We start from the raw sequence: 55483 nt of genomic DNA on the forward strand, positions 1-55483 counted from the left end.
ACGCCGTCGGGCGTGGCGATCAGCCAGCTGTGCCGCCCCATGCGCGGGACGAAGTGTTCGGCGGCGAGGTCGAGCACCTCGTGTTCCGGTTCGATCCAGGCCAGGTAGTCCGGTTCGCCGCGTTGGGCCTGGCCCGGGCGGAAGCGCAGGAAGGCGTGGAGGTGGTGGGCTTCCCGGCGCACGGCCTTGAGCCGCCGGTGCAGCTCGGCGCCGTCGCGGTCGCCCGGCAGCATGGCGCTGCGGTCACCCCGGGCGGCCCGCCAGAGCACCCGGTAGAGCAGGGCCCAGCGGTCCTGCTGGCGGAAGCGTGCGGCCTGGGCCAGCAACTCCGGCAGTTCGCGAGGGATGCGCACCGTGGCGCCTGGGGCTTCCGCCGGAGCGGGGTCGAGGCTGTCGAACAGGCCGGCATCCGGCGTCCAGTCCACCTGGTGCGGGGCGATCCCGGCTTGCAGCAGGCGCCGGGCCTCGCCGCGCCAGCCTTCGAAGCTGCCGTCGAAGCGGGGCCGGTGCATCACCAGAGCGCCATCTGTGCCGGGGCGTCGCCGAGCTGGCGGCGCAGGGCGGTGGATTCGAGGTCGGCCAGCCGGGGCCTGTAGTCCTGGGTGATGATGAACGGCCGGGCCTTGTCCATGGCACAGCGCAGGCGCACCACGTCCTGGTAGCGGATGCGCCGCTCGCGGCGCAGGTCCGCCAGGCGACGGGCGCTGAGCACGCCGATGCCGGGCACGCGGGCGATCATCGCCGGCTCGGCGCGGTTGAGATCGAGGGGGAACTGCTCGCGGTTGGCCAGCGCCCAGGCCAGCTTGGGGTCGATGTCCAGGGGCAGGTTGCCCGGGCTGCTGATCAGCTCCTCGACGCGGAAGCCATAGCCGCGCAGGAGGAAGTCGGCCTGGTACAGGCGGTGTTCGCGCATGAGCGGCGGCGGCTCGGCCGGCAGCCCGCCGGGGGCGCTGGGGATGGGGCTGAAGGCGGAGTAGTAGACGCGCTTGAGCCGGTAGGCGCTGTAGAGCGATTGGGCGGTGCCGAGGATGGTGCGGTCGTCGGTGGCGTCGGCGCCGACGATCATCTGGGTGCTCTGCCCGGCCGGGGCGAAGGCCGGTCCACGCCGTTCCTCCTGCGCTTCCTCCACGCCCAGGCGGATGCGACCCATGGCGCGCCGGATCGGCGCCACGCGCTTCTCCGGCGCCAGGCGCACCAGCCCGGATTCGGTGGGCAGCTCGATGTTCACGCTCAGGCGGTCGGCGTACAGGCCAGCCTCGGCGATCAGCTCAGGGCTGGCGTCGGGGATGGTCTTCAGGTGGATGTAGCCGCGGAACTGGTGTTCTTCCCGCAGCAGCCGGGCTACGCGCACCAGTTGCTCCATGGTGTAGTCCGCGGAGCGGATGATCCCGGAGCTGAGGAACAGCCCGCTGATGCAGTTGCGCCGGTAGAAGTCGAGGGTCAGCCGCACCACTTCTTCCGGGGTGAAGCGGGCGCGCGGCACATCGCTGGAGCGGCGGTTGACGCAGTACTGGCAGTCGTAGATGCAGAAGTTGGTGAGCAGGATCTTCAGCAGGGCCACGCAGCGGCCATCGGGGGTGAAACTGTGGCAGATGCCCATGCCGTTGGTGGAGCCGATGCCGGCCTTGCCGGTGGAGCCACGCTTGGGTGCGCCGCTGCTGGCGCAGGACACGTCGTACTTGGCGGCGTCGGCCAGCACGGTTAGCTTGTCGATCAGTTCCATGGTCGGATTCTGAAATTAACTGTACGTGCATACAGTATTTCGGCGGCCGGAACCTGTGCAAGTCCGTCGACGACCTTCGGTCGCCGGCCCGTCATCAGGAGATCACATGCAACGCCCGGATACCCACAGCACCCTGATCGGCTACCTCCTGTGGATCTTCGGATTCCTCGGGGCGCACCGCTTCTACTACGGCCGGCCGGTGACCGGCACCCTGTGGTTCTTCACCCTGGGGCTGTTCTTCATTGGCTGGATCATCGACCTGTTCCTGATCCCGTCCATGGAGCGCGAGGCCGCCCTGCGCTTCAACGCGGGCTCCTACGACTACACGGTGGCCTGGCTGCTGCTGACCTTCCTCGGTGTGTTCGGTGTGCACCGCATGTACCAGGGCAAATGGATCACCGGCATCCTCTATTTCTTCACCGGTGGGTTCTTCCTGTTGGGCGTGCTCTACGACTTCTGGACCTTGAACACGCAGATCTCGGTGCTCAACGCCCAGCGTTGAGCCGGAAAGCAAAGGGGCCGTCGATGACGGCCCCTTTCGTTTGCAGCGGTTTCAGCTTCAGCCCTGGAAGGTCAGGTGGCCATCCATGAAGGTGTAGCGCACGCGCCCGGGCAGCGAGTCGCCGATGAACGGGCAGTTGCGCCCGCGCGAGTGCCAGGCCTCGCCGGCCTGGGTGCGACCCTTCGGGTCGAACAGCACCAGGTCTGCCGGGGCACCGACCGCCACGCGGCCAGCCGGCAAGCGCAGGGCGCGGGCCGGGCCGGCGGTGAGGCGGGCGAGCAGGGTGGGCAGGTCCAGCAGGCCGTCTTCCACCAGGCTCATGGCCAGCGGCAGCAGCAGTTCGACGCTGCTGATACCGGGCTCGGTGGCGGCGAAGGGCGCCAGCTTGGCGTCGGCTTCGTGGGGCTGGTGGTGGCTGGCGATGGCACCGATCACGCCACTCTTCACCGCCTGGCGCAGGCCTTCGCGGTCCGCCTGGCTGCGCAGCGGCGGCTGCACGTGGTAGAGGCTGGAGAAGCCGGTGAGGGCGTCGTCGGTCAGCAGCAGCTGGTACATGGCGACATCGGCGGTGACCGGCAGGCCGCGGGCCTGGGCCTGGGCGATCATCTCGGCACCACGGGCGCTGGTGATCTGGCTGAAGTGCGCGCGCACGCCGCTCTGCTCCACCAGCAGCAGGTCACGGGCCAGGGCCACGGTCTCGGCGCTCTCGGGGATCCCGGCCAGGCCGAGGAAGCCGGCGGTGGCGCCTTCGTGGGCGAGGCCGCCTTCCGCCAGGTCGGCGTCCTGGGGTTGCAGCACCAGGGTCAGGTCGAAGGTGGCGGCGTATTCCATGGCGCGGCGCAGGGTGCGGCTGCTGCTCATGGGGGCCAGGCCGTTGCCGAAGGCGACGCAGCCGGTGTCACGCAGGGCGACCAGCTCGGCCAGCTGCTCGCCGGCGAGGTTGCGGGTGAGGGCGCCGATGGGGAAGACCTTGGCGTGGCCGGCTTCGCGGGCGCGGTCGAGGATCAGTTCGGCTACGGCGGGGGTGTCCAGCACCGGGCGGGTCAGCGGCGGGCAGCACAGGCTGGTCACGCCACCGGCGGCGGCGGCGCGAGTCTCGCTGTCGACGTTGCCCTTGCGGCTGTAGCCGGGCTCGCGCAGGGCGGCGTTGAGGTCCACCAGGCCGGGGGCGGCCACCAGGCCCTGGGCGTCGATGCGGGTCTCGGCCTCGAAGCCGGCCGGTGCCTGGCCGATGGCGGTGACCTTGCCGGCCTGGAGGAACAGGTCGGTGACCTGGTCGGTGCCGCTGGCGGGATCGATGAGGCGGGCGCCGATGATGTGGGTACGCATCAGTTCTGCACCTCGGCTTCCTGATTGATCTGGCGTTGGGTGTTCTGGCCGCTCATGGCCATGGAGAGCACGGCCATGCGGATGGCGATGCCGTAGGTGACCTGGTTGAGGATCACCGAGTGGCTGCCGTCGGCGACGGCGGACTCGATCTCCACGCCGCGGTTGATCGGCCCCGGGTGCATGACGATGGCGTCGGGCTTGGCCAGCTTGAGGCGCTGGGTGGTCAGTCCGTAGAGGCGGTAGAACTCGCCTTCGCTGGGCAGCAGGCCGCCCTGCATGCGCTCGCGCTGCAGGCGCAGCATGATCACCACGTCCACGTCCTTGAGCCCTTCGGCCAGGTCGGTGTGGACGCTGACGCCGTATTGCTCGATGCCGATGGGCAGCAGGGTGCGCGGCGCGATCACGCGGATGTCCGGGCAGCCCAGGGCCTTGAGGGCGAGCATGTCGGAGCGGGCGACGCGCGAGTGCAGGATGTCGCCGACGATGGCCACCGAGAGGTTCTCGAAGCTGCCTTTGTGGCGGCGGATGGTGAGCATGTCGAGCATGCCCTGGGTCGGGTGCGCGTGGCGCCCGTCGCCGCCGTTGATGATGGCGACGTCAGGGCAGACGTGCTCGGCGATGAAGTGGGCGGCGCCGGAGTCGGCATGGCGGACCACGAACATGTCGGCCGCCATGGCCTCCAGGTTGCGCAGGGTGTCGAACAGCGTCTCGCCCTTGCTGGTGGAGGAGGTGGAGACGTTCAGGCTGATGACGTCGGCGGAGAGGCGCTGGGCCGCCAGCTCGAAGGTGGTGCGGGTGCGCGTGGAGTTCTCGAAGAACACGTTGCACACCGTCTTGCCGCGCAGCAGGGGCACCTTCTTGACGGCGCGGGCGCCGACTTCGAGGAAGGAGTCGGCGGTGTCGAGGATTTCGGTCAGCAGCTCACGGGGCAGGCCGTCGAGCGAGAGGAAGTGGCGCAGCTGGCCCTGGTCGTTGAGCTGCAGCGGGCGCTTGGCGTTCGGCATGGGGCGGGCCCTGGGGGTCGGGTTTTCAGGAGGCGGCGAGGACCTGGCGCTCGAGTGCGAGCGGCGCGGGGCCGAGCAATTTTACCCGCTCGTGGGTGGCCAGGGACAGGGTGGCGCCGACCACGTCGGGGCGGATCGGCAGCTCCCGGGCGTTGAGGTCCAGCAGGCAGACCAGGGTCACGCTGGCCGGGCGGCCATAGTCGAACAGCTCGTTGAGGGCGGCGCGCACGGTGCGCCCGCTCATGAGCACGTCATCGATCAGCACCAGGTGCTGGCCTTCGATCTCGAAGGGCAGTTCGGAGGGCTGCACCTGGGGATGCAGGCCGTTCTGGGTGAAGTCGTCGCGGTAGAAGGAGACGTCGAGCACGCCCATGGCGTCGTCGCGGCCCAGGGCTTCCATCAGGGCCTGGGCGACCCAGACGCCACCGGTGCGGATGCCGATGAAGCGCGGTGTGTCGATGTGCCGGGCTGCCAGGTGGTCGGTCAGGGCGCGGGCCATCTGCGGCAGCAGTTCGGCCGGGTTGGGCAATGTCATGGGCGTTCCTCGCTAGTCGTGTCCGGGGTGCTCGGCCAGCCAGCCTTCCAACAGCAGGGCGGCGGCCAGGGCGTCCACCGGGCGTTCGCGGTAGCCGCCGCGCTGGCCCTGCGCCAGGCGGTGGCCCTTGGCTTCGAAGGTGGTCAGGCGTTCGTCGTGGGTGAAGACGGGCAGGTTGAAGCGGCCATTGAGGCGTCGGCCGAATTTCTCGGCGCGTTCGCTCATCTCGCTGGGGGTGCCGTCCATGTTCAGCGGCAGGCCGACGACGATGGCGTCGGGCTGCCACTCCTTGATCAGGGCCTCGACCTTCTGCCAGTCGGGTACGCCGTTCTGCGCCTTGAGCACACACAGTTCGCGGGCCTGGCCGGTGACGGCCTGGCCGACGGCGACGCCGATCTGGCGGGTGCCGTAGTCGAAGCCGAGGAGCAGCCGGGGCGCGGTTGTCGGGCCGGCCATCAGGCGTGCCCGGCCTGGCTGGTGAGCAGGTTGAGGTTGACCCCCAGCCGTGCAGCGGCGGCGGCGAGGCGCTGGTCGCTGGGGGTGTCGAAGAGGATGGCCGGGTCGGCAGGGCAGGTGAGCCAGGCGTTTTCGGCCAGCTCGGCCTCCAGTTGCCCGGCCTGCCAGCCGGCATAGCCGAGGGCGATGAGGCTTTTCTGCGGCCCGCTGCCGTCGGCGATGGCGAACAGCACGTCCTGGGAGGTGGACAGCGCCAGGTCGCCCAGGTCCAGGGTGGCCTGGTACTGCGGGCCGCTGGGGTGCAGGACGAAGCCGCGGTCGGTCTGCACGGGGCCGCCGGCGTAGATGGGTAGGTTCTGGCAGTGGGCGGGGGCGGTGTCGTCGGGGCGCAGTTGTTCGAGCACGTCACCGAGGTTGAGGCCGTTGGGGCGGTTGATCACCAGTCCCATGGCGCCCTGGTCGTTGTGTTCGACCAGGTAGGTGACGGTCTGCGCGAAATTGGGATCGTCCATGTGCGGCATGGCGATCAGGAAGTGGTGCTTGAGGTAGCTGGGCGCGGTGCTTTTCATGGGCGCTAGTGTCGATCTTCGCGCCGTCGGCTTCAAGGGTGCCGGTTCAGTTGCTGGAGAGCCTGTCGCCCCGCTCGAAGCGCCAGGTGCGGATGATTTCCAGGCGGTCGATGTCGGCCAGGTCGCCGGTGAAGGGGGCGAAGGGGGCGGCGAGGCGGACGATGCGCATGGCGGCCTGGTCCAGTACCGGCTGGCCGGATGACTCCAGCACCTGCACCTCATAAAGAGTGCCGTCGCGGTTGATCGACACCAGCAGCCTCAGCGAGCCGTAAATGCGCTGGCGGCGGGCCTCTTCGGGGTAGTTGAGGTTGCCGACGCGCTCGATCTTCTTGCGCCATTCGTCCTTGTACCAGGCACCCTTGTCGCGCATGGTCGAGGCCGCGTTGAGGCGGTGGATGCGTGGGCGCTTGGCGTAGCGCTGCTGCTCCTGGGACAGCTCGGCCTCGAGGCTGGCGATCTCGGAGGAGAGCTGGGCGCTGTCGAAGACGGGGGCGGGCGGTGTCTCCGGCTCGGGCTTGGCTTCCTCGCGCTTGACCGGGGTCTTCTGCGGCTTGGGTGCCGTGGTAGCGATGGCTGCCTTGGGGGCTTCCTGGCGCTTGGTCTGCTGGGGGGCGGCGGGCGGAGTGACCTTGCGGATCTCCTGGTCCTGGAACATCGCCTGCTCGGTGGTCTTGGGCGTGTCCTTGTGTTCCAGGGTGCCGCTGCCTTGCTGGTTGTTCTGGGCCAGGTAGTCGGCTTCCTTCGGCTTCTCGTCACTCTTGAAGGTGGCGAGGGTGACTTCCAGCGTCTTGCTGATCTGGCTGGGGTCGCTGAAGGTGAAGCCGACACCGAGGATGAGCGCGATGTGCAGCACCGCGGCGAGGAACAGGGTGAAGCCGAGCCTGTCCGCCGGGCGCACGCTGGCGGAGGGGAAGCGGGGGAGGTCAGCGGCTGCGTTCATCGCACATCGGGTCTGCTCAAAGTGGCGCGCAGTCTGCCGAACTGGGGCGGCAGGCTGCAAGCCGCAAGCTGCAAGGTGTTGACTGCGTCAAGCTTGCGGCTTGCTCTGGTTCGCCTCCAGGCGGGTGGCGATGACGTCCATCAGGCGTTCGCCGATGCGGGTGTCGTACGCCGCGTCGATCTCGCGGATGCAGGTCGGGCTGGTGACGTTGATCTCGGTGAGGTGGTCGCCGATCACGTCGAGGCCGACGAACAGCAGGCCCTTCTCCCGCAGTACCGGACCGACGGTGGCGGCGATCTCGCGGTCCCGCTCGGTCAGCGGGCGGGCCTCGCCCCGGCCACCGGCGGCGAGGTTGCCACGGGTCTCGCCGGCAGCGGGAATGCGCGCCAGGCAGTAAGGTACCGGTTCGCCGTCTATCATCAGGATACGTTTGTCCCCGTCGACGATCGCTGGCAGGTAGCGCTGCGCCATGATCTGCTCGGCGCCGTGGCGGGTGAGGGTCTCCAGGATCACCGAAAGGTTCGGGTCGCCCTCGCGGTGACGAAAAATCATCGAACCGCCCATGCCATCAAGGGGTTTGAGAATGATGTCACGCTGCTCTTTTGCAAACTCGCGCAGAATGTCGGGCCGTCGACTCACCAGGGTCGTCGGGGTGAGGTGCGGGAAGAGCGTGGCAAAGAACTTCTCGTTGCAGTCGCGCAGACTCTGCGGACGGTTCACCACCAGCACGCCGGCGCGTTCGGCCTGCTCCAGCAGGTAGGTGGAGTAGATGAACTCGTTGTCGAAGGGCGGATCCTTGCGCATGAGGATCACATCGAGGTCGGCGAGCGGGGTGTCCTGCTCATCCCCGAGGACATACCAGCCCGCAGGGTCGGCCTTCACCTCGAGCGGTTTCATGCGGGCACGGGCTACGCCCGCTGCCTGGTAAAGATCCTGCTGCTCCATATAGAAGAGGGACCAGCCGCGAGCCTGGGCCGCGAGAAGCATGGCCAGGGAGCTGTCCTTCTTGAAGTTGATCTGCGCAATGGGGTCCATGACGATCCCGAGGCGAACGCTCATGGGTGGTGTCTCCGCAACTCGTGAAGTGAAGAAAGGGGCCTCGATCGGGCCCCGGAAGAGGCGCTCAGGGTGGCGCTGGAGGCGGTTGCGGTCAAGGGAAACCTCGCCGTGCGAACTGGCAAATCCATGGCGTAGGCGGTTTCTGGCTTGCGTCTGGAGAGTGTGCTAAAAAGGCCCGACGATTGGGTCGCAGCCCGTCGCTGACAGGGCCTCAGGCGCACTGAACGAAGCTAATAACGACTCACCGAGGCGATGGTAGGGCGAACATGGAACAGCATTCCGAGGGTTTGAAGGTGATGGTGATCGACGATTCGAAGACGATTCGTCGCACCGCTGAAACTCTGCTGAAGAAGGTGGGTTGCGAGGTCATCACGGCTGTCGACGGTTTCGATGCCCTGGCCAAGATCGCGGACACACACCCGAACATCATCTTTGTCGACATCATGATGCCGCGTCTCGACGGTTATCAGACCTGCGCCCTGATCAAGAACAACAGTGCTTTCAAGTCCACCCCGGTGATCATGCTGTCCTCCAAGGACGGCCTGTTCGACAAGGCCAAGGGTCGCATCGTCGGTTCCGACCAGTACCTCACCAAGCCCTTCAGCAAGGAAGAACTGCTCGGCGCGATCAAGACCCACGTGCCTGATTTCACCCCGGTGGAACAAGCCTCCTGAAGTCCGGCCCTCGTGGCTGGAAGTGCCTTTCCGTATTGGGGACAAACATGGCTCGTATTCTGATTGTTGATGACTCGCCGACCGAAATGTACAAGCTGACCGCCATGCTCGAAAAACATGGCCATCAGGTACTGAAGGCGGAAAATGGCGCCGATGGCGTCGCCCTGGCTCGCCAGGAAAAACCCGATGCCGTGCTGATGGACATCGTCATGCCCGGCCTCAATGGCTTCCAGGCGACCCGTCAGCTGACCAAGGACGCCGAAACCAGCCACATCCCGGTGATCATCGTCACCACCAAGGATCAGGAAACCGACAAGGTCTGGGGCAAGCGCCAGGGCGCGAAGGACTACCTGACCAAGCCGATCGACGAAGACACGCTGCTGAAAACCCTCAACGCGGTGCTGGCCGGCTGATGCCGGTAGCACCGTGATGCCCTAGAAGAAGGCTCAGCCCCGCATGTCGGACGCAAAGACCCCATTCCAGATACTCCTCGAGATCGACCAGCGCTGCCGCGCCCTGGCGGCGGGCTTGCCCGCCCAGCAGGAAACGGTCCAGACCTGGAGTGGGATCGGTTTCCGCATGGGCGAGCGCTTCTTCGTGGCGTCCATGGGCGAAGTGGGCGAAGTGCTCCACGAGCCCCGCTACACCCAGCTGCCGGGGGTGAAGCCCTGGGTCAAGGGAGTCGCCAACGTGCGTGGCCGGTTGCTGCCGATCATGGACCTGTGCGGCTTCTTCGGCGGCGAACTCTCGTCCCTGCGCAAGCAGCGCCGGGTGCTGGTGGTCGACCACCAGGAAATCTTCGCCGGCCTCATCGTCGACGAAGTCTTCGGCATGCAGCACTTCCCGGTGGGCTCGTTCTCCGAGGAACTGCCGCCGCTGGAGGCCACCATCCAACCCTTCATCCACGGCGTGTTCCAGCGTGAACATCCCTGGCTGGTGTTCAGCCCTCATGCGCTGGCCCAGCACCAGGTGTTCCTGGACGTCGCGGTCTAGTTCCCAACGCGCAGGCCTTCGGGCCTGCGTGCAGGGCCGTTTCCGGGAGGGGCGGCCCGATCGGCCGGAGTGCAGTGTCTCCGGCTGACCCAGGCACCAGCGTGTGCCGTTGATCCAAGGTTGGGCCGGTCTATACCGGCCCTTGGCGTTACATGGAAATCGTTGTGTAGTTGGTCCAGGCGGGGGCCCGATAATGAAAAAACTGAACGCAGGCAATCTACTCGCGGGAGCGCGCAGCAGTACGTTGATCGCCGGACTCTTCGTGGTCCTGATCGTCTCCATCGTGCTGCTGTTCGCCAACTTCGCGTACCTCAACACGCAGGCGAACCACGACCAGGAATACCTCGGCCACTCCGGTGAGCTGCGGGTCCTGTCCCAGCGTATCGCGAAGAACGCCACCGAAGCGGCGGCGGGCAAGCCCGAGGCCTTCGCCCTGTTGAAGGAAGCGCGCAACGACTTCGAAAAGCGCTGGAACATCCTGCTCAACGGTGACGCGGAAACCGGCCTGCCGCCGGCGCCCGAAGCCGTCAAGGCCCAGATGGACGCCGTGCAGGCGGACTGGAACAGCCTGCGGCAGAACTCCGACGCCATCCTGGCCAGCGAGCAGACCGTACTCTCCCTGCACCAGGTAGCCGGCACCCTCGCCGAGACCATCCCGCAGCTGCAGGTTGAGTACGAGGAAGTCGTGGACATCCTTCTGGAAAGCGGCGCGCCCGCTGCCCAGGTGTCCGTGGCCCAGCGCCAGTCGCTGCTGGCCGAACGGATCCTCGGCTCCGTGAACAAGGTACTGGCCGGTGACCAGGACTCCGTACAGGCCGCCGACATGTTCGGCCGCGACGCCAGCCTGTTCGGCCGCGTACTGAACGCGATGCTCGAAGGCAACGCCGCCATGGAAATCTCCAAGGTGACCGACACCGAAGCCCTGGAGCGCCTGCAGGAGATTTCCGAGTTGTTCGAGTTCGTCTCCGGTTCCGTGGACGAAATCCTCGAGACCTCGCCCGAACTCTTCCAGGTCCGTGAATCCGCCAACACCATCTTCACCGGCTCGCAGACCCTGCTGGACAAGGCATCCCAACTGGCCGCCGGGTTCGAGGAGCAGGCTGCCGGCCGTAGCCTGAACACCCTGGCTGGCTACATCCTCGGTGCCCTGGCACTGGGTTCGATCATCCTGATCGGCCTGGTCATGGTTCAGACCACCCGCCAGCGTCTGGCCGAGACCGCCGAGAAGAACGAACGTAACCAGGCCGCGATTCTGCGACTGCTTGACGAAATCGCCGACCTTGCAGACGGTGACTTGACCGTAGCGGCGACCGTAACCGAGGACTTCACCGGTGCGATCGCGGACTCGATCAACTACTCCATCGACCAGCTCCGCGAACTGGTAGAGACCATCAACCTGACCGCCGTGCAGGTAGCCGCCGCTGCCCAGGAAACCCAGGCCACCGCCATGCACCTGGCCGAGGCTTCTGAGCACCAGGCCCAGGAAATCGCCGGTGCGTCCGCCGCGATCAACGAAATGGCCGTGTCGATTGACCAGGTATCGGCGAACGCCTCGGAATCCTCCGCGGTAGCGGAACGTTCCGTAGCCATCGCCAACAAGGGCAACGAAGTGGTGCACAACACCATCACCGGCATGGACAACATCCGCGAGCAGATCCAGGACACCTCCAAGCGAATCAAGCGTCTCGGTGAATCGTCCCAGGAGATCGGTGACATCGTGAGCCTGATTAACGACATTGCCGACCAGACCAACATCCTTGCACTGAACGCCGCGATCCAGGCGTCCATGGCGGGTGATGCCGGTCGAGGCTTCGCCGTGGTAGCGGACGAGGTACAGCGCCTCGCAGAACGTTCCTCTGCCGCAACCAAGCAGATCGAGGCCCTGGTTAAGACTATTCAGACCGACACCAACGAAGCGGTTATCTCCATGGAGCAGACCACCTCCGAAGTGGTACGCGGTGCCCGCCTCGCACAGGACGCCGGTGTGGCCCTGGAAGAGATCGAAAAGGTATCCAAGACCCTCGCGGCCCTGATCCAGAACATCTCCAACGCGGCACGCCAGCAGGCGTCGTCCGCGGGCCACATTTCCAACACCATGAACGTCATTCAGGAGATCACCTCGCAGACCTCCGCCGGTACCACGGCAACCGCCAAGAGCATCGGTAACCTCGCCAAGATGGCGAGCGAGATGCGTAAGTCGGTATCCGGCTTCAACCTGCCGGACGCAGACCGGGCCTGACCAAGGGAGGTGCCGCAGCCTGAGGTTGCGGCGCAACGGCCATGAGCGAGAGGCACGACAGCATGCAGCCTGGCGGCGTGTGGGCCTTGAAACCCATGGCCGATATGACCCCCGCGCAGTTCCATGACTGGCAATCGCTGCTCGAGGAACGTACCGGCGTGGTCATCAACGAGCAGCGACGCTCGTTCCTGCAGACCAACCTCACCGCGCGGATGCGAGAGCTGGGCGTAGACGACTACACCCTCTACTTCCGCCAGGTCACCGACGGACCACGTGGTGCCGTCGAATGGTCGACCCTGCTGGACCGCCTCACCGTTCAGGAAACCCGTTTCTTCCGCCACGGACCCTCGTTCGACCTGCTCGGCGCCTATCTGCGCGAGCGTGTTGCCAAGGGACTGGACAGCCCCCTCGCCCTCTGGAGCGTCGGTTGTTCCAGCGGCGAAGAGCCGTATTCCCTGGCCATCGCGGCCGCCGAGGCCCTCACGGGTAGCGAGCGGCCCGACTATTTTGGTGTGACCGGCACCGACATCAGCCTCAGCGCCCTGAACAAGGCCCGCGAGGGGGTGTACGGCGCACGGCGCCTGGAGCACCTGGAAGGCGACATGGGCGAGCGCTACTTCCAGCCTCTGGGCGATGGCCGTTTCAAAGTTGTGGAGAGCCTGGCCGCGCGCGTGTGTTGCGCCCGGCTCAATGTGCTGGAACTGGCGAAGGCGCCAATGTCCGGCATGGACGTAATTTTCTGCCAGAACCTGCTGATCTATTTCCGCCGCTGGCGTCGCCGTGAAATCCTCAACCGCCTGGCCGAGCGCCTGGCACCCGGTGGGCTCATGGTGATCGGCGTCGGTGAAGTGGTTGGTTGGCACCATCCGGACCTGGAGCCGGTGGCCGACGATCAGGTTCTGGCATTCACCCGGAAGGGATAGCAGACGGCTATGAGTGATCGGCACGATTATGTCGCCCTGGAGTGGGTCAAGGGCGAGATCGCGGAAACCCTGAAGCAGGCCCGCCAGGCCCTGGAGGCGTTCGTCGAGAACACCCAGGATCCGACGCGCATGCGTTTCTGCCAGACCTACGTGCACCAGGTCCACGGCACCCTGCAGATGGTCGAGTTCTACGGCGCGGCCCTGCTCGCCGAGGAAATGGAGCAGCTCGCCCAGGCACTTATGGAAGGCCGCGTGACCAACCAGGGCGAGGCCCTGGAAGTGCTCATGCAGGCCATCCTGCAGTTGCCGGTCTACCTGGATCGCATCCAGAGCGCGCGCCGTGACCTGCCCATGGTCGTCCTGCCGCTGCTCAACGACCTGCGCGCCGCCCGTGGCGAGAAGCTGCTGTCCGAAACCAGCCTGTTCTCCCCCGATCTCTCCAGCCGCACCCCCGCGCTCTCGGTGGATGCGCTGGCCCGCATGCGCACCGCCGAACTGCCGGTGCTGCTGCGCAAGCTGCGGCAGATGCTGCAGATGGCCCTGGTGGGGATCATCCGTGGCCAGGACCTGGCCACCAACCTCGGCTACATGGCCCGCGTCTTCGCCCGCCTCGAATCGCTGTGCAAGGAGGCCCCGCTGGGCACCTTGTGGCCCATCGCCTCCGGCATGGTCGAAGGCCTGGCCAATGGCAGCGTGGTCAACGGCACCTCCGTCCGCACCCTGCTGCGTCAGATCGACAAGGAACTCAAGCGCCTGGTCGACCAGGGCGCCGATGGCATCAACCAGCCGGCCCCGGACGAACTGGTCAAGAACCTGCTGTTCTACATCGCCAAGGCCCCGGCCCAGTCGCCGCGCATCCGTGCCCTCAAGGAACAGTACCGCCTCGACGAAGCCCTGCCCGACACCGACGTGGTGGACGAGGAACGTGCCCGCCTGGCCGGCCCCGACCGCGACGCCATGCGCTCGGTGGTCACCGCCCTTTGCGAAGAGCTGGTCCGCGTCAAGGACAGCCTCGACATCTTCGTGCGCAGCGACCGCCGCGGCGTCACCGAGCTGGATGCCCTGCTCGCGCCCCTCAAGCAGATCGCCGACACCCTGGCCGTGCTCGGCTTCGGCCAACCGCGCCGGGTCATCCTCGACCAGATCGACGTCATCCACAGCCTGTCCCTCGGCCAGCGCGAGCCCAACGACGCCGTTCTCATGGACGTCGCCGGCGCCCTGCTGTACGTCGAGGCGACCCTCGCCGGCATGGTCGGCCCGGCCGATGATGGTTCCCGCGAAGAGAGCCACCTGCCCACCACCGACGTGGCGCAGATCCACCAACTGGTGATCAAGGAAGCGCGCAATGGCCTCGAACAGGCCAAGGACGCGATCATCGAGTTCATCGCCTCCCAGTGGAACCACGAGCACCTGGCCCGCGTGCCCGACCTGCTGACCCAGGTCCGTGGCGGCCTGGCGATGATCCCCCTGGCCCGCGCCGCTGCCCTGCTGGAAGCCTGCAACCGCTACATCCAGGAACAGCTCCTGGCCCGCAAGGCCGTGCCCAACTGGCAGAGCCTGGACACCCTGGCCGACGCCATCACCAGCGTCGAGTACTACCTGGAGCGCCTCTCCGAGGACCACGCCACCCAAGGCGACATGATCCTTGACGTGGCCGAGGAGAGCCTGGAGAACCTGGGCTACCCGCTCAAGGCCAAGCCCTCCATCCTCGATCTCCCGGAGTTCCAGGCCGAAGAGCCCGCTCCGCTGGCCGACCCGGTGGAGGAGATCGAAGTCCTCGCCGAGGAAGCGCCCGAGCCGGTCGAGCCCCTGGCCTTCGAACCCCTGCCGGCCGAGCCGGAAATCACGCTCGATGCCGATTTCGCCGAGCCTTCCGCCCCGGTGGAAGAGGCCCCTGCACTGGATGCCCTGCCGGAGCTCGAACCGCTGGACAGCGCCGAGCCGGTAGCCTTCGACGCACTGCCCGAGCTGGAGGCCCAGCCGCTGCTGGACGAGCCTCTGGAGCTGGGCACCCTCGACAGCTTCGAGACCACCGAGCTGAAGGCCGATGACGCGCCGACGCTGCTGGTCTCCGATGACAACTGGAACCTCGGCGAGCCGGAGGTCCAGGCGCCCGAGGTCATCGACTTCAGCCTCGACGCCCCGTTGGAACTGGAATCCCTCGATCAGCCCAAGCCGGCCGACGAGCCCTTCGCCTCCTTCGACCTCGAGGCCCTCGAGCCGCTGCCGGCTGCCGAGCCCCTTGAACCGATGCTGGACGAGCCCCTCAGCCTCGAGCCGCTGCCCGAATCCACCCCCAACTGGGACGACGTGGAGCTGAGCGGCCTCGACCTGCCGGAGGTCGACCTGCCCTCCGCCCCGCTGGAGCCCGTTGTCGCCCCGGTCGAGGAAGCGCCCCGCGCGCTGTCCATGGCCGATGTCATGGCCGCCCCGGTGCAGCCCATCAACCCGCCCGCTGGCGAGGTCCCGCCCAGCCTGCTGCCGCCGCCTGCCGACGAAGAGCCGGTGGACGACGAACTGCTGGAAGTCTTCATCGAAGAAGCCGGCGAAGTGCTGGAGACCATCGGCGACTACCTGCCGCGCTGGTGCGCCAATACGGAAGACAAGGACGCGCTGACCGAAGTACGCCGTGCCTTCCACACCCTCAAGGGCAGCGGCCGCATGGTCCGCGCGCTGGTCATCGGCGAGCTGTCCTGGTCCATCGAGAACCTGCTCAACCGCGTACTCGACCGCAGCATCCAGCCGGATGAAGACGTCAAAGGCGTGGTCAACGACGTGGTCGCCCTGCTGCCGCAACTGGTGGACGAATTCGCCGCCAAGGCCCAGCGCCAGCGGGACGATGTCGACCACCTGGCCGCCGAGGCGCACGCCCTGGCCAAGGGGCAGCGCCTCCCAAAATCTGAAGCCCCGGTCTCCGTACAGGCTGCCGAGCCCGTGGGCGAGCTTCCTTCTCAGCCCGAAGTGGCCGCGCCGACCGTTGCCTCCAGCGCGTCGACCGATGAAGAGCCGCTCGACCCGCAGTTGCTGGACATCTTCCGCAACGAGGCCGAAGCCCACCTGGAAACCCTCGTCGGCTTCCTCGCCGATTGCACGCAGTCCCTGCCGCAGCCGGTGACCGACAACCTCCAGCGCGCCCTGCACACCCTCAAGGGCAGTGCACACATGGCCGGCATCCTGCCGATCGCCGCCATCGCCATGCCGCTGGAGAAGCTGGCCAAGGAATACAAGACCAACCTGATCCAGATGGACCTGGTGGATGCCGAACTGCTGCGCGATGCCGAGCAACTGTTCCGCATCGGCCTGGAGCAGTTGGAAACCGCACCACTGCGCCCGATCCCCGGGACCGAGGCCTTCCTCGAACGCGTCCAGCGCTTGCATGCCGAGCGCATCGGCGCCGCCGAAGCCGCTCGCCTGGGCGAGCAGGGCCAGGCCGGGCGCGACCCGCAACTGATCTCCATCTTCCTCGCCGAAGGCATGGACATCCTCCTGGATGCCGAGGATCTGCTGCGCCGCTGGCGCGAGCACCCCTCCGAGCGCCAGGAACTGGGCGCCCTGCTGGAAGAACTGAACACCCTCGGCCGTGGCGCCGAGATGGCCGAGCTGCCGCAGATCGAAGAGCTCTGCGAAGCCCTGCTGGACACCTACGGTGCTGTCGAGGAAGGCAGCCTGCCGGTCAGCGAACGCTTCTTCGACGAGGCTGAACGGGCCCACGAAGCGCTGATCAGCATGATGGACCAGGTCGCCGCGGCCCTTCAGGTCACCCCCCAGCCGGAGCGGGTCCAGGCCCTGCGCGACCTGCTCCAGCAGGCCGTCGATCCGGCAGCCCTCGCGCTGCTGGACATGGACCGCGACACCGGACTGCTGGTCGAAGAGCCGGACCAGCCGCTGCCGCCCGCCGCCGAAGCCGAGCTGACGCTCGCGGACGACGACGCACTGCCGCCGCTGCCCGAACTGGATGAAGTGCCGGCCCTTGAACCGGTCACCCTGCCGGAGCTGCTCGACGAGCCCACCGAGGCCATCGAGCCGGAGCCCGTCCCGGTCGCCGCGGTCGAACCGGCCGCCGCACCGCTGGCCTACGAGAACCTCGACGAGGAGATGGTTTCCATCTTCCTCGAAGAGGCCGTGGACATCCTGGAAAGCTCCGGCCAGGCGCTGGAACGCTGGCTCGACGAGCCGGACAACCACGCGCCGCTGCACTCGCTGCAGCGTGACCTGCACACCCTCAAGGGTGGCGCGCGCATGGCCGAGATCGCCCCTATCGGCGACCTCGCCCACGAACTCGAATCCCTCTACGAAGGGCTGGTGGACCGTCGCTTCAACCATTCCCCGGCATTGGCCGGCCTGCTCCAGGCCAGCCATGACGACCTGGCCGTGATGCTCGACCAGCTCCAGGCCCGTCAACCGCTGCGCAACCCGGAGGCGCTGATCCAGGCGATTCGTGCGTTTCGCCAAGGCGGCACGGTAAGCCTGCCCGTCGCGCCGGTGGCCGAGGCCCCGGTGAATGAGGCCATCGCCCCGCCGCCAGAGGCAGAGGTGGAAGCGCCCGCCTTGCCGGATGAGGTGTCCGAAGCGCCCCTCGAACTGGATGCCGGCCTGCCTGAGCTGGACGATGACGTCCTGCCGTTGCCGACCCTCGACGAGCCCGACGCCGACGCCCCGCTGGTGCTGGAAGACCTGCCCCTGCCGGAGACCGACGAGCCGGCGCTCGTGGAAAGCGCCGAGGCCGATACCTGGCTGCTTGACGAGACCGAAGGCGACCTGTCGCCTGCCCCCGAAGCCGAAGCCGAAGCCGAAGCCGAAGCCGAAGCCGAAGCCGAAGCCGAAGCCGAAGCCGAAGCCGAAGCCGAAGCCGAAGCCGAAGCCGAAGCCGAAGCCGAAGCCGAAGCCGAAGCCGAAGCCGAAGCCACACTTTCTCCCGAGCCCGAGCCCGAGCCCGAGCCCGAGCCCGAGCCCGAGCCCGAGCCCGAGCTGGACGCCGAATGGCTGCCTGTGGATGAAGCCCCGGTGCTGCCGGAGGTGGACGACGAGCCGAGCATCGAGCTGGCGCTGCCCGAGGTGGCCGAGATGCCCGCCCCGGTCGAGCCGGTTGTACCGGCTCCCGTGGTGAGCGAGCCGGTCCACAGCGCCTTCGATGACCGTGATCCCGAACTGGTGGAAATCTTCCTCGAGGAAGGCTTCGACATCATCGAAAGCGCCGGCAACGCCCTGCAGCGCTGGATGGAGGACGTCGACAACCTGCTGGAAGTTGAGGCCCTGCAACGCGACCTGCACACCCTCAAGGGTGGTGCGCGCATGGCCGAGATCCGCGAGATCGGTGACCTCGCCCACGAACTGGAATTCCTCTACGAAGGCCTCTGTGGCGGCCGCCTGCGTGCCAGCCCGACGCTCTTCGGGTTGCTGCAGTCCTGCCACGACCGCCTTGCCGAGATGCTCGAAGCCGTGCGCGACAAGCGCGCGGTGCCGGATGGCAGCGTGCTGATCGAGGCGATCCGCCGCTTCCGTGCCAACCCCGACGAACAGCTGAGCATGCCCTCCAGCGTGCACCTGCAGCCTGTCGCCGCGCCCGTGGTGGAGGACGATGAGGCGGAAGCCGACATCCTCGACATCTTCCTCGAAGAGGGTGATGACCTGCTGGAAGCGATGGAGCGCACCATCGGCCGCTGGGAAGAGAACCGCGACGACAGCGCCCAGATCGACGACCTGCTGCGCCTGCTGCACACCCTCAAGGGCGGTGCGCGCCTGGCCGGCCAGAAACGCCTGGGCGACCTCAGCCACGACCTGGAACAGCACCTGACCGAGGCGCTGCAACAAGGCGCGCCCTGGCCCGAAAGCCTGTTCCTCGACGTGCAGTCCGGCTTCGAAGGCCTGCAGGCCGAGCTGGACCAACTGCGCCAACGCCTGGACGCCAGCCTGGCGGACGAGCCCGAAGCGCCTGCCGAGATCCATGAGCCGGCGCCCCAGCCGACCCTCGCAGCCCCCATCGTGGCGGCGAGCGCCGTGCCGGTGGCGGTGACCGAGGACAAGGTCCTGCCGTTCGTGCTCAAGGCCCAGGAAGCCGCCCAGGATGCCGCCGCACGTCGTGCGCCGCAGGAAATGGTCAAGGTCCCGGCCGACCTGCTGGAAGGCCTGGTCAACCTGGCGGGTGAAACGTCCATCTTCCGGGGCCGTGTCGAGCAGCAGGTGAGCGACTTCAGCTTCACCCTGAGCGAGATGGAATCCACCATCGAGCGGGTACGCGACCAGCTCCGCCGCCTCGACACCGAGACCCAGGCGCAGATCCTCAGCCGCTACCAGGCCGAGGCCGAGCGCGCCGGCTACGAGGACTTCGACCCGCTGGAAATGGACCGCCACTCCCAGCTGCAGCAGCTCTCTCGCGCGCTGTTCGAGTCCGCGTCCGACTTGCTGGACCTGAAGGAAACCCTGGCCGCGCGTAACCGCGACGCCGAAACCCTGCTGCTGCAACAGGCACGGGTCAACACCGAGCTGCAGGAAGGCCTCATGCGGACCCGCATGGTGCCCTTCGACCGCCTCGTACCGCGCCTGCGCCGCATCGTGCGCCAGGTGGCCAGCGAGCTGGGCAAGCAGGTGGAATTCCTCGTCGGCAACGCCGAGGGCGAAATGGACCGGACCGTGCTCGAGCGCATCGTCGCGCCCCTGGAGCACATGCTGCGTAACGCCGTCGACCACGGCATCGAGCCGGTCGAACTGCGCCGCGCCGCCGGCAAGCCAGACGCCGGTACCATCCGCCTGACCCTGGGCCGCGAGGGTGGCGACATCCTCCTGACCCTGTCCGACGACGGTGGCGGCATCCGCCTCGACGCCGTGCGCCGCAAGGCCATCGAGCGCGGGCTGATGGATGCCGACTCCCAGCTCTCCGATCACGAGGTGCTGCAGTTCATCCTCGAGGCCGGCTTCTCCACTGCCGAGAAGGTCACGCAGATCTCCGGGCGTGGCGTGGGCATGGACGTGGTGCACTCCGAGGTCAAGCAGCTCGGCGGCTCCATGAGCATCGAGTCGACCCCGGGCGAGGGCTCGCGCTTCCTCATCCGCCTGCCGTTCACCGTGTCGGTGAACCGTGCGCTGATGGTGCTCTCCGGCGAAGACCTCTACGCCATCCCGCTGAACACCATCGAAGGTATCGTGCGGGTCTCCCCGTACGAGCTGGAGGCCTACTACCAGCCGGATGCGCCGCGCTTCGAGTACGCCGGCCAGGCCTACGAGCTGAAGTACCTGGGCGACCTGCTGAACAATGGCCAGCATCCCAAGCTGGTGGGCCAGAGCCTGCCGCTGCCGGTGATCCTGGTGCGTTCCACCGAGCACGCCGTGGCCGTCCAGGTGGACGCCCTGGCCGGCTCCCGCGAGATCGTGGTAAAGGGCCTCGGCCCGCAGTTCGCCGGGGTGCAGGGCATCTCCGGTGCCACCATCCTCGGGGACGGCCGCGTGGTGGTGATTCTCGACCTGCTGGCGACCATCCGCGCCCGCCACGCCCATCAGGTGCAGATGCTGCCTCGCACCACCAGCCAGGCCGCCCTGCCGGCGGAGCTGGACCACGACCGCCCACCGGTGGTCATGGTGGTGGACGACTCGGTCACCGTGCGCAAGGTCACCAGCCGCCTGCTGGAACGCAACGGCATGAACGTGCTGACGGCCAAGGACGGGGTGGACGCCATCGCCCAGCTGCAGGAGCACCGCCCCGACGTCATGCTGCTGGACATCGAGATGCCGCGCATGGACGGCTTCGAAGTGGCCACCCTGGTGCGCCACGACGCGAGCCTGAAGGACCTGCCGATCATCATGATCACCTCCCGTACCGGCGAGAAACACCGCGAGCGGGCGATGGCCATCGGCGTGAACGACTACCTGGGCAAGCCGTACCAGGAGTCCCTGCTGCTTGAAACCATCCAGCGACTGGTCAAGGGACATGACTGAGAAAACCTCTGCACGCATCGCCGTCATCGCCGACACCTCGCTGCAGCGCCATGTGCTGCAGCAGGCGCTGGTCGGCAACGGCTACCAGGTGATCCTCAACAGTGACCCGGCCCGCCTCGACGACGACGCCCTGAGCGCCTGCGACGCTGACCTCTGGCTGGTGGACCTGGCCCAGTCGGAAGACTCGCCGCTGGTGGACAGCCTGCTGGAGCGCGCCAGCGCCCCGGTGCTGTTCGGCGAAGGGCACGCCCCGGAACGCCATTCGGAAAACTACCCGCGCTGGGAGCGCCGCCTGTTCGGCAAGCTCAAGCGCCTGGTGGGGGACCCCGCCGTGGCGGTCGGCCCGAGCCTGGAGGCCCTGATGGCCGAGGCCCAGCGCCCCGCCCGCCTGGACCTGCCGCGTGCCCTGGCGGACACCCCGCTGGTGGCGGGCGAGCCGGCGCGCCAGGTCTGGCTGCTGGCGGCATCCCTCGGGGGGCCGGCGGCGGTCAAGGCCTTCCTTGATGCCCTGCCCGGCGGCCTGCCGGTGGGTTTCCTCTACGCCCAGCACATCGATCCCGCCTTCGAAAGCATCCTGCCCCAGGCCGTAGGCCGCCACAGCCAGTGGCCGGTCAACCTGGCCCGCCCCGGCGACCACGTGCGCGCCGGCGAGGTGGTGGTGGTGCCGATCGCCCAGGAGCTGACCTTCGCCGAAGACGGCGCGATGCTCATGGGCAACCGCCCCTGGCCCGAGCCCTACAGCCCGTCCATCGACCAGATCATGCTCAACCTCGCCCAGCACTTCGGCGAGCAGTGCGGCGTGATCGCCTTCAGCGGCATGGGCAGTGATGGCAGCGCCGCAGCGGCCTACGTGCGTCGCCAGGGTGCGCCGATCTGGACCCAGCGGGCCGAGAGCTGCGTCTGTTCGAGCATGCCCGACAGCCTGCGTGAAGGCGGCTACAGCAGTTTCAGTGCCGACCCGCGCGAGCTGGCCCAGGCGCTGGTGAACCACCTGGCCGAGCAGTGCGCCTGACGCGCCGCCGGTGGTCTTGAAGAATCGTTGAAGGAAACGCCATGAGCCAAGCCGTCGCCAACACCCAGAGCGCCAACAGCCTGACCGGGCTGCTGCTGTCGCTGACCGACCGCACCCTGCTGGTGCCCAACGTGGCGGTGGCGGAGCTGATCCCCTACCGGGCGCCCCAGGCGTCCGCCGGGATGCCGGCCTGGTTCCTCGGCCAGGTGGCCTGGCGCGACCTGCGCCTGCCCCTGCTGTCGTTCGAAGCCGCCAGCGGTGGCCAGCCCCAGGTGGGCTCCAGCGCGCGGGTGGTGGTGCTCAACGCCCTGGGCAGCCGAGCCCATGTGAAGTTCATCGCCCTGCTGGTGCAGGGCATTCCGCGCTCCCTCAAGGTCGACACCGACCTGCCCTCGGCGAATGCCGAGCTGCTGCCCCTGGAGCTGGGTTCGGTGCAGCTGGAGGACGGTATCGCCAAGATCCCGGACCTGGTCGGCCTGGAGCAACTCCTGGCGGACGCTGGCCTGATCTGAGCCGCTGCGGCGGCCTGCCCCCTTAGAAATCCCCCCACAACTGCTGGGCGACGCTCAGCGCCACCACCGGCGCGGTTTCCGTGCGCAGCACGCGCGGGCCCAGGCGTGCCGCCTGGAAGCCTTGCTGCTGGGCCGCTTCCACTTCGGCGTCGGACAGCCCGCCCTCCGGGCCGATGAGGAACGCCAGCGTGGCTGGCCGCGCATGGCTGGCCAGGGGCTCGGCCACCGGGTGCAGGACCAGCTTGAGGTCCGCCTCCACCTGCTTCTGCCACTCCCCCAGCGTCACCGGCGGGTGGATCACCGGCAGCACCGAGCGGCCGCATTGCTCGCAGGCGCTGATGGCCACCTGGCGCCAGTGGGCCAGGCGCTTGTCGGCACGCTCATCCTTCAGGCGCACTTCGCAGCGCTCGCTCACCAGGGGGGTGATCTCCGCCACGCCCAGCTCGGTGGCCTTCTGGATGGCCCAGTCCATGCGCTCGCCCCGGGACAGGCCTTGGCCGAGGTGGACCCGCAGCGGCGACTCGGCCAGGCCGGCGAAGGCTTCGCGCAGTTCGACGCGGACGCTCTTCTTGCCGACCTCCACCAGTTCGCCGATGAATTCCTGGCCCGAGCCGTCGAACAGTTGGACGGCATCACCTTCGGCCAGGCGCAGCACGCGACCGATGTAGTGGGCCTGGGCTTCGGGCAGGGCGTGTTGCCCGAGGGCGAGGGCGGCGTCGATGAAAAAGCGGGAAAGGCGCATGGATTCGGCGGGCTGAAGAGGGAAAGCCGCAAGCTTACCCGCTTCGCCGCCCGCCGTTAAACCGCCTGCTAGCCCGGATCGCGGTGATTGGGGTGCAGGTCGGCGGCGACGGCCACGCTCACCCCGTCACGGGTGGCGATGTCGATGCCTTCGCTGGCCACCTCGGCGAGGAAGTCGATCTCCTCCGGGGTGATCACGTAGGGCGGCAGGAAGTACACCACGTTGCCCAGCGGGCGCAGCAGGGCGCCGCGCTCCAGGGCGTGCTGGAACACCTTCAGGCCACGGCGCTCCTGCCAGGGGTAGGGCGTGCGGCTGGCCTTGTCCTGGACCATCTCCATGGCCAGCACCATGCCGGTCTGGCGGATCTCGGCGACGTGGGCGTGGTCGGCCAGGTGCGCGGTGGCGCTGGCCATGCGCGCGGCCAGGGTGCGGTTGGCCTCGATGACGTTGTCCTGCTCGAAGATGTCCAGGGTCGCCAGGGCGGCGGCGCAGGCCAGCGGGTTGCCGGTGTAGGTGTGCGAGTGGAGGAAGGCGCGCAGGGTCTGGTAGTCGTCGTAGAAGCCCTGGTAGACGGCCTCCGAGGTGAGCACGGCGGCCATCGGCAGGTAGCCGCCGGTGAGTGCCTTGGAAAGCACCAGGAAGTCCGGGGCGATGCCGGCCTGCTCGCAGGCGAACATCGTGCCGGTGCGGCCGAAGCCGACGGCGATCTCGTCGTGGATCAGGTGCACACCGTAGCGGTCGCAGGCCTCGCGCAGCAGCGTGAGGTAGATCGGGTGGTACATGCGCATGCCGCCGGCGCCCTGGATCAGCGGCTCGACGATCACGGCTGCGACCTCTTCGTGGTGCTCGGCGAGGGTCTGCTCCATGTGGACGAACATGGCCCGCGAATGGGCCTCCCAGCTGACGCCTTCCGGGCGCAGGTAGCAGTCCGGGGTCGGCACCTTGAGGGTGTCCATCAGCAGGGATTTGTAGGTTTCGGTGAACAGCGCCACGTCGCCCACCGACATCGCCGCGACGGTTTCACCGTGGTAGCTGTTGGTCAGGGTGACGAAGCGCTTCTTGCGCTCCAGGCCCTGGTTGCGCCAGAAGTGGTAGCTCATCTTCAGCGCCACCTCGATGCCCGAGGAGCCGTTGTCGGCATAGAAGACCCGGTCCAGGCCCTGGGGCGTGAGCTTCACCAGGCGCTCGGACAGCTCGATCACCGGCTGGTGGCTGAAGCCGGCGAGGATGACGTGCTCCAGTTGCTCGACCTGATCCTTGATGCGCTGGTTGATGCGCGGGTTGGCGTGGCCGAACACGTTGACCCACCAGGAGCTGACCGCGTCCAGGTAGCGCTTGCCTTCGAAGTCCTCCAGCCACACGCCCTCGCCACGGCGGATCGGTACCACCGGCAGGCGCTCGTGGTCCTTCATCTGGGTACAGGGGTGCCACAGCACGGCGAGGTCGCGCTGCATCCAGTCGGCGTTTTGGCCCATGGTCGGTCTCCGGAAAGGTCGGGGAAGCCTATGCAATAGGGGTGAGATGGACAAGCCGGCCGATCCGGCACATCGCCGACGGGGTTCTCTGGTGGCCCGGGGGCGCCTGGCGTATCCTGCGCGCCATTTGAAAGACGCTCGCTTTTCCTTGGGGGAACCAATGTCTGCTGCCTGGCTGCGCGGGTGCGCGCTGATCCTGATCGGTTTGTTCTGCGCCGGTGCGCAGGGCAAGGAGAAACAACCCGCTGCCATCGTCGTCGGTGGCGGCATGGCCGGCCTGACGGCGGCCTATGAACTGCAGCAGCAGGGCTGGCAGGTCACCCTGCTGGAGGCCAAGCCGTACATCGGCGGCCGCTCCGGCCTGGCCACCACCGAGTGGATCGGCTCCGCCAAGCTGCAGCCGACCCTGCATGCCTACCTCAAGGACTTCAAGCTCGGCACCGTCCCGGCGCCGGACTACGTGCGCGCCCCCGGCTACCTGGTGAACGGCCGCTACTTCACCGAGGCCGACCTGCTGAAGGAGGCGCCTTCCACCGTCGAGGGCCTGAAGCGCTTCGACAAGAGCCTGGATGACCTCGCCGCGTCCATCGAGGACCCGCTCAAGCCGCTGGTCAACCATACCCTGCAGAGCCTGGACGCCATCACCGCGTCCCGCTGGCTGGACAAGCTGGCCCTGCCCCCCACCGCCCGCGCCCTGGTGGACCAGCGCATCCGCTCCCGCTACGACGAGCCGTCGCGCCTGTCGCTGCTCTACCTGGCCCAGCAGGCCCGCGTCTACCGGGGCCTGCCGGAAGGCGACCTGCGCGCCGCGCGACTGCCCGGCGGCAGCGCGGCCCTGGCCCAGGCCGTGGCGAAGAAACTGAAGACGGTGAAGACCAACGCCCGCGTCTCGGCCATCGTCCAGGACAAGGACGGCGTGACCGTGAAGGTCGGCGGCGCCGGCTACCGTGCCGACTACGTGGTGCTGGCCGTGCCGCTGCCGGCGATGGACAAGATCAGCCTCACCCCGGCGCTGTCGGCGCTGCAGCTCAAGGCGCTGAAGGACATCAACTACGGTTGGCGCGACCAGTTGCTGCTCAAGTTCAAGAAGCCGGTGTGGGGCAAGAGCCGCCTTTCCGGCGAGGTCTACAGCGACCAGGGCCTGGGCATGCTGTGGGTCGAGCCGGCCCTGAAGGGCGGCGCCAACCTGCTGGTGAACATCTCCGGCGACAGCGCACGCCTGCTGCAGGCCTTCGGTGACCGGCAGATGGTGGACCAGGTGCTGATCCGCCTGGACAAGTTCTTCCCCGGTGCACGCGAGCAGTTCCAGGGCTTCGAGGTCCGCCGCTATGGCAAGGATGCGCTGGCCGGTGGTGCCTACCTGGCCTACGGCCCGGGCGAGATCAGCCAGTACTGGCGCCTGTGGGAAAAGCCGCTGCAGCGGGTGATCTTCGCCGGCGAGCACACCGACGCCCTCTACCCGGGCACCTTGGAGGGTGCCCTGCGCAGTGGCCAGCGCGCCGCCGGCCAGGCCCGCGACCTGTTCGCCGGCAAACCGCTGGAACCGGTGGAGCCGGTCGCCGCCGCTGCACCTGCCGCCCCGGCCAAGGCCGAGGCCGAGGCCGCCAAGTCGGAGAAGAAGGGCTTCTTCTCCTGGCTGTTCTGATCCTCTCGCCCCTCCACCCGTCCGGCGGCTGTGCCAGCCGTCGGACATCTCTGTCAGACCTGTCCTATCGCTAAATTTTCGGCGCGCTGGGTCGTCTTCAATGATCGTATTGCTCGATATTTCAAAGCGACATTTTCTACTTTAATTCGATCTTTTTGCCGCTAGGCTTGTGGCCATTCGTTTTCAAGGGACCCTTCCTGATGCAGTGGCGCAACACTTCCGACCGTTTCGGCGCAATCAGCATTTTCCTGCACTGGGGCGTAGCCCTGGTGGTCTTCGGCCTGTTCGGGCTGGGGCTGTGGATGGTCGGCCTGGACTACTACAGCAGCTGGTACAAGACCGCCCCGGATATCCACAAGGGCATCGGCGTGCTGCTGTTCCTGGTGATGGGCCTGCGCCTGGTGTGGCGCTTCATGAGCCCGCCGCCGCCGGCACCTGCCAATCATGGCCGCATGACCCGCCTGGGTTCCAAGCTGGGCCACCTGGCGCTGTACGCCGGCCTCTTCGCCCTGATGATCTCCGGCTACCTGATCTCCACCGCCGATGGCCGTGGCATCGAGGTGTTCGGGCTGTTCGAAGTGCCCGCCACCCTGACCACCATTCCCGACCAGGAAGACGTGGCCGGTGTGGTCCACGAGTACCTCGCCTGGGGCCTGGTGATCTTCGCCGGCCTGCATGCCCTGGCCGCCCTCAAGCACCACTTCATCGATCGCGACGCCACCCTGGTCCGCATGCTCGGGCGCGCCGCCAAATAACGCTGCACCCTCACAAGGAGAAACACCGATGCTGAAGAAATCCCTCGCCGCGCTGACCCTCGGTGCCGCCCTGTTCGCTGGCCAGGCCATGGCTGCCGACTACGTCATCGACAAGCAGGGCCAGCACGCCTTCGTCAACTTCAAGATCAGCCACCTGGGCTACAGCTGGCTCTACGGCACCTTCAAGGACTTCGACGGCACCTTCAGCTTCGACGCCAAGGCGCCCGAAGCCAGCAAGGTGAAGGTCGAGCTGAAGACCGGCAGTGTCGACACCAACCATGCCGAGCGCGACAAGCACATCAAGAGCGGTGACTTCCTGAACGTCAGCAAGCACCCGACCGCCACCTTCGAGTCCACCGGTGTGAAATCCACTGGCGAAGGCACTGCCGACGTGACCGGCAACCTGACCCTCAACGGCGTGACCAAGCCGGTGGTGATCAAGGCCAAGTTCATCGGCGAAGGCAGCGACCCGTGGGGCGGCTACCGTGCCGGCTTCGAAGGCACCACCACCCTGAAGCTGAAGGACTTCGACATCCAGAAGGACCTCGGCCCGGCTTCCCAGGAAGTCGAGCTGATCATCTCCTTCGAAGGTGTACGCAAGTAACCTTCCCCAGGGAAATGGAAACGCCGGCGCAAGCCGGCGTTTCTGTTTCTGGCAGTTGGCCTGGCGCTACCAGGCACTGCACATGAAAACGCCGGCTTTGGCCGGCGTTTTCAGTGGGGCTTGCTGTCAGCGGTTACGGGTCAGCAGGGCGGGTTTCTCGCCGCGCGGCCGGTTGCCGTTGCTCAGCTCATCCAGTTGCTCCGGCGTCGGGAAACGGTCGGCGCGGGATTCCTTGTGGATGATCTTCGGAGCCGGTTTGCGCGGCTCCTGAACGGCCGGCTCCTCGCGACGACGGGGTTCTTCCCGACGACCCTGGTTGCCGCCGCCCTGGGCGCGCTGGCCGCCACTGCCGCCACGGCGCTGGCCATTGCCACCACCGCTGCCGCCGGCGCCACCCTGGTTACGGGAGCGACCGCCATTGCCAGCGCCGCCGCCGCCGTTGCTGCGGGCGCCCTGGCCTTGGCCTTGACCATTGCCGCCGCGACGGCCGCGGCCCTTGTCCTGGTACGGGCTGACGTAGTCGGCGCGGTTGCCGAAGTTGTCCACGTCATCGTCCAGGAACTCTTCCGGGTCGCGGTCCCTCGGGACCGGCGGGGGGCCGGCAGGGCGGGAGTTCTGCTTGCCGGCCGGGTTCGCCGACTGCTGCTGCGGCTGGGCGCCGTCCGCCTTGCCCTTGCCTTTGCCGCGGCGCTTGCGGCTCTTCTTGGCCTTGCCTTCGCCATCGGCGGCAGCCGCCTGGGCGGCCTGGGGCTTGTCGCCGTTGCTCGGCTCACGCTTGGGCTTGTCGGCGCGGGGCTTGCGCTCCGGCTTCGGCGGGCGGGCCTCGGGGCGCTCGGCCTCGACGGTGGAGGGGTCGAAGCCTTGCAGGTCGCCGTCGGGGATGCGCTGCTTGGTCAGGCGCTCGATGGCCTTGAGCAGTTTCTCTTCGTCCGGGGCCACCAGCGAGATGGCTTCGCCACTGCGACCGGCACGGCCGGTACGGCCGATGCGGTGGACGTAGTCTTCCTCGACGTTGGGCAGCTCGTAGTTGACCACGTGGGGCAACTGGTCGATGTCCAGGCCGCGCGCGGCGATGTCGGTGGCCACGAGGATGCGGATGGCGTTGGCCTTGAAGTCGGCCAGGGCCTTGGTGCGGGCGTTCTGGCTCTTGTTGCCGTGGATCGCAGCGGCCGGCAGGCCGTGCTTGTCCAGGTACTCGGCCAGGCGGTTGGCGCCGTGCTTGGTGCGGGTGAAGACCAGCACCTGCTCCCAGGCGCCGACGGTGACCAGGTGCGCCAGCAGGGCGCGCTTCTGGTTGGCCGGCAGGCGGAACACGCGCTGCTCGATGCGTTCGACCGTGGTGTTCGGCGGCGTGACCTCGATGCGCTCGGGGTCTTGCAGCAGCTTGTTCGCCAGGTCGGTGATGTCCTTGGAGAAGGTCGCCGAGAACAGCAGGTTCTGGCGCTGCGCGGGCAGGCGCGCGAGGACCTTCTTGACGTCGTGGATGAAGCCCATGTCGAGCATGCGGTCGGCTTCGTCCAGCACCAGGATCTCCACGTGGGAGAGGTCGATGCTGCCCTGGCCCATCAGGTCCAGCAGGCGGCCGGGGCACGCCACCAGCACGTCGACGCCCTTGGACAGGGCCTGCACCTGGGGATTCATGCCGACACCGCCGAAGATGCAGGCGCTGGCCAGGGGCAGGTCGCGCGCATACACCTTGAAGCTGTCGTGCACCTGGGCAGCCAGCTCGCGGGTCGGGGTCAGGACCAGTACCCGGGCCTGGCGCGCGGCGCGGCGGTGGGACTTGTCCGGGTGACCGTTGGGGAAGAGGCGTTCGAGAACCGGAAGGGCGAAGCCCCCGGTCTTGCCAGTGCCAGTCTGCGCCGCAACCATCAGGTCGCGACCTTGCAACACGGCGGGAATGGCCCGCTGTTGCACGGGAGTGGGCTGGGCGTAGCCGGCGGCTTCCACCGCGCCGACTAATGCCTCGGAGAGACCGAGGGAGGCAAAGGACATGGATGATCCTGTCTAGTTAGGGCTGGGCCCGGGGGACTTGTCAGCCTGGCGAGGTACTGGACGAAAAATGCTTTTCGTACAGGCCTTAGCAGCCGCTACGGGGAGCGCGGTGCCGTCCGGTCCCACTGGCGGAATGGAGGGCCAGTGTCCGGGCGAATGCCTGGCGGGAGCGCGGAGTATAACAGAGGCTTTCCCGTGTGCAGCCCATTCAACCGCTCAACGGTTCGACCGATTCACATCCCGGCGCGTTCAAGGATTCAGCAGGAACACCACATAGCCCCTGAACCAGGGGCTCGCTGCCAGGTAGTCGGGTGCCTGCCATTCACCGTTCTGCACCAGCCCGATGCGGAACGGCAGGCGCAGGCGTGCCACGCGCGGGAGGTAGCGGCCGTACTCGGGGATGGTGTGGCGGCCCTGGTACGTCTGCACCACCACTTCGTCCACCACCTGGGCCAGGCGGTTGATCACCTCGGGGTCGCCGTTGCTGCCCCAGTCGAGCAGGCCGGTGATGCTCAGGCGGTATTCGGGTGGCAGGCGCTGGCGCAGGCCCTGGAGGAAGTCGGCGTACTCGGCCAGGTAGAGGGTGCCGGCGTCGAAGTCGATCTGGATGCCGGTGACGGTGTTGCCGGCACGCTTCCAGCGTGACAGCTGGGCCAGCAGGGTCCGGTGTACGTCCTCGGTCCAGCGCAGGGTGTGGGCGCGATAGACCACCCAGATCTCGCCCTGGCGCAGGCGTGGCACTGCCATGCCCTGGGCGATGAAGCGCGCCGCCGGATCGCCCGCGCGGCGCGGCCCGTCGATCTGGCCCTGGAGGATGTAGAGGGTCTTGGCCTTGGCCAGCAAGGGTTGCGGACGCACGCCGCTCCACAGCCAGAAGGCATCGTGGGCGGCGGCGTCGACCCGCTCGCTGGCGCCGAGCAGCGGGCTGGCCAGGATCAGGCCGAGGGCCAGGAGCCTGGCGAACCCGAGGGGCATCACCAGTAGTACTTCAGCGCCTCGGCCCAGGGGCTCTTGGCGTAGCGCGTCTTCAGCACCTGGAACCACTGCTTGCGCTGGGCCTTGCTGATGTCCTGGCCGTCGCAGGTGTTGTAGCCGGCGGGGGCGTAGCAGTTCACGGCGCGGTACAGGGCGTAGGCGCGGTCGTCATCGCTGGCCTTGGCGTCGTCGATCACCGCCATGTAGCCGACCAGGCGCGAGTACGGCTTGCCGGGGAACTGGCTGGCCGAGCCGCCCAGTTCGTGCTTCGGCGGCTGGGTGTTGAGGCTGAAGCCGTCGAAGCCGTTGGTGCGGATGAACTCGCCGAGGCAGTTGCCGGCCTGGGCGTCCTTGGCGTTGCCCTGCAGGCGGGTGGTCACCTCGGTCAGGCTCGGGCAGGCATAGCCGTCCTGCTGGCCGGTCCAGGCGAACCGACCCACCGCCAGCTCGTTGCCGTCCTCGACCTTGGGCGTCGGGGAGGGGATCAGCGGCTGGTCCTTGAGGAAGGCGGCGTAGTCGCCGAACACCAGGTCCTTGTAGAGCAGGGTGAACAGTGCGGTGTCGCGTTCGCGCTGCGGTGCGGCGCTGTCCACCGCCTGGCGGCGCAGTAGGTCGGCGGAGGCGACGTTGCGCAGGAGGATCTCGCGGATCGGCGCGGTGCGCACCGGCGAGTCGGCGGTGAACAGGGCATCGACCTGGCCCGCACGGGAGCGGTTGAGGGCGATGGCCAGTTCCAGCTGGCCGCGCTGCAGTTCGCTGGGCTGGCGTTGCAGCAGGCGCTGCCAGAGCGCGTAGGCGCCTTCGGCATCCCCTTTGGCTTCCAGGGCCAGGCCGCGCAGGGTTTCCTGGCTGAAGGTGACCAGGTCCAGGCGCGCCTGCGGGTCTTCCGCCGGCAGGGCCGCGAGGGCCTTGGTGGCGTCGTGGCCCCGGTAGAAGTGCCAGGCGGCGACCAGGTAGGCATGCAGCGCCGGGCGGTCGGCGAAGCGCTGCTTCTGCGCCTGCAGTTGCTCCAGGCTGATCAGCGGCGGCTCGCCTTCTGCGGGGCGGCGCAGGCGCATCAGGTCGGCCATGGCCAGCAGGGCGGTGTCCTGCAGGTCCTCGGGCTTCAGCGCGGGCAGCAGCTTGACGTCCAGCTCTTCCACCAGCTCGGGCAGGCCGAGGTTGCGCTTGGCGTCGTCCTGGGCGAACTGCCAGGCGAATTCGGCGGCGAAGCGACGGTTGTCGTCCAGCAGCCAGTAGATGCGGCGCAGCAGGCCGCGTGCGGAGGCGGCGTAGGCGCCTTCAGGGTAGGCGGCGAGGTAGGCCTTGAATTCGTTGTCGCTGGCGTCCAGCAGGGTGCGGTCCACCTTGGCCAGGTCGGGGATGCCGTATTCGTCGAACGCACCTTCCTGGGCCTGGTTCAGCGAGACACGGGCCTTCAGGTACAGGGCGGCTTCCTTGATCCAGGGCTGGGGGCTGTCGGCCAGTTGGGTGAAGCGCTCGCGGGCTGTGCCGAAGTCACCCCGGTAGAAGGCGTCGGCGCCCGTCAGGTAGGCGAGGTACGCCTGGCCGTCGGCGGAGGTGACGGTGCCGGCGGTTGGCAGCACGTCGGCCGGTTGTGGGTCGCCTTCGCCACACACGGTCAGCAGGTTCACCCGGCTGATGGCCAGGGCCTTGCGCTCTTCGGCGGACAGGCCGCTGGTGCTGGCCAACTGCTCGACGAAGGCCTGGGTGGTGTCCAGGTTGTTGGTGCGGCAGCGGCTGCCTTCGCCTTCGGCGAACTGCTGTTCGGCCAGGGCGCCGTCCTCCAGCTTCACGCCGATCTGCTCCAGGGCCAGGGACAGGTTCTCCACCCGCGGCGAGACCGACTCGGTGGCGGTGGTGTCCACGTCCGTCGGCGCCTCGGTGGCTTCGCTCTCCGGCGCGGCCGGGTTGAGCATGTCCAGGGCGAAGGGCGCCTGGGCGTAGCCGCCGTCGTAGTCACTGGATGCTTGCAGCGGGCTCGGCAGGCTCAGGCGGCCCGCATCGGCGAGCAGCAGCTTGAGGTTGGCGCGGCTGTCGTTGCCCGGGCTGAGGAAGGGCAGGTTGCTGCAGGTGTTCAGGTTGTCTTCCACCAGCGCCCAGGTGGGGCTGCAGAAGAAGTCGTAGCTGGCGTGTGCGGCAGGGCTGGCGAGCCCGCCGAGGATCAGCAGCGGGAGGAGGCGTGGCGAGGTCTTCATGGCATCGTCCTTGGTGAGGAGGGGCCGGTGCGGTTCCGCCACCGGCCTGGGTCTCTAACGGGTTCTCTAAACGCTACCTGCGTTGTCATCGCCGCGTTGAGAACAGGCTCAAAGTGCTCATTCGCGCCGGATGAATTGCGCGCTTTTGCCTGTGCCTGCCTGTGCGCCGATGGCCTCGCCCGGGTTCCTGGAGGCGAACCTAGCGCAGCAGCTTGAGGTTGTTCCAGATCGCGAGGCTGGGCTCGGCCTGGTTCAGGGTGTAGAAGTGCAGGCCCGGGGCGCCGCCTTGCAGCAGGCGTTCGCACATCTCGGTGATCACCTGCTCGCCGAAGGCCTGGATGCTGGCCGTGTCGTCGGCGTAGGCCTCCAGTTGCTTGCGCACCCAGCGCGGGATCTCTGCGCCGCAGGCGTCGGAGAAGCGTGCCAGCTTGCTGTAGTTGGTTATCGGCATGATGCCCGGGACAATCGGGATCTCGACGCCTTGCTGGCGGGCACGATCGACGAAATAGAAGTAGCTGTCGGCGTTGAAGAAGTACTGGGTGATGGCGCTGTCGGCACCGGCCTTCACCTTGTTGACGAAGTGCTTGAGGTCTTCTTCGAAATTGCGTGCCTGGGGGTGCACCTCGGGGTAGGCGGCCACTTCAATGTGGAAGTGATCACCGGTCTCGGCGCGGATGAATTCCACCAGGTCGTTGGCGTGGCGCAGCTCGCCGCTGGCCATGCCCATGCCGGAGGGCAGGTCGCCGCGCAGGGCGACGATGCGCTGGATGCCGGCGTCCTTGTAGTGGGCCAGCAGGGCACGCAGTTCGGCCTTGCTGTCGCCGACGCAGGACAGGTGCGGGGCGGTCGGCACCTGGATCTCGCCATCCAGTTGCAGCACGGTCTGCAGGGTGCGGTCGCGGGTGGAGCCACCGGCGCCGTAGGTGCAGGAGAAGAAGTCGGGTTTGTAGCCGGCGAAGATGCGGGCGGTGGCCAGGAGCTTCTCGTGGCCGGCCTCGGTCTTCGCGGGGAAGAATTCGAAGCTGTAACGACGGTCTTGGGACATGGAAAGCAGTCTCTTTCCAGCGGCAGGCCGCGGACCGCGTGTGCGGTCCACGGCCTGGGGCTGTCAGTAGCGGTAGGTGTCCGGCTTGAACGGGCCTTCGACAGTGACGCCGATGTAGTCGGCCTGCTGTTTGGTCAGTTGGGTGACCACGCCGCCGAAGCCCTTGACCATCTCCAGGGCCACTTCCTCGTCCAGCTTCTTGGGCAGGACTTCCACGGTCAGGCGCTCGGCTTTCTTCTCGGCAGAGAGGTCGGCGAACTTCTGTTCGAACAGGAAGATCTGCGCCAGTACCTGGTTGGCGAAGGAGCCGTCCATGATGCGGCTCGGGTGGCCGGTGGCGTTGCCCAGGTTCACCAGGCGGCCTTCGGCCAGCAGGATCAGGTAGTCGTCGTTGGCCGGATCGAAGCTGCCGGCGCCGGTGCGGTGGATCTTGTGCACCTGCGGCTTGACCTCTTCCCACGCCCAGTTCTTGCGCATGAAGGCGGTGTCGATCTCGTTGTCGAAGTGGCCGATGTTGCACACCACGGCGCGCTTCTTCAGCGCCTTGAGCATGTGGGCGTCGCAGACGTTGACGTTGCCGGTGGTGGTGACGATCAGGTCGATCTTGCCCAGCAGGGCGGCGTCGATGCTGGCTTCGGTGCCGTCATTGATGCCGTCCTTGTAGGGGGAGACCAGCTCGAAGCCGTCCATGCAGGCCTGCATGGCGCAGATCGGGTCGATCTCGGAGACCTTCACGATCATGCCTTCCTGGCGCAGGGACTGGGCGGAGCCCTTGCCCACGTCGCCGTAGCCGATCACCAGGGCCTGCTTGCCGGACAGCAGGTGGTCGGTGCCGCGCTTGATGGCGTCGTTCAGGCTGTGGCGGCAGCCGTACTTGTTGTCGTTCTTGCTCTTGGTGACCGCGTCGTTGACGTTGATCGCCGGGACCTTCAGGGTGCCCGCCTTGAGCATGTCCAGCAGGCGGTGCACGCCGGTGGTGGTCTCTTCGGTGATGCCGTGGATCCTGTCCAGCATCTGCGGGTACTTCTTGTGCAGGATCTCGGTCAGGTCACCGCCGTCGTCCAGCACCATGTTGGCGTCCCAGGGCTTGCCGTCCTTGAGGATGGTCTGCTCGATGCACCACTCGTACTCCTGCTCGGTCTCGCCCTTCCAGGCGAACACCGGGATGCCGGCGGCGGCGATGGCGGCAGCGGCCTGGTCCTGGGTGGAGAAGATGTTGCAGGACGACCAGCGCACTTCGGCGCCCAGGGCAACCAGGGTCTCGATCAGGACGCCGGTCTGGATGGTCATGTGGATGCAGCCGAGGATCTTCGCGCCTTTCAGCGGTTGGCTGGCGGCGTACTTGCGACGCAGGCCCATCAGGGCCGGCATCTCGGACTCGGCGATGGTCAGTTCCTTGCGGCCCCAGTCGGCCAGGGAAATGTCGGCGACCTTGTAATCGTTGAAATCGGCAGGCGTGATGACAGCGCTCATGCGAACTCTCCATTCGTTGGGTGCGAATGGGCGCCGTTGATGCGTTTGGGGAACGCCCCATCCGAGCCTGACAGGCGCCATCGAAGACAGCCCTGCTGCAGCGCCCCTCGGACGGGTGGCGGGAACGGCCCGGTGGGCCGTTTGAAGCGGTGGAGATTATAGCGGCCCGAACGGCACTCCCCAAGGCTTTCCGTCTGCTGCTATCGAGGCGATTGAGTGCGTCGCTTGGACGAGCCGACAGCGCCCTGCGATCATCGCGCCGTCACTCGCCAACCGGAGGGATTCCATGAATTTCCACACCCGCAAATGGGTCAAGCCCGAGGACCTCAACCCCAACGGCACGCTGTTCGGTGGCAGCCTGCTGAAGTGGATCGACGAAGAGGCCGCCATCTACGCCATCATCCAGCTGGGCAGCCAGCGGGTGGTGACCAAGCTGATGTCGGAGATCAATTTCGTCAGCTCCGCGCGCCAGGGCGACATCATCGAGCTGGGCATCACTGCTACGGAGTTCGGTCGTACCTCCCTGACCCTGCGCTGCGAAGTGCGCAACAAGATCACCCGCAAGAGCATCCTCACCATCGACCGCATGGTCTTCGTCAACCTCGGCGACGACGGCAAGCCCGCTGCCCACGGTAAGACCGAGATCACCTACATCCGCGACCAGTTCAAGGAATAGCGCCGGATTGGCCGCCGTGCCGCGACCCCGGTTGCGGCGGCCATGGACAGCCCCGGCCAGGGCTGGGAGGCTCTGCGCTCCCCTTCCTGACTGGAGCCCGCCATGACCCTTGCCTACTGGTGCCTGCTGATCGCCCTGTTCCTGCCCTACCTCTCCACGGGGGTGGCGAAGTTCACCGGGGGGGACTTCGGGCCCCGGCAGAACCACGACCCGCGCACCTTCCTCGCCGGCCTCACCGGCTGGCGCAAGCGTGCCGACAACGCCCAGCACAACGCCTTCGAGGTCACGCCGGCCTTTGCCGCCGCGCTGCTGGCCGCTCACCAGATCGGCCAGGCGCCGCAGCAGACCCTCGACCTGCTGGCCATCGGTTTCGTGGTCAGTCGCGTGGTGTATTTCGTCTGCTACCTGGCGGACTGGGCGCTGCTGCGTTCGCTGGTGTGGTTCGTCGGCATGGCACTGATCGCCGCGTTCTTCTTCGTGTCCGCCTGACGGGCGACGCCGCCGGGCGGGCAGGGCTGCGACAAACTGTCGCCACCCTTGGTATTTGCCCGGCGGGTGTCGATACTGTGCGCCCCCCGCCGCCAGCCGTTCGGTGCACCGCTCCCATGAAGACGATCCCTGCCCTGATCCTGCTTTCCGCCTGCCTCTCCCTGACCGCCTGTGGCGGTGTCGATCCCAACTCCCCGCTGGGCAAGCGCCAGGCACTGTTCAAGCAGATGCTCCATGTCAGCGAAGACATGGGCGGCATGCTGCGCGGGCGGGTGACCTTCGACGAGCAGAAGTTCGCCGACAACGCCAAGCAGCTGGACCAGTTGGCCCACCAGCCTTGGCAGCACTTCCCCCAGGTGCGCCAGGATGAGCACGGCAGCGATGCCCGTGACGAAGTGTGGCAGCGCCAGGAGCGCTTCCAGACCCTGGCTCGCGAGCTGGAGGCCGCCACCGGCCAACTGGCGACCGCCACGGCCAACCGCCCGCTGCAGCCCCAGGCCATGGCGCCGCTGGTGCAGAAGGTGGAAGACGCCTGCGAGGCCTGCCACAAAGAATTCCGCGCCTACTGAGCCGGCGCGAAACCCTCCACGCCCGCCGCTCCCAGGCGGGCTGCCAGGTCGGCGACCTGCGGATGATGAAAGAACGCCTTTAGCTGCGCGGCCCGCTTCGGGCCCACGCCAGGGCGCTGTCGCCAATCGGCCTCATCGAGCGCGGCCAGCGCTCGCCAGTCTGCTCCTTCAGCGACGCTATGCCCCGGCGGTGCCCCCAGTGCCTTCAGCCAGTCGGCGAATGGTCGGCTCAGGGCCCGCTCCCGGGCCTCGTGGAAGGCCTGGCTGCGCGCGTGGGAAAAGCCCGGCACCGTGTCGAGGCGGGTGGTTTCCAGGTCCAGCCAGTCCAGCAGCCCCTCCAGCGTTCCGGCCTGCAGCAACTGTTCCCAGGTGCCGGCGCCGATGCCGCGCATGTCCAGCCCCTGTTTGCCCGAGAGCCAGTCCAGGCGGGCGAGAAACTGGGGGCGACACATGGCCTCCGGCGTCCAGCAGCTCAGGGGGTGGAACAGGGCCGGGTCGGGCGCCTCCAGTGCCGGGCGTTCCACCGCGCGGGTCACCACCGCGTCCACCCTCGGAATGGTCAGCCCGGCCAGTGCGACCGCGACCCGATCACCGGGGCGGACGTCCAGCGCTTGCCAGCGTTCCAGGGAGCCCAGGCCGACACGCTGGATGCGTCGGTCCTCCAGGGTGACCGGCTCCAGGTGCAGCAGGGGTGTGATGCGCCCGGTGCGGCCGATGCGGAACTCCACCCGGCGCACTTCGGCCAGTGCCTGGGCGAAGGGGTACTTCCAGGCCACTGCCCAGTGGGGCGGTCGTGGCTCCCAGGTGTGTGGTGCCGGCGCGCGACCCTGGCGCACCACGATGCCGTCGCTGGCGAAGGGCAGGGGTGAGCGGTACCACTGCTCGCGCAGCTTCTCGACCTCGGCGGCGCTGTGCACCGGGTGGGTCAGCCGGCGGGTGTCGTCCAGGCCCAGTTGTGCCAGGCGATCGAGCCGCGCCGCCATCTCGGGCGGGCCGCCGGGCCAGTCCCAGACGAACAAGCCAATGCCTGCTGCATCCTCGTCACTCAGTCGCTGGCGCGCCATCAGTCCGGCGACCCGTCCCCGCGCACCCTGGCCGCCTGCTTGTGCCTGCACGTGGCCGGGGCGCTTCCAGTACAGCTCACCCTGCAGGACCTGCCGCCCGGCCAGTCCCGGCAGCTCGGTGGGGACTGCCGGCAACTGGCGGGCGCGGGCCGTCCAGTCTTCGCCCTGGCGCCCGTCGCCCCGGCTGATCGCCTGGGCCAGACGGCCGTCCTGGTACACCAGGGTCACGGCCACGCCGTCCACCTTGGGTTGCACCCAGAGGTCCTCGCGCCCCCGCATCCAGCGGGCGAGGGCGCTGGCATCGGCCAGCTTGTCGAGGCCGGTCTGGGGCACCGGGTGCAACTGCTTGCCGCCAGCGCCGTCGAGCGGATCGGGCGGGGTGCCCGCCACGGTGGGGAAGCACCGGCCGAGTCGGTCGCGTTCGGCCAGTGCTTGGTCGTACAGCTCGTCCGCTAACGGTGAGTGACCTTTGAGGTGATAGGCCTGGTTCCAGGCGGCGAGCTGGGTGTCCAGGGCGGTGAGTTCCTGGCGGGCCTTGTCTGCAGGCCAGTCGGGGCAGTGGGGGAATGCGAGTGTGAAGGCGGGGCTGATTAGCGCGAGCAATAGGCACAGGCGGGGCATAGTTCCTCCTTGAACCTGCGGGGTCTTGTCGTGGCATTCGGAGTAGGTAATCCTTCCCCGCTCAATTTTTTCCAACCAGGGAGTGGTGAATGGTTACGGTCGGTTTTCTCATAGCTTTGGCAGCCTGGATCTGGTCGGTCGCCCGGGGTATTCAGGTTTCCATGCTTTGCCTAGTGCTCAATTTCCTCTTTCCGCCCCTCTCTCAGGCGATCTTCTCGGTCTATGAGCCCCCGATGCGTTCGCCGCTGCTGGCGATGGCGATAGGCCTTGGAATGATGTACTTCGGCGGTGGGTTGAAATTCGCCTGAGAGACGGGCGCTAAAGCAGCGCTCCTTCGGGTATGGGGCTACGGAGCCGCCAGTCTCGATGACAGCTGCAGTACTGTGGGCCGAGAGGTTTGTGGGAAAGAGCGTCAGCCGAAAGCAAGCCCGGAAACGAAAAAGCCCCGCACGATGGCGGGGCTTTTTGCTTCGCGTCGGCTTAGAGGCCGGCGGCGGCACGCAGGGCGTCGACCTTGTCGGTCTTCTCCCAGGTGAAGGTGCTGAAGGTGTCGTTGCCGACGGTCTTCTGCTGCGAGGTGCGGCCGAAGTGGCCGTACGCGGCGGTCTCGCGGTACATCGGGTGGAGCAGGTCGAGCATCTTGGTGATGGCGTAGGGACGCAGGTCGAAGACTTCGCGCACCAGCTTGATGATCGTGTCTTCGGCGATCTTGTGGGTGCCGAAGGTGTTGATCGAGATGGAGGTGGGCTGGGCCACGCCGATGGCGTAGGAGACCTGGATCTCGCAGCGGTCGGCCAGGCCGGCGGCGACGATGTTCTTGGCCACGTAGCGGCCGGCGTAGGCAGCGGAACGGTCCACCTTGGACGGGTCCTTGCCGGAGAAGGCACCGCCGCCGTGGCGGGCCATGCCGCCGTAGGAGTCGACGATGATCTTGCGGCCGGTCAGGCCGCAGTCACCCACCGGGCCACCGATCACGAAGTTGCCGGTCGGGTTGATGTGGAACTGGGTGTCCTTGTGCAGCAGCTCGGCGGGCAGGCTGTGCTTGATGATCAGCTCCATCACGCCTTCGCGCAGGTCGGCCATGGACACTTCGGGGTTGTGCTGGGTGGACAGCACCACGGCGTCGATGCCGGCGACCTTGCCGTTCTCGTAGCGGCAGGTGACCTGGCTCTTGGCGTCCGGGCGCAGCCACGGCAGCAGGCCGGACTTGCGGGCCTCGGCCTGGCGCTCGACCAGGGCGTGGGAGAAGCGGATCGGGGCCGGCATCAGCACGTCGGTTTCGTTGCTGGCGTAGCCGAACATCAGGCCCTGGTCACCGGCGCCCTGGTCTTCCGGCTTGGAGCGGTCGACGCCCTGGGCGATGTCCACGGACTGCTTGCCGATGATGTTGATGACGCCGCAGGTGGCGCCGTCGAAGCCGACGTTGGAGCTGGTGTAGCCGATGTCGTTGATCACGTCGCGGACGATCTGCTCGAGGTCGACCCAGGCGCTGGTGGTCACTTCGCCGGCTACGATGGCGACACCGGTCTTGACCAGGGTTTCCACGGCCACGCGGGCGTGCTTGTCCTGCTCGATGATGGCGTCGAGGACGGCATCGGAAATCTGGTCGGCGATCTTGTCCGGATGGCCTTCGGACACGGATTCGGAGGTAAACAGGGAGTATTCGCTCATCTATCGGTTTCCTTTACTACCGGTGGGTGAGGTCGCTTCGCGAGTCCGGTTTGGCGAAGTGCCGCACCTGAATCTGAAAGCCGTTCTTCAAGCCAATGTAGAGGCTCTCGCCGGGCGTGAGCCCCGCGGCATCGGCCCAACGGGCCAAATCGTCCTGTTCGAAGCCCAACCAGAGATCGCCGCAGGCCTCCCTGGCCCAACTCTGGTTGTGGCTGCACAACTCGGTCACCAGCAGGGCGCCGCCGGGTAGCAGGTGGCGGGCCAGCTGTTTCAGGGCCTCGGCCGGGGCGGCGAAATGGTGCAGGACCATGTTCAGCACCACGCAGTCGGCGGCTTCCTGTTCGTCATCCAGGGCGTCGGCGAGCTTCAGCTCGACGTTCCCCAGTCCTTCGGCCTCGCAGCGCAGGCGCGCCAGCTCCAGCATCGCCGGGCTGTTGTCCAGCGCGACCACCCGCCGGAAGCGGTGGGCGAGGTCAGGCAGGAACCCGCCGTCGCCCGGGCCGATCTCCACGGCGCTGGCCGCCTCGGGCAGACGCAGCGCGTCCAGCAGTGCCAGCACACTGTCACGGTATTGCGGCAGTCCTGCGATCAGGTCCTGCTGGGCCTGGAACTTCTCCGCGGTGCGGGCGAAGAACTCGCGGCTGGCGGCTTCACGCCGTGCATGCACCTCGGCGATGCGGGCCAGTACGTCGTCCGGCAGCGCCAGGGCGTCCACCTCGACCAGCAGCGCGGCGTGCAGGGCGCCACCCAGGCTGTCGCTGCGGGCGATGGCGCGGCGGTAGAAGATCGCGTTGCCTTCGCGGCGCGTCGCCACCAGCCCGGCCTGGGCCAATACCTTGAGGTGGTGGCTCATGCCCGATTGGCCGATGGCGAAGATCTGCGCCAGCTCCAGGACGCCGAACGAATCGTTGGCCAGCGCCCGCAGCACGTTCAGCCGCAGCGGGTCGCCGCCGGCCTTGCACAGGGCGGCCAGCTCGTCGCAGTCGTCATGGCGGATCTGGGGCACGCGCAGGTTCATGGGGGCGCAGTCTAGTCAGCGCTCCCCGGGCTCGCAATCCCAATATCAAGATTCTTTGATATTGCTGATCGGCGGCGCCTGGCCGTCCAGGGCCAGCGCCAGGAAGGCCGCCGGCGCCGGGGCCAGGCTGCGGCTCGGCAGCCAGAGCACGTGCAGCTCACGCTCGATGTGCAGGTCGTCCACCGCCAGGGCGACCAGGCGCCCCGCAGCCAGCTCGTCCGCCACCGCCCGGCGGGACAGCCAGGCCAGGCCGGGGCCCTGGGCCACCAGGTGCTTCAGCGCCTCGGTGCTGCCGATCGCCAGGCGCGGGTCGGTGTCGAGGCCGTGGGCGTGGTAGGCCTGCTCGATACTGGCGCGGGTGCCGGAGCCCTCTTCCCGGAGGTACAGCGGGTAGTCGGCCAGGTCGCGGGCCCGCAGGGTGCCTCGCCGGGCCAACGGGTGATCGGGGGCGCACACCGCCACCAGGCTGTCCTGCTCCAGCCGCTGGAAGGCGCAGGCCTGGCGGTCGAATTCGCCCTCCACGAAGCCGAGGGCGATGCGCTGGTTCTGCAGGTCACGGAGGATGCTGCGGGTGTTGCCCACCCGCAGCTCGACGCGGATCTGCGGGTGGGCCTGGTGGAAGCGCGCGATCAGCGGCGGCAGCACGTAGCTGCCGAGGGTGGCGCTGGCGCCCAGTTGCAGCTCGCCGTCGCCCAGCCCGGCGAAGGCCTGCAGCTCGCGCTCGGCGGCCTGCTCCAGGGCGAAGATGCGCTCGGCGTAGGCCAGCAGGCGCTGGCCGGCTTCGGTCAGGGTGACGCCGCGGGGCTGGCGATCGAACAGCGGCAGTCCCAGGCGCCCTTCCAGCTCGCGGATTTCCCGCGTGACCGCCGGTTGGCTGATGTGCAGGCGCTCGGCGCCGGCGCTGATGGCGCCGGTTTCGGCGACGGCGAGAAAGACCTTGAGGTGGTGCAGATTCATAAATGAAAGGCATGCCTGGCATATCGAGGATGTATTTTTCGTATAGCACGCCCGGCCGTATCGTGCAGGCATCGTCTGACACGGGACCGCCCGACCGGAGCCGCCATGCCTCGCCCCTTCACCCGCCTCGATCATCCCAGCGCCCTGGTGCGCCATTTCATCCCCGGCTGGTTCGCCGTGACCATGGGCACCGGCGTGCTGGCGCTGGTGCTGGGCAACCTGCCGGGCCCACTGGTCGCCCTGCGGCCACTGGGGGAGGTGGTCTGGGCGCTGGACCTGGTGCTGTTCCTGGCCTTCAGCCTGCTGTTCATCGGTCGCCTGGTGGCGTTCCCGGAAACCGTCGGGCCCATGCTGGCGCACCCGGTCCAGTCGATGTTCCTGGGGGCCATCCCCATGGGGCTGGCAACGCTGATCAACGGGCTGGTGCTCTACGGTGGCCCGCGCTGGGGCGAGGCGGCCTACGCCCTGGCCCACGGGCTGTGGTGGCTGGACATGCTGCTGGCCCTGGGCAGCGCCTTGCTGGTGCCGTACCTGATGTTCACCCACCAGCGCCATGCCCTGGAGTCCCTGACGGCGGTGTGGCTGCTACCCATCGTCGCACCCGAGGTGGCAGCGGCCAGTGCCGGGGTACTGGCGCCGCACCTGGCGCCGGAGCTGACGCGGCCGCTGCTGGTGAGCGGCTACCTGCTGTGGGGCCTGTCCCTGACCCTGGCGTTCTCCCTGATCACCCTGGTGCTGCTGCGCCTGGCCCTGCACAAGCTGCCGGACACCGCCTTCGCTGCCACCAGCTGGCTGCCCCTGGGGCCGCTGGCCACCGGCTGCCTGGGGCTGATGACCCTGGGCCACGCCGCCCCGGCGGCCTTCGCCGGTACGCCCCTGGAAGGACTGGGCAGCCTGGCGCCCGCCGCCGGTCTGATGGGCGCGTTCGTGCTCTGGGGGGCCGGGTTCTGGTGGCTGGTGATCGCCCTGCTGTTCACCCTGCATTACCGGCGCCAGCGTATGGCCTTCAACCTGGGGTGGTGGGGCTTCACCTTCCCGCTGGGGGTGTTCGCCCTGGCCAGCCTGGAGCTGCAGCGGCAGACCGACATGGTCGCCTTCGGGGGCTTCGGGCTGCTGCTGGCCGCCGGCCTGGCGCTGGTCTGGGTCCTGGTGATGCGCCGCACGCTGGCCGGCCTTTGGCATGGCGAACTGTTCCGTGCGCCCTGCCTGAGCAGCCCGGCCTGAGGGAAGCTGCGCCTCTTCGACCATCTGTCATTGCCCCGAGCCTGCCCGCTGGGCGAAAATAGCTGCCTTTTTTCGTTCAGCGTCATTCAACCCGCAGGAGATCAGCGATGCCCAGCCGTCGTGAGCGTGCCAATGCCATTCGTGCCCTCAGCATGGATGCGGTGCAAAAAGCCAACAGCGGCCACCCCGGCGCCCCCATGGGCATGGCCGATATCGCCGAAGTGCTCTGGCGTGACTACATGCAGCACAACCCGAGCAACCCGCAGTGGGCCAACCGCGACCGCTTCGTGCTGTCCAACGGCCACGGCTCGATGCTCATCTATTCCCTGCTGCACCTGACCGGTTACGACCTGTCCATCGATGACCTGAAGAACTTCCGCCAACTGCACAGCCGCACCCCGGGCCACCCGGAGTACGGCTACACCGCCGGCGTCGAGACCACCACCGGCCCGCTGGGCCAGGGCATCGCCAACGCCGTGGGCTTCGCCATCGCCGAGAAGGTGCTGGCCGCTCAGTTCAACCGTGAAGGCCACACCATTGTCGACCACAACACCTACGTGTTCCTGGGCGACGGTTGCATGATGGAAGGCATCTCCCACGAGGTCTGCTCCCTGGCCGGCACCCTGGGCCTGGGCAAGCTGATCGCCTTCTACGACGACAACGGCATCTCCATCGACGGCGAAGTCCATGGCTGGTTCAGCGACGACACGCCGAAGCGCTTCGAAGCCTACGGCTGGCAGGTGATCCGCAATGTCGATGGCCATGACGCCGAAGAGATCCGCACCGCCATCGAGACCGCGCGCAAGACCACCGACCGCCCGACCCTGATCTGCTGCAAGACCGTGATCGGCTTCGGCTCGCCGAACAAGCAGGGCAAGGAAGAGTGCCACGGCGCGCCCCTGGGCAACGACGAGATCGCCCTGACCCGCGCCACCCTGGGCTGGAACCACGGCCCGTTCGAAATCCCCGCCGACATCTATGCCGAGTGGGACGCCAAGGCCGCCGGTGCTGCCCGCGAGAGCGAGTGGAACCAGCGTTTCGCTGCGTACGCCGCCGCTCATCCGGAGCTGGCCGCCGAGTTCGAGCGCCGCATCAAGGGCGAACTGCCGGCCGACTTCGCCGAGAAGGCCGCTGCCTACGTCGCTGAAGTGGCCGCCAAGGGCGAGACCATCGCCAGCCGCAAGGCCAGCCAGAACGCGCTGAACGCCTTCGGCCCGCTGCTGCCCGAGTTCCTCGGCGGCTCTGCCGACCTGGCCGGCTCCAACCTGACCCTGTGGAAAGGCTGCAAGGGCGTCTCCGCCGATGACGCCGCCGGTAACTACCTGTTCTACGGCGTCCGCGAGTTCGGCATGAGCGCCATCATGAACGGCATCGCCCTGCACGGCGGCTTCATCCCCTACGGCGCGACCTTCCTGATCTTCATGGAATACGCCCGCAACGCCGTGCGCATGTCCGCTCTGATGAAGCAGCGCGTGCTCTACGTCTTCACCCACGACTCCATCGGCCTGGGCGAAGACGGCCCGACCCACCAGCCCATCGAGCAGCTCACCAGCCTGCGTTCGACCCCGAACCTGGACACCTGGCGCCCCGCCGACGCGGTGGAATCCGCCGTGGCCTGGAAAGCCGCCATCGAGCGCAAGGACGGCCCGAGTGCGCTGATCTTCTCCCGTCAGAACCTGCCTCACCAGGCCCGTGATGCCGCCCAGCTGGCCGACATCGCCCGGGGTGGCTACGTGCTCAAGGACAGCGACGGCGAGCCCGAGCTGATCCTCATCGCCACCGGTTCCGAAGTGGGCCTGGCAGTGCAGGCCCATGACGCCCTGACCGCTGCCGGCCGTAAGGTGCGCGTGGTGTCCATGCCGTCCACCAGCCTGTTCGACCAGCAGGACGCCGCCTACAAGCAGGCCGTGCTGCCGGTCCAGGTGGGCGCGCGCATCGCCATCGAAGCCGCCCATGCCGACTACTGGTACAAGTACGTGGGCCTGGAAGGCCGCGTGATCGGCATGACCAGCTTCGGTGAATCCGCCCCCGCGCCGGCGCTGTTCGAGCATTTCGGCTTCACCGTCGACAACATCGTCGCCACCGCCGAAGAACTGCTGGACGTCTGACCTGCACGGACCCGGGCCGTCATGGCCCGGGTCCGGGGTTCTCATTCCTTTCGGCCCAGCGAGCGCCCATGTCCAGCCATCGCCCCTTCAAAGTCGCCCTGAACGGCTACGGCCGCATCGGTCGTTGCGTCCTGCGCGCGTTGTACGAGCGTGGCGGTCGTGACGGCTTCGAGATCGTCGCCCTCAATGACCTGGCCGACCAGGCCAGCATCGAGTACCTGACCCGCTTCGACTCCACCCACGGCCGTTTCCCCGGCGAAGTGAAGGTGGACGGCGACTGCCTGCACATCAACGGCAACTGCGTGAAGGTGCTGCGCAGCGCCGAGCCCGAGGGCATCGACTGGGCCGCGCTAGGCGTCGACCTGGTGCTGGAGTGCTCCGGCCAGTACACCACCCGCGCCGAGGGCGAGCGCTTCCTCGCCGCCGGTGCGCCGCGGGTGCTGTTCTCCCAGCCCATGGCCAGCGAGGCGGACATCGACGCCACGGTGGTCTTCGGCGTTAACCAGGCCAGCCTCAGCGGCTCCGAGCGCCTGGTCTCCAACGCCTCCTGCACCACCAACTGCGGCGTGCCGTTGCTGAAACTTCTCGACGAGGCGGTGGGTCTGGAGTACGTCTCCATCACCACCATCCACTCGGCCATGAACGACCAGCCCGTGATCGATGCCTACCACCATGAAGACCTGCGCCGCACGCGCTCGGCCTTCCAGTCGGTGATCCCGGTGTCCACCGGCCTGGCCCGGGGCATCGAGCGCCTGCTGCCGGAACTGGCCGGGCGCATCCAGGCCAAGGCGATCCGCGTGCCGACGGTGAACGTGTCCTGCCTCGACATAACCCTGCAGACCGCCCGCGACACCTCCGCCGCCGCCATCAACCGCGTGCTGCGCGAGGCGGCCGAAAGCGGCCCGTTGCAGGGCCTGTTGGCCTACACCGAGTTGCCCCACGCCAGTTGCGACTTCAACCATGACCCTCATTCGGCCATCGTCGACGGCAGCCAGACCCGTGTGTCCGGCCCGCGCCTGGTGAACCTGCTGGCCTGGTTCGACAACGAATGGGGCTTCGCCAACCGCATGCTCGACACCGCAGGCCACTACCTGCGGGCTGCTACTACAACCCGTTGACCTCCAGCCCCGTGAAGGACTGACCCCATGACCGTGTTGAAAATGACCGACCTCGACCTCCAGGGTAAGCGCGTGCTGATCCGCGAGGATCTCAACGTGCCGGTGAAGGATGGCGTCGTGAAGAGTGACGCACGCATCCTCGCTTCCCTGCCGACCATCAAGCTGGCACTGGAGAAGGGCGCGGCGGTGATGGTCTGCTCCCACCTGGGCCGCCCCACCGAGGGCGAGTTCTCCGAGGAGAACAGCCTCAAGCCGGTGGCCGACTACCTGTCCAAGGCCCTGGGCCGCAAGGTGCCGCTGGTGGCCGACTACCTGGGTGGCGTCGACGTCGCCCCCGGTCAGGTCGTGCTGTTCGAGAACGTGCGCTTCAACAAGGGCGAGAAGAAGAACGCCGACGAGCTGGCGCAGCAATACGCCGCCCTGTGCGACGTGTTCGTGATGGACGCCTTCGGCACCGCCCACCGCGCCGAGGGTTCGACCCACGGCGTGGCCAAGTTTGCCAAGGTCGCCGCTGCCGGCCCGCTGCTGGCCGCCGAGCTGGACGCCCTGGGCAAGGCCCTGGGCAACCCGGCCCGCCCGATGGCCGCCATCGTCGCCGGCTCCAAGGTCTCCACCAAGCTGGACGTGCTCAACTCCCTGAGCCAGATCTGCGACCAGCTGATCGTCGGCGGCGGCATCGCCAACACCTTCCTCGCTGCGGCGGGCTACAAGGTCGGCAAGTCCCTTTACGAAGCCGACCTGGTGGACACCGCCAAGGCCATCGCTGCCAAGGTCAGCGTGCCGCTGCCGGTGGACGTGGTGGTTGCCAAGGAGTTCGCCGAAACCGCCGCTGCCATCGTCAAGCTCATCGCCGACGTGGCGGATGACGACATGATCCTCGACATCGGCCCGCAGACCGCTGCCCAGTTCGCCGAGCTGCTGAAGTCGTCGAAGACCATCCTCTGGAACGGCCCGGTCGGCGTGTTCGAGTTCGACCAGTTCGGCGAAGGCACCAAGGCCCTGGCCCTGGCCATCGCCGAGAGCGATGCCTTCTCCATCGCTGGCGGTGGCGACACCCTGGCCGCCATCGACAAGTACGACGTGGCCCAGCGCATCTCCTACATTTCCACTGGTGGTGGCGCGTTCCTCGAGTTCGTCGAGGGCAAGGTGCTGCCGGCCGTAGAGGTGCTGGAGCAGCGCGCCAAGGCCTGAAAGATGGCCTGAATCATGGCGATGGCATGCGGTCTCTCGTTCAGGGAAACCGATAAAGGAGTCATCGCCATGTGGATCAGAACGTTGCTGTTGCCCTTGTTCGTCGTGCTCGGCGGGTGTGCCGGAGGCCCGGCGCCCCAGCCCTGCGAGGTGCTCAGCCCGCCCCAGGTCGTCCTGCCGCAGACGCGCGACGACCAGCGGGTGGAAGCCCAGAGCAGCGGGGACCCGACACTGGGCAGCAGCGCGGAACAGCATTGTCAGTGAGCCGACGGCAACGCCCGGCCATGGAGTGAAGGATGAAAGGCATTCTCGCCCTCGCAGCGCTGCTGGCGCTGGCCGGGTGCGCCAGCCAGAAGGCGCCCGAGGACAACTGGACCCACTGGGTCTGCGACAGCCAGGCCGAAGTGTTCTGGCGCTACGCCGACAAGGCCCAGCAGGAAGTGGACGTGCGCCTGGGCGGCGGTGACATCGTTTATCGCCTCAAGGCAGAACCTTCCGGCTCCGGCGCGCTCTACAGCGACGACCGCCTGGCCTTCCACACCAAGGGTGACGAAGGCCTGGTCTACTGGGTAGCCACCGACGACCTGATCGGTCGCGGCTGCAAGGCGCCCTGAGTCACACCACCCTTGAGAACATCCGCTTTCGCGGTGGGTTCCACCGCGAAGCTTGAACCCGGCCTGCCCCTGCGGCAGGCTTCGCATTTCGACAGCCCACCCCACTTGGGAGACTGAAACACCATGGCACTCATCAGCATGCGCCAGATGCTGGACCACGCCGCCGAGTTCGGCTACGGCGTCCCGGCCTTCAACGTCAACAACCTGGAACAGATGCGCGCCATCATGGAAGCGGCCGACAAGACCGATTCCCCGGTGATCGTCCAGGCCTCCGCCGGTGCCCGCAAATACGCCGGTGCGCCCTTCCTGCGCCATCTGATCCTGGCTGCCATCGAAGAATTCCCCCACATCCCGGTGTGCATGCACCAGGACCACGGCACCAGCCCCGACGTGTGCCAGCGCTCCATCCAGCTGGGCTTCAGCTCGGTGATGATGGACGGCTCCCTGCGTGAAGACGGCAAGACCCCGGCCGACTACGAGTACAACGTCCGCGTGACCCAGCAGACCGTGGCATTCGCCCACGCCTGCGGCGTCTCCGTGGAAGGCGAGCTGGGCTGCCTGGGCAGCCTGGAGACCGGCCAGGCTGGCGAAGAAGACGGCGTCGGCGCCGAGGGCATCCTCGACCACAGCCAGATGCTGACCGACCCGGAAGAGGCCGCCGACTTCGTCAAGAAGACCCAGGTGGACGCCCTGGCCATCGCCATCGGCACCAGCCACGGCGCCTACAAGTTCACCAAGCCGCCGACCGGTGACATCCTCGCCATCGACCGCATCAAGGAAATCCACAAGCGCATCCCCAACACCCACCTGGTGATGCACGGCTCCTCCTCGGTGCCCCAGGACTGGCTGGCGATCATCAACGAATTCGGCGGCGACATTAAGGAAACCTACGGTGTTCCGGTCGAAGAGATCGTCGAAGGCATCAAGCACGGCGTGCGCAAGGTGAACATCGACACCGACCTGCGCCTGGCCTCCACCGGCGCCATCCGCCGCTACATGAGCCAGCACCCGAGCGAGTTCGACCCGCGCAAATTCTTCAGCGAAACCGTGAAGGCCATGCGCGACATCTGCATCGCCCGTTACGAAGCCTTCGGCACCGCCGGCAATGCCTCCAAGATCAAGCCGATCTCCCTGGAAGGCATGTTTCAGCGCTATGCCAAGGGTGAGCTGGACGCCAAGGTCAACTGATCTGGCGTCGGAGCATTGAGAAAGCCCCGCTTCGGCGGGGCTTTTTCATGGGCGCTCGTCGGGCTGGGCTCAGTTCGCGGCAGTCAGCGCCCGGTGCTCGGTCTTCAGGTTGTAGAAGGTCGCGCTGCCGGCCTCGCTACCGTTCCCGACGTTGTCCTGGGCGTAGACGCCGGCCTTGAAGTAGAGCGGCTTGGGCGCCCAGGTGCCGTCGAGCTGCTGGCTGAACTGGGTGCCGTTCACCAGGATGCTCAGACGGCCCTGGGGCGACAGGTTGATCACGTAGGTGAAGCGCTGGCCCAGCTTCACGCCGCTGAGCAGGGTGCTCACCGCGCCGTCGGGGTCCGCCGGGGTGTTGCGGATCTTGGCGACGATGTTCCCGGTGCCGGTCTTGGTCTTGTACTGGTACTCCAGTTTCAGCAGCGGGCTGGTGCTGCCGTAGGAGTGGATCTGGCCGATCACGATCTTGCCGGTTGAGGGCACCTGGTCCACTGCCAGGTTCGCGCTCATGTAGTTGTCCGCCGCGCTGTAGTTCCAGTTGCGCAGGCGGCCGTCGGCGAAGGTCTCGCGCAGCTCGCTGCGGGGGTAGATGGCGTTGGCGGTGGTGCTGCCGTTCACTGGCGTCCAGAAGAACAGCGTGCCGTTGCTGGCCTTGAAGTAGTTGTCCTGGTAACCGCCGACCAGGGCGGGGGTATCGATGGTGACAGAGGGAGCGCCGACTGGGATGGTCAGGTTCCAGGTTCCAAGGTCGATCATGACTGAGTTCTCGAAGAGAACTTTCAGTGGGGTGCAACTCATCCACGAGCGTGTAATCACTTGCGGACATCTCCAAAAACGATCTGCGTTGTCATCGCTGCGCTTTTAGAGACGCCCTTACACTGGCAATCCGGCCAACTGCACACGAACCAAAAGTAGGGCGGTTAAGTGCGGCCTGAGCCGCTGTTCGTACCGTGTGTCCCGAGAGGGGTCACCTGGCGGATGGCTTTATACGGCGTGCAAAACCGCCCGTGAATCACTGATCGTCAAATTCATGCCGCCATAAAAATGGCGAAGCCAGTGTTTGACATCGCAATGCCATCGCGAAAAGTAACCAGCCGGTACATCGCCTTTTCAGGGAAGCCGCGTGCCGTGCGGAGGCGCTCCGGCGCGGCTGTCAAATAGCCGTAAGCGAGGCGGTTGGAAGGGGCCTGAATTGCCCCGACGAACGGCGATGCTGGCGCTGTGATGGTCATGACAAATCCCGGCACCTGCTGCCGCGCCCGGTACAATGGGCGCCCTTCCACGAACCCCCTCTCGACCATGGATCCGCTGCGCTATCTGAAGGCCTATCCCACCCATCTGCAGGAGCAGGTGCGGCAGATGATCGACCAGGGCCGCCTGGGCGAATACCTGGCCCGCCGCTACCCCGACCGTCACGACGTGCAGAGTGACCGTGCGCTCTACGGCTACACCAATGCCTTGCGCCAGGAGCACATGCGCAGTGCGCCGGCCATCGACAAGGTGGTCTACGACAACAAGCTGGACGTGGTGCAGAAGGCGCTCGGCCTGCACACTGCCGTGTCCCGCGTGCAGGGTGGGCGACTGAAGGCGAAGAAGGAGATCCGCGTCGCCTCGCTGTTCAAGGAGGCCGCGCCGGAGTTCCTGAGGATGATCGTGGTGCACGAGCTGGCGCACCTGCGCGAGCGGGACCACAACAAGGCCTTCTACCAGCTCTGCGAGCACATGCTGCCGGGGTATCACCAACTTGAGTTCGACCTGCGCCTGTACCTGACCTGGCGCGACCTCGGGGAGAAGGGCTGAGGAGCCATGCCCGCCCCAGCTGTGGAGGGCTGCAGGATGCGCAGTCCTGAGGCGGGCATGACGAGCGGACTATAGCCATTGCACCAGGGCGCCGGTTGTAGGGGCTTTCTGAGAGAGGCTGACGCAACTGCCTGACGAGGGCGTAAAGCCTGCTAGGCTCTGACGCTGTCCCTCTGCGAGATTCCCTTAGGCATGAAGCGCACGTCCTGGTTGCCCGGTCTGGTGTTGTCGTGCCTGCTGTTCTGCCCCCTGGCCCAAGCCCGGGAATGGTTGGCCGTCGGCACCGATTTCCCGCAACTGTACGAACAGGATGGCCAGGGCCGTTTCATCGGCCTGGGCGCCGATCTGCTGCGCGTGGTGCTGGGCGAGATGGGCGACAGCGTGCGCTTCGAGCTGTATCCCTGGGCCCGCGCCCAGCTCATGGTCGCCGAAGGCCGCGCTGACATCCTCGTCGGCCCCTACCGCACCCCCGAGCGGGAAATGCGCATGCTCTTCACCCGCCACGCCTTCTACCGCGACCGCCTGGTGTTCTATGCCCGCAGCGACCAGCCCCTCGAATGGGGCGGTGACTACGCACGGCTGCAGGGGCAGCGGGTCGCTGCCATCCGTGGCTGGGTCTACGGCGACCGCTTCGACCATGCCCGTGCCCACCTCGACCTGCGCAGCGTCGAGGGTGTGGGCAATGCCCTGCTGATGCTGCAGCACGGGCGCATCGACCTGCTGGCCACCAACGAGCGCAACTCCCGCCCCTGGATCGAAGCCCTGCCGGCCGGCAGCCTGGTCCAGCTGCAGCCGGCCATCGACAGCAAGGATGGCTACTTCGCCTTCCCCCGGCGCGAGCCTTACGAGGCGCTCAAGGTCCGTTTCGACGAGACCTTCCAGCGCCTGCTGGAAGACGGCCGCTTCGCCCGCATGGCGGCCGAGGCCGGCGTCCAGGTACCTGAATAACGTGCGTCGCCCCACTGTGTGGGCCTCCGGCGGCTGGCTAGAATGGCAAAGGGCCACGTGAGGAACATCGGTGAGTACTGAAGAGTCGGGTTATTCGATCTACCGCAAGCTGGTTTCCCAGCTGATGAACGGCGAGGAACAGCTGCCCAGCCTGCCCATGATCACTATGGAGATCCGCCGCGCCCTGGCCGATCCCAACGCCACCACCGGCTCCCTGGCCCGGGTCATCAGCAAGGACCCGGCGCTGAGCGCCACCCTGGTCAAGCACGCCTCCAGCGCCCGCCTGCGCGGCACACCGCCGCCCAGGAGCCTGGAGGAGGTCATCCGCCAGCTGGGCATGCTGGAGGTGGACCGCATCACCATGGTCCACAGCATCAAGAGCCTGTTCCCGCTGCACAGCCCGGCGCACAAGAAACTGTTTCTCGACACCTGGCACCGCCTGGCCCGTCGTGCGGCCATCAGTGCCGTGCTGGGGCGCCTGCTCGGTCATGTTTCCGGTGAGCATGTGCTGTTGGCGACTATCCTCAGTGAGGTGGGCGCCATGGCCATCCTTTCCGCGTTCAAGGCGGCTGACCAGGTGCCCGCCACCGAGCTCTACAACCGCCTGTGCCGGGAGTACGGCAAGTCGCTGGGGGTGGTGGTGCTGAAGAAGTGGGCGGTGGACCAGAGCTACATCGAGGTGGTGCGTGGTGCTGGACTATGGGGCGAATCCCCGGGGCCCGGCATCGGCCTGGTGGACCTGGTCAACCTCGGCCTGTACCACGCAATCCGTGAAAACGGGCCCACTGCCCAATTGCCGCCTATCGTGGAGTTGGCGGCCTACCGCAAGCTGCTGCCACCGCAGAACGCGTTGGACCCCAGCGGCAACGGCCTGGCCCTGGTGGCCAGCCAGCGGGTAGAGATCCAGCGGATGGAGTCGCTGCTGCATTGAGTCACGGCATGCCGCCAGGCATGCCCGGCGCCGCGTAAGGAGCAGTCGCGGGGCTTGATGGCCGGAGCGCCTCTTGCATGACCACGGCCAGGGGCCGACCGGATTCAGAGAGGTCTCGTCATGAACGCACTGTTCAGCCCGGGTGTCCGCCTCCTCGAGGGGTTCAGCTTCGCCCGCAAGTTCCAGATCCTGTTCCTGCTGTTCATCCTGCCCCTGGGCTACGCCCTGTGGATCATCGCCGGCACTTATCAGGAGCGCCTGGCGCTGATCGACGGCGAGCTCAGCGGCTTGCGGGCGATCGTCACCCTCGACGACGCCCTCGACGAAACCATCGCCCAGCGCACCCTGCTGGCGCGCTGGAAGGGCACCGAGGTCGCGGCCAAGGCCACCCTGGAGCAACGTGCCGGGCAACTGGAGGCGATGCTGGACAAGGTCGACGCGCAGCTGAAGGCCGAATCACTGGAAGGGGCCAACCGCGCGCTGTTCGACGAACTGAAGAGCCGCAGCGAAGCCATCCGCCCCCAGGCGCTGGCGAGCGTCGCCCTGCCCGATGCCCTGGACCGCTACCAGGCGGTGCTGCAGAGCCTGCAGTCCCTGCGCGAACAGGTGGCCACCAGCACCGGGCTGATCCTCGACCCGGTGATGGACACCTACCTGATGATGGAGCAGGTCACCTATGTGCAGCCGCGCACCCGCGAGCTGCTCGGCAACTTCGTCGCCAGCGCCCATGGCGCGGTGGTCTCCCGGCATTTCACATTGCAGAGCCGGGTTGGCGTGCGTGACCTGCGCCGCGCCCTCGACGACTCCGTCCGCCAGTTGCGCAAGGCCCGTGAAGCCATTGCCGGGAAGGGCCTGCCCAACACCGAACTCGACGGACCGTTCGGCCAGGCCGAAGAGGCCCTGTCGGGTTATCTTGCCGCCGTCGACAAGGGCATGTTCGACGCCAACCCCTTCACCCTCGAAGTGGCCGATTTCATCAGCCAGGCCGAGCAGGCCGAGCGCCAGCTCACGGCCCTGCAGGTGGCACTGGACGAGCGGCTGCGTCTGCGCCTTGGCGTGTTCCGTGGCGAGGCCCTGGCCAGCATGGCCCAGGTGATCGGTGGCTTTGCCGTACTGACCCTGCTGGCGCTGTACATGCTGCTGTGCCTCAACGCGGCGATCCGGCGGGGCACGGCGGCCATCACCGAGGCCGCCGAGGGCCTGCGTGCGGGGGACCTGCGGGTCAGCGCCGCCGTGCATGGGCGGGACGACCTGGCGCAGATCGCCGAGGCCCTCAACGCCGCGCTGGTTCAGTTGCGCAATTCCCTGGATGGGGTGAACCGCGAGAGCCAGCAACTGGGCGGCACCGTGCGCCAGTTGAACGACCAGGCCGAGGAAACCCTCGTCTCGGTGGAGCAGCAGCAGGGCCAGGTCAGCCAGATCGCCGCCGCCGCCCATCAACTGGCCGCCACGGCCCAGACGGTGGCGGAAAGCTGCGAAGGCGCCGCCGCCGACGCCCAGCAGACCCGGCAGATCGCCGTGCAGAGCAACCAGCGCAGCGCCCGCACCGGGGCCAGCATGCGTGAACTCAGCAGCCGCCTCGGCGAGACGGTCACGGCGTTGCAGCAACTGCGCGACCAGACCCAGCAGATCAACCGTGTGGTGGACGTGATCAAGGGCATCGCCGAGCAGACCAACCTGCTGGCCCTCAACGCCGCCATCGAAGCCGCCCGCGCCGGCGAACAGGGCCGGGGCTTCGCCGTGGTGGCCGACGAGGTGCGCAGCCTGTCCCAGCGCACCCAGGACTCCACCCAGGAGATCGGCGACACCGTCTCCAGCCTGCAAGGCGTGGTCAGCCAGGCCGTGGCGCTGATGGAGGCCGCCTACCGCCAGGCCGAGGGCGACGTCGGCAGTGTGCTGAGCATGGGCGACGACCTGTCGGGGATCGCCGACGCCGTGCAGCGGGTCAGTGACCGCCTGGCGCAGATTGCCACCGCCGCCGAACAGCAGGCCG

48 protein-coding genes, 1 pseudogene and 1 riboswitch (2 of these 50 cut by a window edge) are annotated in these 55483 nt (G+C 67.5%); of the genes and pseudogenes, 27 read left to right on the forward strand and 22 right to left on the reverse strand.

The features are described from left to right. Both PotMrB4_RS01925 and PotMrB4_RS01930 read right to left on the reverse strand, forming a co-directional pair. Positions 1 to 512 carry the start of a TIGR03915 family putative DNA repair protein gene (locus tag PotMrB4_RS01925; protein ID WP_172432363.1) on the reverse strand. Its footprint begins 934 nt before the window's first position, so the window shows 512 of its 1446 coding nt (coding positions 1-512); it begins with the start codon at positions 510 to 512; its stop codon lies beyond the left edge, outside the window. Beyond that, the gene (locus PotMrB4_RS01930) at positions 512 to 1723 is read right to left on the reverse strand and encodes a putative DNA modification/repair radical SAM protein (protein ID WP_069566424.1); all 1212 of its coding nucleotides are present in this window, start codon (positions 1721 to 1723) and stop codon (positions 512 to 514) included. Before PotMrB4_RS01930 ends, PotMrB4_RS01925 begins: the two co-directional genes overlap by 1 nt. Positions 1724 to 1829: 106 nt before the next feature. On the opposite strand from PotMrB4_RS01930, the gene PotMrB4_RS01935 reads away from it, so the two are divergent. Further along, a complete protein-coding gene (locus PotMrB4_RS01935) occupies positions 1830 to 2225 on the forward strand; it encodes an NINE protein (RefSeq protein ID WP_142012809.1) in 396 nt (131 codons plus the stop codon). Positions 2226 to 2282: 57 nt separating this feature from the next. Here the strand turns inward: PotMrB4_RS01935 and PotMrB4_RS01940 are convergent, their stop codons facing one another. From PotMrB4_RS01940 to gshB, 7 genes are all read right to left on the reverse strand, one after another. Then, positions 2283 to 3554 carry a dihydroorotase gene (locus PotMrB4_RS01940; RefSeq protein ID WP_172432364.1) on the reverse strand — a complete coding sequence of 424 codons (1272 nt, stop codon included), beginning with the start codon at positions 3552 to 3554 and terminating at the stop codon, positions 2283 to 2285. Beyond that, positions 3554 to 4558, reverse strand: coding sequence for an aspartate carbamoyltransferase catalytic subunit (locus PotMrB4_RS01945; protein ID WP_044403578.1), 1005 nt, complete (start codon positions 4556 to 4558; stop codon positions 3554 to 3556). The genes PotMrB4_RS01940 and PotMrB4_RS01945 overlap by 1 nt, the downstream gene beginning before the upstream one ends. Before the next feature lie 25 nt (positions 4559 to 4583). Further along, entirely contained in the window at positions 4584 to 5093 is a 510-nt protein-coding gene (gene pyrR, locus PotMrB4_RS01950; RefSeq protein ID WP_044403576.1) for a bifunctional pyr operon transcriptional regulator/uracil phosphoribosyltransferase PyrR, read from the reverse strand. A 12-nt stretch (positions 5094 to 5105) separates the two neighbouring features. Next, on the reverse strand, positions 5106 to 5549 hold the full coding sequence (gene ruvX, locus PotMrB4_RS01955) for a Holliday junction resolvase RuvX (protein ID WP_044403573.1): 444 nt from the start codon (positions 5547 to 5549) through the stop codon (positions 5106 to 5108). After that, a complete protein-coding gene (locus PotMrB4_RS01960) occupies positions 5549 to 6118 on the reverse strand; it encodes a YqgE/AlgH family protein (RefSeq protein WP_044403571.1) in 570 nt (189 codons plus the stop codon). Before PotMrB4_RS01960 ends, ruvX begins: the two co-directional genes overlap by 1 nt. 46 nt (positions 6119 to 6164) lie before the next feature. Next, a complete protein-coding gene (locus tag PotMrB4_RS01965; protein ID WP_172432365.1) occupies positions 6165 to 7058 on the reverse strand; it encodes an energy transducer TonB in 894 nt (297 codons plus the stop codon). Between the two features lie 87 nt (positions 7059 to 7145). Then, positions 7146 to 8117, reverse strand: a complete 972-nt coding sequence (gene gshB / locus PotMrB4_RS01970) for a glutathione synthase (protein ID WP_044403568.1) — start codon at positions 8115 to 8117, stop codon at positions 7146 to 7148. 266 nt (positions 8118 to 8383) lie between these two features. Here gshB and pilG point away from each other — a divergent pair, with 266 nt between their 5' ends. From pilG to PotMrB4_RS02010, 8 genes are all read left to right on the forward strand, one after another. Further along, positions 8384 to 8791, forward strand: a complete 408-nt coding sequence (gene pilG / locus PotMrB4_RS01975) for a twitching motility response regulator PilG (RefSeq protein WP_021218373.1) — start codon at positions 8384 to 8386, stop codon at positions 8789 to 8791. A 47-nt stretch (positions 8792 to 8838) separates the two neighbouring features. After that, positions 8839 to 9204, forward strand: coding sequence for a twitching motility response regulator PilH (gene pilH / locus PotMrB4_RS01980; protein WP_003458790.1), 366 nt, complete (start codon positions 8839 to 8841; stop codon positions 9202 to 9204). Positions 9205 to 9247: 43 nt separating this feature from the next. Beyond that, on the forward strand, positions 9248 to 9784 hold the full coding sequence (locus PotMrB4_RS01985) for a chemotaxis protein CheW (protein ID WP_044403557.1): 537 nt from the start codon (positions 9248 to 9250) through the stop codon (positions 9782 to 9784). 193 nt (positions 9785 to 9977) lie between these two features. Beyond that, positions 9978 to 12023 carry a methyl-accepting chemotaxis protein gene (locus tag PotMrB4_RS01990; protein ID WP_044403555.1) on the forward strand — a complete coding sequence of 682 codons (2046 nt, stop codon included), beginning with the start codon at positions 9978 to 9980 and terminating at the stop codon, positions 12021 to 12023. A 62-nt stretch (positions 12024 to 12085) separates the two neighbouring features. Beyond that, complete coding sequence (locus tag PotMrB4_RS01995; RefSeq protein ID WP_044403650.1) at positions 12086 to 12946, forward strand: CheR family methyltransferase; 861 nt, start codon at positions 12086 to 12088, stop codon at positions 12944 to 12946. 9 nt (positions 12947 to 12955) lie between these two features. Next, positions 12956 to 20875: an Hpt domain-containing protein gene (locus PotMrB4_RS02000; protein WP_172432366.1), complete on the forward strand. Its 7920-nt coding sequence runs from the start codon at positions 12956 to 12958 to the stop codon at positions 20873 to 20875. After that, positions 20868 to 21887, forward strand: a complete 1020-nt coding sequence (locus PotMrB4_RS02005) for a chemotaxis protein CheB (protein ID WP_044403551.1) — start codon at positions 20868 to 20870, stop codon at positions 21885 to 21887. Before PotMrB4_RS02000 ends, PotMrB4_RS02005 begins: the two co-directional genes overlap by 8 nt. A gap of 41 nt (positions 21888 to 21928) precedes the next feature. Beyond that, positions 21929 to 22399, forward strand: a complete 471-nt coding sequence (locus PotMrB4_RS02010; RefSeq protein ID WP_044403550.1) for a chemotaxis protein CheW — start codon at positions 21929 to 21931, stop codon at positions 22397 to 22399. Positions 22400 to 22421: 22 nt separating this feature from the next. Here PotMrB4_RS02010 and PotMrB4_RS02015 read toward each other — a convergent pair whose 3' ends face one another. Both PotMrB4_RS02015 and PotMrB4_RS02020 read right to left on the reverse strand, forming a co-directional pair. Continuing rightward, entirely contained in the window at positions 22422 to 23141 is a 720-nt protein-coding gene (locus tag PotMrB4_RS02015) for a 16S rRNA (uracil(1498)-N(3))-methyltransferase (RefSeq protein WP_044403548.1), read from the reverse strand. Positions 23142 to 23209: 68 nt separating this feature from the next. Then, entirely contained in the window at positions 23210 to 24616 is a 1407-nt protein-coding gene (locus PotMrB4_RS02020; protein ID WP_172432367.1) for an adenosylmethionine--8-amino-7-oxononanoate transaminase, read from the reverse strand. A 160-nt stretch (positions 24617 to 24776) separates the two neighbouring features. Here PotMrB4_RS02020 and PotMrB4_RS02025 point away from each other — a divergent pair. From PotMrB4_RS02025 to PotMrB4_RS02035, 3 genes and pseudogenes are all read left to right on the forward strand, one after another. Beyond that, a pseudogene (locus PotMrB4_RS02025) lies at positions 24777 to 26258 on the forward strand (flavin monoamine oxidase family protein); the annotation flags it as partial. Positions 26259 to 26461: 203 nt separating this feature from the next. Further along, positions 26462 to 27016 carry a cytochrome b gene (locus PotMrB4_RS02030; protein ID WP_107329848.1) on the forward strand — a complete coding sequence of 185 codons (555 nt, stop codon included), beginning with the start codon at positions 26462 to 26464 and terminating at the stop codon, positions 27014 to 27016. Between the two features lie 28 nt (positions 27017 to 27044). Then, positions 27045 to 27620 carry a YceI family protein gene (locus PotMrB4_RS02035; RefSeq protein ID WP_044403540.1) on the forward strand — a complete coding sequence of 192 codons (576 nt, stop codon included), beginning with the start codon at positions 27045 to 27047 and terminating at the stop codon, positions 27618 to 27620. 126 nt (positions 27621 to 27746) lie between these two features. On the opposite strand, the gene PotMrB4_RS02040 is transcribed toward PotMrB4_RS02035, so the two are convergent. The 5 genes from PotMrB4_RS02040 to ahcY form a co-directional block, all read right to left on the reverse strand. Beyond that, positions 27747 to 29615: a DEAD/DEAH box helicase gene (locus tag PotMrB4_RS02040; protein WP_172432369.1), complete on the reverse strand. Its 1869-nt coding sequence runs from the start codon at positions 29613 to 29615 to the stop codon at positions 27747 to 27749. A gap of 249 nt (positions 29616 to 29864) precedes the next feature. Beyond that, positions 29865 to 30590 (reverse strand): DUF3142 domain-containing protein, encoded by a 726-nt coding sequence (locus PotMrB4_RS02045; RefSeq protein ID WP_074967222.1) that lies wholly within the window; start codon positions 30588 to 30590, stop codon positions 29865 to 29867. Beyond that, entirely contained in the window at positions 30590 to 32788 is a 2199-nt protein-coding gene (locus PotMrB4_RS02050) for a hypothetical protein (RefSeq protein ID WP_172432370.1), read from the reverse strand. Before PotMrB4_RS02050 ends, PotMrB4_RS02045 begins: the two co-directional genes overlap by 1 nt. 199 nt (positions 32789 to 32987) lie before the next feature. Further along, positions 32988 to 33833 carry a methylenetetrahydrofolate reductase [NAD(P)H] gene (gene metF, locus PotMrB4_RS02055; protein WP_172432371.1) on the reverse strand — a complete coding sequence of 282 codons (846 nt, stop codon included), beginning with the start codon at positions 33831 to 33833 and terminating at the stop codon, positions 32988 to 32990. Positions 33834 to 33896: 63 nt separating this feature from the next. Continuing rightward, positions 33897 to 35306: an adenosylhomocysteinase gene (gene ahcY, locus PotMrB4_RS02060; RefSeq protein ID WP_074967229.1), complete on the reverse strand. Its 1410-nt coding sequence runs from the start codon at positions 35304 to 35306 to the stop codon at positions 33897 to 33899. A 21-nt stretch (positions 35307 to 35327) separates the two neighbouring features. After that, a riboswitch (S-adenosyl-L-homocysteine riboswitch) is annotated at positions 35328 to 35421 on the reverse strand. Between the two features lie 171 nt (positions 35422 to 35592). Between ahcY and PotMrB4_RS02065 the strand changes: the two genes are divergently transcribed. The 3 genes from PotMrB4_RS02065 (at position 35593) to PotMrB4_RS02075 (ending at position 37040) form a co-directional block, all read left to right on the forward strand. Beyond that, positions 35593 to 35982 (forward strand): acyl-CoA thioesterase, encoded by a 390-nt coding sequence (locus PotMrB4_RS02065; RefSeq protein ID WP_044403527.1) that lies wholly within the window; start codon positions 35593 to 35595, stop codon positions 35980 to 35982. 102 nt (positions 35983 to 36084) lie between these two features. Further along, a complete protein-coding gene (locus tag PotMrB4_RS02070) occupies positions 36085 to 36471 on the forward strand; it encodes an MAPEG family protein (RefSeq protein WP_172432372.1) in 387 nt (128 codons plus the stop codon). 116 nt (positions 36472 to 36587) lie between these two features. Beyond that, positions 36588 to 37040: a c-type cytochrome gene (locus PotMrB4_RS02075; RefSeq protein ID WP_172432373.1), complete on the forward strand. Its 453-nt coding sequence runs from the start codon at positions 36588 to 36590 to the stop codon at positions 37038 to 37040. Here PotMrB4_RS02075 and ligB read toward each other — a convergent pair. Then, complete coding sequence (gene ligB, locus PotMrB4_RS02080; RefSeq protein WP_172432374.1) at positions 37034 to 38725, reverse strand: NAD-dependent DNA ligase LigB; 1692 nt, start codon at positions 38723 to 38725, stop codon at positions 37034 to 37036. The two genes, PotMrB4_RS02075 and ligB, sit on opposite strands and share 7 nt — an antisense overlap. An 89-nt stretch (positions 38726 to 38814) precedes the next feature. Between ligB and PotMrB4_RS02085 the strand changes: the two genes are divergently transcribed. Then, complete coding sequence (locus tag PotMrB4_RS02085; protein ID WP_172432375.1) at positions 38815 to 39033, forward strand: hypothetical protein; 219 nt, start codon at positions 38815 to 38817, stop codon at positions 39031 to 39033. Between the two features lie 172 nt (positions 39034 to 39205). Here the strand turns inward: PotMrB4_RS02085 and metK are convergent, their stop codons facing one another. Genes metK through PotMrB4_RS02100 form a run of 3 tightly spaced genes read right to left on the reverse strand, consistent with a single transcriptional unit; the run spans position 39206 to position 42371 of the window. Next, entirely contained in the window at positions 39206 to 40396 is a 1191-nt protein-coding gene (gene metK, locus PotMrB4_RS02090) for a methionine adenosyltransferase (protein ID WP_172432376.1), read from the reverse strand. 16 nt (positions 40397 to 40412) lie between these two features. After that, a complete protein-coding gene (locus PotMrB4_RS02095) occupies positions 40413 to 41414 on the reverse strand; it encodes an ArsR/SmtB family transcription factor (protein ID WP_172432377.1) in 1002 nt (333 codons plus the stop codon). A gap of 45 nt (positions 41415 to 41459) precedes the next feature. After that, positions 41460 to 42371 (reverse strand): LysR family transcriptional regulator, encoded by a 912-nt coding sequence (locus tag PotMrB4_RS02100; protein WP_172432378.1) that lies wholly within the window; start codon positions 42369 to 42371, stop codon positions 41460 to 41462. A 105-nt stretch (positions 42372 to 42476) separates the two neighbouring features. Here PotMrB4_RS02100 and PotMrB4_RS02105 point away from each other — a divergent pair, with 105 nt between their 5' ends. From PotMrB4_RS02105 to fba, 7 genes are all read left to right on the forward strand, one after another. Then, entirely contained in the window at positions 42477 to 43595 is a 1119-nt protein-coding gene (locus tag PotMrB4_RS02105; protein WP_107329246.1) for a TDT family transporter, read from the forward strand. A 107-nt stretch (positions 43596 to 43702) separates the two neighbouring features. Beyond that, positions 43703 to 45703, forward strand: a complete 2001-nt coding sequence (gene tkt, locus PotMrB4_RS02110; RefSeq protein WP_074967246.1) for a transketolase — start codon at positions 43703 to 43705, stop codon at positions 45701 to 45703. 68 nt (positions 45704 to 45771) lie between these two features. Further along, on the forward strand, positions 45772 to 46821 hold the full coding sequence (epd, locus tag PotMrB4_RS02115) for an erythrose-4-phosphate dehydrogenase (RefSeq protein ID WP_044403510.1): 1050 nt from the start codon (positions 45772 to 45774) through the stop codon (positions 46819 to 46821). A 27-nt stretch (positions 46822 to 46848) separates the two neighbouring features. Then, complete coding sequence (locus PotMrB4_RS02120; protein WP_172432379.1) at positions 46849 to 48012, forward strand: phosphoglycerate kinase; 1164 nt, start codon at positions 46849 to 46851, stop codon at positions 48010 to 48012. Between the two features lie 69 nt (positions 48013 to 48081). Further along, positions 48082 to 48276: a hypothetical protein gene (locus PotMrB4_RS02125; protein ID WP_044403506.1), complete on the forward strand. Its 195-nt coding sequence runs from the start codon at positions 48082 to 48084 to the stop codon at positions 48274 to 48276. A gap of 32 nt (positions 48277 to 48308) precedes the next feature. Then, positions 48309 to 48626 carry an MliC family protein gene (locus PotMrB4_RS02130; protein ID WP_074967252.1) on the forward strand — a complete coding sequence of 106 codons (318 nt, stop codon included), beginning with the start codon at positions 48309 to 48311 and terminating at the stop codon, positions 48624 to 48626. 123 nt (positions 48627 to 48749) lie between these two features. Further along, positions 48750 to 49814 (forward strand): class II fructose-bisphosphate aldolase, encoded by a 1065-nt coding sequence (gene fba, locus PotMrB4_RS02135; RefSeq protein ID WP_044403502.1) that lies wholly within the window; start codon positions 48750 to 48752, stop codon positions 49812 to 49814. Between the two features lie 69 nt (positions 49815 to 49883). Here the strand turns inward: fba and PotMrB4_RS02140 are convergent, their stop codons facing one another. Both PotMrB4_RS02140 and PotMrB4_RS02145 read right to left on the reverse strand, forming a co-directional pair. Further along, positions 49884 to 50567 carry a polysaccharide lyase family 7 protein gene (locus PotMrB4_RS02140; RefSeq protein ID WP_172432380.1) on the reverse strand — a complete coding sequence of 228 codons (684 nt, stop codon included), beginning with the start codon at positions 50565 to 50567 and terminating at the stop codon, positions 49884 to 49886. 272 nt (positions 50568 to 50839) lie between these two features. Continuing rightward, the gene (locus PotMrB4_RS02145) at positions 50840 to 51043 is read right to left on the reverse strand and encodes a hypothetical protein (RefSeq protein ID WP_172432381.1); all 204 of its coding nucleotides are present in this window, start codon (positions 51041 to 51043) and stop codon (positions 50840 to 50842) included. A 67-nt stretch (positions 51044 to 51110) separates the two neighbouring features. On the opposite strand from PotMrB4_RS02145, the gene PotMrB4_RS02150 reads away from it, so the two are divergent. The 4 genes from PotMrB4_RS02150 to PotMrB4_RS02165 form a co-directional block, all read left to right on the forward strand. After that, on the forward strand, positions 51111 to 51611 hold the full coding sequence (locus tag PotMrB4_RS02150; RefSeq protein WP_107329248.1) for a M48 metallopeptidase family protein: 501 nt from the start codon (positions 51111 to 51113) through the stop codon (positions 51609 to 51611). Between the two features lie 192 nt (positions 51612 to 51803). Next, a complete protein-coding gene (locus tag PotMrB4_RS02155) occupies positions 51804 to 52559 on the forward strand; it encodes a substrate-binding periplasmic protein (RefSeq protein WP_172432382.1) in 756 nt (251 codons plus the stop codon). A gap of 70 nt (positions 52560 to 52629) precedes the next feature. Beyond that, positions 52630 to 53490 (forward strand): HDOD domain-containing protein, encoded by an 861-nt coding sequence (locus tag PotMrB4_RS02160; RefSeq protein WP_044403493.1) that lies wholly within the window; start codon positions 52630 to 52632, stop codon positions 53488 to 53490. A 120-nt stretch (positions 53491 to 53610) separates the two neighbouring features. Beyond that, positions 53611 to 55483, forward strand: partial view of a methyl-accepting chemotaxis protein gene (locus PotMrB4_RS02165; RefSeq protein WP_172432383.1) — the 5' portion only. It continues 155 nt past the right edge of the window; 1873 of the gene's 2028 nt are visible here — the first part of the coding sequence; it begins with the start codon at positions 53611 to 53613; the stop codon falls past the right edge of the window.

This window comes from Metapseudomonas otitidis, assembly GCF_011397855.1.
GTDB lineage: Bacteria > Pseudomonadota > Gammaproteobacteria > Pseudomonadales > Pseudomonadaceae > Metapseudomonas > Metapseudomonas otitidis.

Excerpts from the sequence above, each read along its gene's own strand:
- PotMrB4_RS01930 (WP_069566424.1), bottom strand. The coding sequence starts at position 1,723 with ATGGAACTGATCGACAAGCTAACCGTGCTGGCCGACGCCGCCAAGTAC.
- PotMrB4_RS01935 (WP_142012809.1), top strand. The coding sequence starts at position 1,830 with ATGCAACGCCCGGATACCCACAGCACCCTGATCGGCTACCTCCTGTGG.
- PotMrB4_RS01940 (WP_172432364.1), bottom strand. The coding sequence starts at position 3,554 with ATGCGTACCCACATCATCGGCGCCCGCCTCATCGATCCCGCCAGCGGC.
- PotMrB4_RS01945 (WP_044403578.1), bottom strand. The coding sequence starts at position 4,558 with ATGCCGAACGCCAAGCGCCCGCTGCAGCTCAACGACCAGGGCCAGCTG.
- pyrR (WP_044403576.1), bottom strand. The coding sequence starts at position 5,093 with ATGACATTGCCCAACCCGGCCGAACTGCTGCCGCAGATGGCCCGCGCC.
- ruvX (WP_044403573.1), bottom strand. The coding sequence starts at position 5,549 with ATGGCCGGCCCGACAACCGCGCCCCGGCTGCTCCTCGGCTTCGACTAC.
- PotMrB4_RS01960 (WP_044403571.1), bottom strand. The coding sequence starts at position 6,118 with ATGAAAAGCACCGCGCCCAGCTACCTCAAGCACCACTTCCTGATCGCC.
- PotMrB4_RS01965 (WP_172432365.1), bottom strand. The coding sequence starts at position 7,058 with ATGAACGCAGCCGCTGACCTCCCCCGCTTCCCCTCCGCCAGCGTGCGC.
- gshB (WP_044403568.1), bottom strand. The coding sequence starts at position 8,117 with ATGAGCGTTCGCCTCGGGATCGTCATGGACCCCATTGCGCAGATCAAC.
- pilG (WP_021218373.1), top strand. The coding sequence starts at position 8,384 with ATGGAACAGCATTCCGAGGGTTTGAAGGTGATGGTGATCGACGATTCG.
- pilH (WP_003458790.1), top strand. The coding sequence starts at position 8,839 with ATGGCTCGTATTCTGATTGTTGATGACTCGCCGACCGAAATGTACAAG.
- PotMrB4_RS01985 (WP_044403557.1), top strand. The coding sequence starts at position 9,248 with ATGTCGGACGCAAAGACCCCATTCCAGATACTCCTCGAGATCGACCAG.
- PotMrB4_RS01990 (WP_044403555.1), top strand. The coding sequence starts at position 9,978 with ATGAAAAAACTGAACGCAGGCAATCTACTCGCGGGAGCGCGCAGCAGT.
- PotMrB4_RS01995 (WP_044403650.1), top strand. The coding sequence starts at position 12,086 with ATGCAGCCTGGCGGCGTGTGGGCCTTGAAACCCATGGCCGATATGACC.
- PotMrB4_RS02000 (WP_172432366.1), top strand. The coding sequence starts at position 12,956 with ATGAGTGATCGGCACGATTATGTCGCCCTGGAGTGGGTCAAGGGCGAG.
- PotMrB4_RS02005 (WP_044403551.1), top strand. The coding sequence starts at position 20,868 with ATGACTGAGAAAACCTCTGCACGCATCGCCGTCATCGCCGACACCTCG.
- PotMrB4_RS02010 (WP_044403550.1), top strand. The coding sequence starts at position 21,929 with ATGAGCCAAGCCGTCGCCAACACCCAGAGCGCCAACAGCCTGACCGGG.
- PotMrB4_RS02015 (WP_044403548.1), bottom strand. The coding sequence starts at position 23,141 with ATGCGCCTTTCCCGCTTTTTCATCGACGCCGCCCTCGCCCTCGGGCAA.
- PotMrB4_RS02020 (WP_172432367.1), bottom strand. The coding sequence starts at position 24,616 with ATGGGCCAAAACGCCGACTGGATGCAGCGCGACCTCGCCGTGCTGTGG.
- PotMrB4_RS02030 (WP_107329848.1), top strand. The coding sequence starts at position 26,462 with ATGCAGTGGCGCAACACTTCCGACCGTTTCGGCGCAATCAGCATTTTC.
- PotMrB4_RS02035 (WP_044403540.1), top strand. The coding sequence starts at position 27,045 with ATGCTGAAGAAATCCCTCGCCGCGCTGACCCTCGGTGCCGCCCTGTTC.
- PotMrB4_RS02040 (WP_172432369.1), bottom strand. The coding sequence starts at position 29,615 with ATGTCCTTTGCCTCCCTCGGTCTCTCCGAGGCATTAGTCGGCGCGGTG.
- PotMrB4_RS02045 (WP_074967222.1), bottom strand. The coding sequence starts at position 30,590 with ATGCCCCTCGGGTTCGCCAGGCTCCTGGCCCTCGGCCTGATCCTGGCC.
- PotMrB4_RS02050 (WP_172432370.1), bottom strand. The coding sequence starts at position 32,788 with ATGAAGACCTCGCCACGCCTCCTCCCGCTGCTGATCCTCGGCGGGCTC.
- metF (WP_172432371.1), bottom strand. The coding sequence starts at position 33,833 with ATGTCCCAAGACCGTCGTTACAGCTTCGAATTCTTCCCCGCGAAGACC.
- ahcY (WP_074967229.1), bottom strand. The coding sequence starts at position 35,306 with ATGAGCGCTGTCATCACGCCTGCCGATTTCAACGATTACAAGGTCGCC.
- PotMrB4_RS02065 (WP_044403527.1), top strand. The coding sequence starts at position 35,593 with ATGAATTTCCACACCCGCAAATGGGTCAAGCCCGAGGACCTCAACCCC.
- PotMrB4_RS02070 (WP_172432372.1), top strand. The coding sequence starts at position 36,085 with ATGACCCTTGCCTACTGGTGCCTGCTGATCGCCCTGTTCCTGCCCTAC.
- PotMrB4_RS02075 (WP_172432373.1), top strand. The coding sequence starts at position 36,588 with ATGAAGACGATCCCTGCCCTGATCCTGCTTTCCGCCTGCCTCTCCCTG.
- ligB (WP_172432374.1), bottom strand. The coding sequence starts at position 38,725 with ATGCCCCGCCTGTGCCTATTGCTCGCGCTAATCAGCCCCGCCTTCACA.
- PotMrB4_RS02085 (WP_172432375.1), top strand. The coding sequence starts at position 38,815 with ATGGTTACGGTCGGTTTTCTCATAGCTTTGGCAGCCTGGATCTGGTCG.
- metK (WP_172432376.1), bottom strand. The coding sequence starts at position 40,396 with ATGAGCGAATACTCCCTGTTTACCTCCGAATCCGTGTCCGAAGGCCAT.
- PotMrB4_RS02095 (WP_172432377.1), bottom strand. The coding sequence starts at position 41,414 with ATGAACCTGCGCGTGCCCCAGATCCGCCATGACGACTGCGACGAGCTG.
- PotMrB4_RS02100 (WP_172432378.1), bottom strand. The coding sequence starts at position 42,371 with ATGAATCTGCACCACCTCAAGGTCTTTCTCGCCGTCGCCGAAACCGGC.
- PotMrB4_RS02105 (WP_107329246.1), top strand. The coding sequence starts at position 42,477 with ATGCCTCGCCCCTTCACCCGCCTCGATCATCCCAGCGCCCTGGTGCGC.
- tkt (WP_074967246.1), top strand. The coding sequence starts at position 43,703 with ATGCCCAGCCGTCGTGAGCGTGCCAATGCCATTCGTGCCCTCAGCATG.
- epd (WP_044403510.1), top strand. The coding sequence starts at position 45,772 with ATGTCCAGCCATCGCCCCTTCAAAGTCGCCCTGAACGGCTACGGCCGC.
- PotMrB4_RS02120 (WP_172432379.1), top strand. The coding sequence starts at position 46,849 with ATGACCGTGTTGAAAATGACCGACCTCGACCTCCAGGGTAAGCGCGTG.
- PotMrB4_RS02125 (WP_044403506.1), top strand. The coding sequence starts at position 48,082 with ATGTGGATCAGAACGTTGCTGTTGCCCTTGTTCGTCGTGCTCGGCGGG.
- PotMrB4_RS02130 (WP_074967252.1), top strand. The coding sequence starts at position 48,309 with ATGAAAGGCATTCTCGCCCTCGCAGCGCTGCTGGCGCTGGCCGGGTGC.
- fba (WP_044403502.1), top strand. The coding sequence starts at position 48,750 with ATGGCACTCATCAGCATGCGCCAGATGCTGGACCACGCCGCCGAGTTC.
- PotMrB4_RS02140 (WP_172432380.1), bottom strand. The coding sequence starts at position 50,567 with ATGATCGACCTTGGAACCTGGAACCTGACCATCCCAGTCGGCGCTCCC.
- PotMrB4_RS02145 (WP_172432381.1), bottom strand. The coding sequence starts at position 51,043 with ATGACCATCACAGCGCCAGCATCGCCGTTCGTCGGGGCAATTCAGGCC.
- PotMrB4_RS02150 (WP_107329248.1), top strand. The coding sequence starts at position 51,111 with ATGGATCCGCTGCGCTATCTGAAGGCCTATCCCACCCATCTGCAGGAG.
- PotMrB4_RS02155 (WP_172432382.1), top strand. The coding sequence starts at position 51,804 with ATGAAGCGCACGTCCTGGTTGCCCGGTCTGGTGTTGTCGTGCCTGCTG.